The 57,671-nt window shown below is 28.9% G+C and carries 60 protein-coding genes (2 of these 60 running past the window's edge); 5 read left to right on the top strand and 55 right to left on the bottom strand.

Going from position 1 to position 57,671, the window contains the following annotated elements; translation table 11 throughout:
• On the bottom strand, positions 1–1,398 hold the 5' portion of the coding sequence (lon, locus tag HNP68_RS03015; RefSeq protein ID WP_183220303.1) for an endopeptidase La. 1,023 nt of this gene lie to the left of the window's left edge; 1,398 of the gene's 2,421 nt are visible here — the first part of the coding sequence; the start codon lies at positions 1,396–1,398; its stop codon lies off the left edge, out of view.
• A 282-nt stretch (positions 1,399–1,680) separates the two neighbouring features.
• Between lon and recJ the strand changes: the two genes are divergently transcribed.
• Genes recJ through rpsU form a run of 3 tightly spaced genes read left to right on the top strand, consistent with a single transcriptional unit; the run spans position 1,681 to position 4,968 of the window.
• Positions 1,681–3,807 carry a single-stranded-DNA-specific exonuclease RecJ gene (recJ, locus tag HNP68_RS03010; RefSeq protein WP_183220301.1) on the top strand — a complete coding sequence of 709 codons (2,127 nt, stop codon included), beginning with the start codon at positions 1,681–1,683 and terminating at the stop codon, positions 3,805–3,807.
• Complete coding sequence (locus HNP68_RS03005; RefSeq protein WP_183220298.1) at positions 3,800–4,744, top strand: M23 family metallopeptidase; 945 nt, start codon at positions 3,800–3,802, stop codon at positions 4,742–4,744. The genes recJ and HNP68_RS03005 overlap by 8 nt, the downstream gene beginning before the upstream one ends.
• A 14-nt stretch (positions 4,745–4,758) precedes the next feature.
• Positions 4,759–4,968 carry a 30S ribosomal protein S21 gene (rpsU, locus tag HNP68_RS03000; protein WP_002656880.1) on the top strand — a complete coding sequence of 70 codons (210 nt, stop codon included), beginning with the start codon at positions 4,759–4,761 and terminating at the stop codon, positions 4,966–4,968.
• Positions 4,969–5,011: 43 nt separating this feature from the next.
• Here the strand turns inward: rpsU and HNP68_RS02995 are convergent, their stop codons facing one another.
• The 4 genes from HNP68_RS02995 to HNP68_RS02980 are packed head-to-tail and all read right to left on the bottom strand — an operon-like array spanning position 5,012 to position 11,331.
• Positions 5,012–7,363 carry a DNA translocase FtsK gene (locus tag HNP68_RS02995; RefSeq protein ID WP_183220296.1) on the bottom strand — a complete coding sequence of 784 codons (2,352 nt, stop codon included), beginning with the start codon at positions 7,361–7,363 and terminating at the stop codon, positions 5,012–5,014.
• On the bottom strand, positions 7,360–8,160 hold the full coding sequence (locus tag HNP68_RS02990) for an undecaprenyl-diphosphate phosphatase (RefSeq protein ID WP_183220294.1): 801 nt from the start codon (positions 8,158–8,160) through the stop codon (positions 7,360–7,362). Before HNP68_RS02990 ends, HNP68_RS02995 begins: the two co-directional genes overlap by 4 nt.
• Before the next feature lie 14 nt (positions 8,161–8,174).
• Positions 8,175–10,328, bottom strand: coding sequence for a flagellar assembly lytic transglycosylase (locus HNP68_RS02985; RefSeq protein ID WP_183220810.1), 2,154 nt, complete (start codon positions 10,326–10,328; stop codon positions 8,175–8,177).
• 1 nt (position 10,329) lies between these two features.
• A complete protein-coding gene (locus tag HNP68_RS02980) occupies positions 10,330–11,331 on the bottom strand; it encodes a hypothetical protein (protein ID WP_183220292.1) in 1,002 nt (333 codons plus the stop codon).
• A gap of 202 nt (positions 11,332–11,533) precedes the next feature.
• On the opposite strand from HNP68_RS02980, the gene HNP68_RS02975 reads away from it, so the two are divergent.
• Positions 11,534–12,916, top strand: a complete 1,383-nt coding sequence (locus HNP68_RS02975; RefSeq protein ID WP_183220290.1) for a tetratricopeptide repeat protein — start codon at positions 11,534–11,536, stop codon at positions 12,914–12,916.
• A gap of 6 nt (positions 12,917–12,922) precedes the next feature.
• On the opposite strand, the gene HNP68_RS02970 is transcribed toward HNP68_RS02975, so the two are convergent.
• Complete coding sequence (locus HNP68_RS02970; protein WP_183220288.1) at positions 12,923–14,155, bottom strand: peptidoglycan DD-metalloendopeptidase family protein; 1,233 nt, start codon at positions 14,153–14,155, stop codon at positions 12,923–12,925.
• A 61-nt stretch (positions 14,156–14,216) separates the two neighbouring features.
• On the opposite strand from HNP68_RS02970, the gene lepB reads away from it, so the two are divergent.
• Positions 14,217–14,723, top strand: coding sequence for a signal peptidase I (lepB, locus tag HNP68_RS02965; protein ID WP_183220286.1), 507 nt, complete (start codon positions 14,217–14,219; stop codon positions 14,721–14,723).
• Between the two features lie 10 nt (positions 14,724–14,733).
• On the opposite strand, the gene HNP68_RS02960 is transcribed toward lepB, so the two are convergent.
• The 49 genes from HNP68_RS02960 to HNP68_RS02720 all read right to left on the bottom strand — a co-directional run.
• Complete coding sequence (locus HNP68_RS02960; protein ID WP_183220284.1) at positions 14,734–16,203, bottom strand: Hsp70 family protein; 1,470 nt, start codon at positions 16,201–16,203, stop codon at positions 14,734–14,736.
• Positions 16,181–16,702, bottom strand: coding sequence for a DUF6115 domain-containing protein (locus HNP68_RS02955; RefSeq protein WP_183220282.1), 522 nt, complete (start codon positions 16,700–16,702; stop codon positions 16,181–16,183). The genes HNP68_RS02960 and HNP68_RS02955 overlap by 23 nt, the downstream gene beginning before the upstream one ends.
• Before the next feature lie 19 nt (positions 16,703–16,721).
• Complete coding sequence (locus tag HNP68_RS02950) at positions 16,722–17,024, bottom strand: hypothetical protein (RefSeq protein WP_183220280.1); 303 nt, start codon at positions 17,022–17,024, stop codon at positions 16,722–16,724.
• A 23-nt stretch (positions 17,025–17,047) separates the two neighbouring features.
• Positions 17,048–18,952, bottom strand: a complete 1,905-nt coding sequence (locus tag HNP68_RS02945; RefSeq protein WP_183220278.1) for a FapA family protein — start codon at positions 18,950–18,952, stop codon at positions 17,048–17,050.
• A gap of 2 nt (positions 18,953–18,954) precedes the next feature.
• Positions 18,955–19,434 (bottom strand): hypothetical protein, encoded by a 480-nt coding sequence (locus tag HNP68_RS02940; protein ID WP_183220276.1) that lies wholly within the window; start codon positions 19,432–19,434, stop codon positions 18,955–18,957.
• A 4-nt stretch (positions 19,435–19,438) separates the two neighbouring features.
• The gene (locus tag HNP68_RS02935; RefSeq protein ID WP_183220274.1) at positions 19,439–20,326 is read right to left on the bottom strand and encodes a MinD/ParA family protein; all 888 of its coding nucleotides are present in this window, start codon (positions 20,324–20,326) and stop codon (positions 19,439–19,441) included.
• 11 nt (positions 20,327–20,337) lie between these two features.
• A complete protein-coding gene (flhF, locus tag HNP68_RS02930) occupies positions 20,338–21,504 on the bottom strand; it encodes a flagellar biosynthesis GTPase FlhF (RefSeq protein WP_183220272.1) in 1,167 nt (388 codons plus the stop codon).
• A 3-nt stretch (positions 21,505–21,507) separates the two neighbouring features.
• Entirely contained in the window at positions 21,508–23,601 is a 2,094-nt protein-coding gene (gene flhA, locus HNP68_RS02925; RefSeq protein ID WP_183220270.1) for a flagellar biosynthesis protein FlhA, read from the bottom strand.
• 8 nt (positions 23,602–23,609) lie between these two features.
• Positions 23,610–24,728 carry a flagellar biosynthesis protein FlhB gene (gene flhB, locus HNP68_RS02920; RefSeq protein WP_183220268.1) on the bottom strand — a complete coding sequence of 373 codons (1,119 nt, stop codon included), beginning with the start codon at positions 24,726–24,728 and terminating at the stop codon, positions 23,610–23,612.
• The gene (gene fliR / locus HNP68_RS02915) at positions 24,728–25,516 is read right to left on the bottom strand and encodes a flagellar biosynthetic protein FliR (RefSeq protein ID WP_183220265.1); all 789 of its coding nucleotides are present in this window, start codon (positions 25,514–25,516) and stop codon (positions 24,728–24,730) included. The genes flhB and fliR overlap by 1 nt, the downstream gene beginning before the upstream one ends.
• 41 nt (positions 25,517–25,557) lie before the next feature.
• Entirely contained in the window at positions 25,558–25,821 is a 264-nt protein-coding gene (gene fliQ, locus HNP68_RS02910; RefSeq protein WP_183220264.1) for a flagellar biosynthesis protein FliQ, read from the bottom strand.
• A gap of 9 nt (positions 25,822–25,830) precedes the next feature.
• On the bottom strand, positions 25,831–26,595 hold the full coding sequence (gene fliP, locus HNP68_RS02905; protein WP_183220262.1) for a flagellar type III secretion system pore protein FliP: 765 nt from the start codon (positions 26,593–26,595) through the stop codon (positions 25,831–25,833).
• Between the two features lie 10 nt (positions 26,596–26,605).
• Positions 26,606–27,232: a flagella biosynthesis regulatory protein FliZ gene (locus tag HNP68_RS02900; RefSeq protein WP_183220260.1), complete on the bottom strand. Its 627-nt coding sequence runs from the start codon at positions 27,230–27,232 to the stop codon at positions 26,606–26,608.
• Positions 27,225–27,566, bottom strand: coding sequence for a flagellar motor switch protein FliN (gene fliN, locus HNP68_RS02895; protein ID WP_183220258.1), 342 nt, complete (start codon positions 27,564–27,566; stop codon positions 27,225–27,227). Before fliN ends, HNP68_RS02900 begins: the two co-directional genes overlap by 8 nt.
• A gap of 43 nt (positions 27,567–27,609) precedes the next feature.
• Positions 27,610–28,668, bottom strand: coding sequence for a flagellar motor switch protein FliM (gene fliM / locus HNP68_RS02890; RefSeq protein ID WP_006068597.1), 1,059 nt, complete (start codon positions 28,666–28,668; stop codon positions 27,610–27,612).
• 28 nt (positions 28,669–28,696) lie between these two features.
• Complete coding sequence (gene fliL / locus HNP68_RS02885; protein WP_183220255.1) at positions 28,697–29,233, bottom strand: flagellar basal body-associated protein FliL; 537 nt, start codon at positions 29,231–29,233, stop codon at positions 28,697–28,699.
• Between the two features lie 47 nt (positions 29,234–29,280).
• A complete protein-coding gene (gene motB, locus HNP68_RS02880) occupies positions 29,281–30,063 on the bottom strand; it encodes a flagellar motor protein MotB (RefSeq protein ID WP_183220253.1) in 783 nt (260 codons plus the stop codon).
• Complete coding sequence (locus tag HNP68_RS02875) at positions 30,063–30,845, bottom strand: motility protein A (protein WP_183220251.1); 783 nt, start codon at positions 30,843–30,845, stop codon at positions 30,063–30,065. Before HNP68_RS02875 ends, motB begins: the two co-directional genes overlap by 1 nt.
• Positions 30,842–31,066: a flagellar FlbD family protein gene (locus tag HNP68_RS02870; protein ID WP_183220248.1), complete on the bottom strand. Its 225-nt coding sequence runs from the start codon at positions 31,064–31,066 to the stop codon at positions 30,842–30,844. The genes HNP68_RS02875 and HNP68_RS02870 overlap by 4 nt, the downstream gene beginning before the upstream one ends.
• A 21-nt stretch (positions 31,067–31,087) precedes the next feature.
• A complete protein-coding gene (flgE, locus tag HNP68_RS02865; protein ID WP_183220246.1) occupies positions 31,088–32,416 on the bottom strand; it encodes a flagellar hook protein FlgE in 1,329 nt (442 codons plus the stop codon).
• A 4-nt stretch (positions 32,417–32,420) separates the two neighbouring features.
• A complete protein-coding gene (gene flgD / locus HNP68_RS02860) occupies positions 32,421–32,864 on the bottom strand; it encodes a flagellar hook assembly protein FlgD (protein WP_183220244.1) in 444 nt (147 codons plus the stop codon).
• A gap of 13 nt (positions 32,865–32,877) precedes the next feature.
• A complete protein-coding gene (locus HNP68_RS02855; RefSeq protein WP_183220242.1) occupies positions 32,878–34,062 on the bottom strand; it encodes a flagellar hook-length control protein FliK in 1,185 nt (394 codons plus the stop codon).
• Positions 34,063–34,069: 7 nt separating this feature from the next.
• Complete coding sequence (locus tag HNP68_RS02850; protein WP_183220240.1) at positions 34,070–34,687, bottom strand: periplasmic-type flagellar collar protein FlbB; 618 nt, start codon at positions 34,685–34,687, stop codon at positions 34,070–34,072.
• Positions 34,680–35,111, bottom strand: coding sequence for a flagellar FliJ family protein (locus tag HNP68_RS02845; protein ID WP_183220238.1), 432 nt, complete (start codon positions 35,109–35,111; stop codon positions 34,680–34,682). Before HNP68_RS02845 ends, HNP68_RS02850 begins: the two co-directional genes overlap by 8 nt.
• The gene (gene fliI / locus HNP68_RS02840; RefSeq protein ID WP_183220236.1) at positions 35,108–36,418 is read right to left on the bottom strand and encodes a flagellar protein export ATPase FliI; all 1,311 of its coding nucleotides are present in this window, start codon (positions 36,416–36,418) and stop codon (positions 35,108–35,110) included. The genes HNP68_RS02845 and fliI overlap by 4 nt, the downstream gene beginning before the upstream one ends.
• An 18-nt stretch (positions 36,419–36,436) precedes the next feature.
• The gene (fliH, locus tag HNP68_RS02835; protein ID WP_183220233.1) at positions 36,437–37,357 is read right to left on the bottom strand and encodes a flagellar assembly protein FliH; all 921 of its coding nucleotides are present in this window, start codon (positions 37,355–37,357) and stop codon (positions 36,437–36,439) included.
• Positions 37,358–37,371: 14 nt separating this feature from the next.
• Entirely contained in the window at positions 37,372–38,406 is a 1,035-nt protein-coding gene (fliG, locus tag HNP68_RS02830) for a flagellar motor switch protein FliG (protein WP_002556889.1), read from the bottom strand.
• A 15-nt stretch (positions 38,407–38,421) separates the two neighbouring features.
• Complete coding sequence (gene fliF, locus HNP68_RS02825) at positions 38,422–40,131, bottom strand: flagellar basal-body MS-ring/collar protein FliF (RefSeq protein WP_183220231.1); 1,710 nt, start codon at positions 40,129–40,131, stop codon at positions 38,422–38,424.
• A 14-nt stretch (positions 40,132–40,145) separates the two neighbouring features.
• On the bottom strand, positions 40,146–40,481 hold the full coding sequence (gene fliE, locus HNP68_RS02820; protein ID WP_183220808.1) for a flagellar hook-basal body complex protein FliE: 336 nt from the start codon (positions 40,479–40,481) through the stop codon (positions 40,146–40,148).
• A 14-nt stretch (positions 40,482–40,495) separates the two neighbouring features.
• Entirely contained in the window at positions 40,496–40,954 is a 459-nt protein-coding gene (gene flgC / locus HNP68_RS02815) for a flagellar basal body rod protein FlgC (protein ID WP_183220229.1), read from the bottom strand.
• 23 nt (positions 40,955–40,977) lie between these two features.
• On the bottom strand, positions 40,978–41,385 hold the full coding sequence (gene flgB, locus HNP68_RS02810) for a flagellar basal body rod protein FlgB (protein ID WP_183220227.1): 408 nt from the start codon (positions 41,383–41,385) through the stop codon (positions 40,978–40,980).
• A gap of 33 nt (positions 41,386–41,418) precedes the next feature.
• A complete protein-coding gene (hslU, locus tag HNP68_RS02805; RefSeq protein ID WP_183220225.1) occupies positions 41,419–42,765 on the bottom strand; it encodes an HslU--HslV peptidase ATPase subunit in 1,347 nt (448 codons plus the stop codon).
• Complete coding sequence (gene hslV, locus HNP68_RS02800; RefSeq protein WP_183220223.1) at positions 42,758–43,306, bottom strand: ATP-dependent protease subunit HslV; 549 nt, start codon at positions 43,304–43,306, stop codon at positions 42,758–42,760. Before hslV ends, hslU begins: the two co-directional genes overlap by 8 nt.
• Before the next feature lie 8 nt (positions 43,307–43,314).
• Complete coding sequence (gene dprA / locus HNP68_RS02795; protein ID WP_183220221.1) at positions 43,315–44,259, bottom strand: DNA-processing protein DprA; 945 nt, start codon at positions 44,257–44,259, stop codon at positions 43,315–43,317.
• Between the two features lie 9 nt (positions 44,260–44,268).
• Positions 44,269–44,961 carry a tetratricopeptide repeat protein gene (locus tag HNP68_RS02790; RefSeq protein ID WP_183220219.1) on the bottom strand — a complete coding sequence of 231 codons (693 nt, stop codon included), beginning with the start codon at positions 44,959–44,961 and terminating at the stop codon, positions 44,269–44,271.
• The gene (gene ftsZ / locus HNP68_RS02785) at positions 44,962–46,161 is read right to left on the bottom strand and encodes a cell division protein FtsZ (protein ID WP_006068239.1); all 1,200 of its coding nucleotides are present in this window, start codon (positions 46,159–46,161) and stop codon (positions 44,962–44,964) included.
• 21 nt (positions 46,162–46,182) lie between these two features.
• Positions 46,183–47,424, bottom strand: coding sequence for a cell division protein FtsA (ftsA, locus tag HNP68_RS02780; protein ID WP_183220217.1), 1,242 nt, complete (start codon positions 47,422–47,424; stop codon positions 46,183–46,185).
• Positions 47,424–48,167: a cell division protein FtsQ/DivIB gene (locus HNP68_RS02775; protein WP_183220215.1), complete on the bottom strand. Its 744-nt coding sequence runs from the start codon at positions 48,165–48,167 to the stop codon at positions 47,424–47,426. The genes ftsA and HNP68_RS02775 overlap by 1 nt, the downstream gene beginning before the upstream one ends.
• Before the next feature lie 34 nt (positions 48,168–48,201).
• On the bottom strand, positions 48,202–49,260 hold the full coding sequence (gene ftsW / locus HNP68_RS02770; protein ID WP_183220213.1) for a putative lipid II flippase FtsW: 1,059 nt from the start codon (positions 49,258–49,260) through the stop codon (positions 48,202–48,204).
• 42 nt (positions 49,261–49,302) lie between these two features.
• On the bottom strand, positions 49,303–50,358 hold the full coding sequence (gene mraY, locus HNP68_RS02765; protein WP_183220211.1) for a phospho-N-acetylmuramoyl-pentapeptide-transferase: 1,056 nt from the start codon (positions 50,356–50,358) through the stop codon (positions 49,303–49,305).
• A gap of 17 nt (positions 50,359–50,375) precedes the next feature.
• A complete protein-coding gene (locus HNP68_RS02760; RefSeq protein ID WP_183220209.1) occupies positions 50,376–51,767 on the bottom strand; it encodes a UDP-N-acetylmuramoyl-tripeptide--D-alanyl-D-alanine ligase in 1,392 nt (463 codons plus the stop codon).
• A 22-nt stretch (positions 51,768–51,789) separates the two neighbouring features.
• On the bottom strand, positions 51,790–52,071 hold the full coding sequence (locus HNP68_RS02755; protein ID WP_183220207.1) for a hypothetical protein: 282 nt from the start codon (positions 52,069–52,071) through the stop codon (positions 51,790–51,792).
• Entirely contained in the window at positions 52,068–52,958 is an 891-nt protein-coding gene (gene rsmH / locus HNP68_RS02750) for a 16S rRNA (cytosine(1402)-N(4))-methyltransferase RsmH (protein ID WP_183220205.1), read from the bottom strand. Before rsmH ends, HNP68_RS02755 begins: the two co-directional genes overlap by 4 nt.
• A complete protein-coding gene (locus HNP68_RS02745; protein ID WP_183220203.1) occupies positions 52,951–53,787 on the bottom strand; it encodes a hypothetical protein in 837 nt (278 codons plus the stop codon). The genes rsmH and HNP68_RS02745 overlap by 8 nt, the downstream gene beginning before the upstream one ends.
• Entirely contained in the window at positions 53,784–54,860 is a 1,077-nt protein-coding gene (locus tag HNP68_RS02740) for a hypothetical protein (RefSeq protein ID WP_183220201.1), read from the bottom strand. Before HNP68_RS02740 ends, HNP68_RS02745 begins: the two co-directional genes overlap by 4 nt.
• 28 nt (positions 54,861–54,888) lie before the next feature.
• Positions 54,889–55,647 carry a hypothetical protein gene (locus HNP68_RS02735; RefSeq protein WP_183220199.1) on the bottom strand — a complete coding sequence of 253 codons (759 nt, stop codon included), beginning with the start codon at positions 55,645–55,647 and terminating at the stop codon, positions 54,889–54,891.
• 312 nt (positions 55,648–55,959) lie between these two features.
• Positions 55,960–56,799, bottom strand: coding sequence for an NAD(+)/NADH kinase (locus HNP68_RS02730; protein ID WP_183220197.1), 840 nt, complete (start codon positions 56,797–56,799; stop codon positions 55,960–55,962).
• Positions 56,789–57,319: a chemotaxis protein CheW gene (locus HNP68_RS02725; RefSeq protein WP_183220195.1), complete on the bottom strand. Its 531-nt coding sequence runs from the start codon at positions 57,317–57,319 to the stop codon at positions 56,789–56,791. The genes HNP68_RS02730 and HNP68_RS02725 overlap by 11 nt, the downstream gene beginning before the upstream one ends.
• A 45-nt stretch (positions 57,320–57,364) precedes the next feature.
• On the bottom strand, positions 57,365–57,671 hold the 3' portion of the coding sequence (locus tag HNP68_RS02720) for an SAM-dependent methyltransferase (protein WP_183220193.1). Its footprint extends 272 nt past the window's final position; the window shows 307 of its 579 coding nt (coding positions 273–579); the start codon falls outside the window, past its right edge — the gene reads right to left on this strand; it ends in the stop codon at positions 57,365–57,367.

The raw sequence follows: 57,671 nt of genomic DNA, 5'->3' as shown, positions 1-57,671 counted from the left end.
ATAATTTGAAGCAGAAATTTTATCCACCTCATCAATTAAAAAAACAGGAGAATTTGTCTTAGTAATTCTTAAGCCTTGAATAATTTTACCGGGCAAAGCGCCAACATAAGTTCTTCTGTGCCCCTTAATCTCCGATTCATCACGCATTCCACCAACAGAAAATCTAAAAAGCTTGGTGCGTAAAACTTTTGCAATAGCTGCCCCAATAGAAGTTTTCCCCACACCAGGAGGTCCAACCAAAAGAACAATAGCTCCCTTTTGGGTCTTTCTTAACTTAAGAACAGAAATATACTCAATAATTCTATCCTTAACTTCCGTCATCCCATAATGAGTTTTATCTAAAATTTTTTTAGATTTTTGCAAATCTAATTTATCAAAATTAATTTTCAAATCTCTCCAAGGAAGCTCAGTAATAAGTTCAAGATAATTTCTAATAACAATATACTCAGCCGAGCTTGTCTCAAGAAGTGAAAATTTTTCCAACTCTTTTTCAACGACCTCTAAAGATTCTCCTTTCAAATCTAAAGCTCTTAGTTTAGTTCTAAGCTTTTCTAAATCGCTGCTTTTTTTATCACCTATTCCAAGTTCAGCTTTAATAGCTTTAAGCTGTTCTTTTAAAAAAAACTCTTTTTGTTGTTTCTCTAATCTCTCTTGAATACCCTTAGTAATTTTGTTTTGAATTTCAATTAAATTAAGCTCTTCATAAATTAGCTCTAAAACTTTTTTAAGCCTATCTTTTACATTTAAAGTTTCAAGAACTATTTGATGATCATTTTTTGAAGATGAAATAGTACTGGCCACAATATCACACAATTTACCCTTATCCTCAATATTAACCATATTTAATTGAACTTCTGGCATTTTTCTATGTGAAAATATCTCTTTGGTTCTAAGCAAAATACTACTGTAAACTGCTTTTGATTGAATATCGTCTTTTCTAACTGGAATTTGCTTTAAATAATCAATTTCAATTATAGGAAACTTATCATTAAGAACAAGTTTAATGAATTTAATCCTATCAAAAGTTGAAACGAATATATTGTAACCACCATCTGGAAGATTAATTTTCTTTATTATCTTTCCAGTAACTCCAACAGAATAAATATCTTTACTATAATCAATAATTAATTTCTGTTGAGAATTATTATTGCTTTTCCCTAAAAATTTATCATTTAAAACGAACAAAGCAATGATTCCATTTCCTTTCATAGCGTAATCGATTGCTTTCATGTCAGCATCAGAGATTATAACAATTGGAATAAACATCCCGGGGAAAACTGGATGAGAAGGAACCGCTATTAAAGGCACTCTTGCGGGTTTATTAGAATGAGGCAAAATCCCAGCTATAGTCTTTTCTTTCTTTTTATCTCCTACCCTAACTTTTTTAATTTCATCCATAAAACTTGAAATCTCCTAAGCTAATTATAACAAAACAAATATTTTATAGAAATTCATTTAATAATATTTTTTTTTATTATAGAATAATAAAATGAGAATTTATCTAGTTAAAATTATAACTCTAAATTTGCATTATGGTAAAAATTATAATCAACTAAAGCTTTACCATTCAGTAATAAAAACACAATGACTACTAACTAAAATTAATAATCAATCTATGGTGGAATTAGTAAATAAGACTCCTTAAAAAATCGATTAAAAATTTAAATTCTAGAGAAGTAAATGAAAATTTGGAAACAAAAAGTAATCAATATACAACCTGAAGAATTATCTCGCATTGCTAAACAATATAATATCAATTGTTTTGAAGCAACTTTACTTATAAATAGAGGAATCAAAGAAGAAGATTTCATGTTTTTCTTTGAAGACAGCATAAATTTACTACATAACCCATTCTTATTAACAAATATAGATAAATTTATAAACAGAATTAATAAAGCAATTAAAGAGAATGAAAACATATTAATATTTGGAGATAAAGATGCCGATGGAATTACAGCAACAATAATAATGTATGAAACCCTTAAAGATTTTGGACTTAATGTTAGCTATAAAATACCTTCAAATGGGGAATTTTATGGACTTTCAAACGAATTAATTAACATAGCTTTAGAAAAAAAAATCTCTTTAATAATAACTGTTGATAATGGTATCTCTAGTATTGAAGAAATAAACTATGCCAATTCAAAAGGAATAGAAATAATAATCACAGACCACCATCTCCCAAGCGAAGATTTTAAAACTAAAAACATAGTTATAAACCCTCATCTAAAAGATGATAAATATCCATTCAAAGAAATAGCGGGATGTTGCGTAAGTTTTAAAGCTTGCCTTGCTCTTAGCATGTCCTTTACAGATCTTTATTCTAAAAACATTGTATTTTTATTTTTAGAAAAAATAAACAGTGAAATTATTCTTCATGCAATAGAGATAAACAACTATACCTTAAAGCAATATCTAAGATTAGATGATAAGAATGACCCTTTAATCAACTTAAACAAACTGGAAAAATTTGTACAAGACAAATATATAGTAATCTTCAACAAAGAAGATCAATGTCAATTATTAAATAAACACTTCAAAAGAAGCATAAATATGAGCACAATTGATATTAGTGAAAATTTCATAAAAAATTACCCAAATTTTAGAAAAAAAACATTAAAAGACTTAATTCAAGCAACTAAGTATTTTAAATATAAAAAAGTTGAGATCAAAGACAAGCTTTACTACATATTTTACAATTTAATTTTTGAAACTAATAAAAATTTTCTCCAAAAATGTTTAAAAAGGATTAGCTTTGTTGCAATAGGAACAATAGCAGACAATATGCCTATTATTAATGAAAACAGAATAATCCTAAAGGCAGGACTTAAAGAAATTGCACTAAGAGAAAGAATGCCTATTAATTATCTATTAAAAGATGCAAACATATTAACAAAACCCAATATAACCGCAACAGACATTGCATATAAAATTGCACCAATACTAAACTCAACAGGAAGGCTTGAAAAAGCAGACAGTGCAATAAATTTTTTACTAACTAGCGACATTAATCAAATAGAAAATAAATTTAAAGAAATAAAAAAGATCAACGAACTGAGAAAATATAAAGAAGAAAAAGCCTGGAATTCTCATAATAAAAATACTATTTTAAAAAACGATAAATTTATAGTCTGCTATGATAAAAATACCCCAAAAGGAATAAGTTCTAGGCTTGCAACTAGACTTTCTGCCTACTACCAAAAAGTTGCTATTTTTCTAACAAAGCAAGATAATATTATTAAAGGATCAATTAGATCAAACAATAAAATTAATTCAAAAGCACTGATATCAATAGTGCCTTCTCATTTAATAATAAATTCGGGGGGGCATAAAGCTGCAGCTGGATTTACATTGCATGAAAATTTACTCGAAGAGTTTATTAAAGAATTAGAATATGCAACTACAAAAGTTGAATATGAAACTACCACTGAAAACGAACCGATATCAATAGATGCTATTCTTCCAAAAGATTTAGCAAAAGATTCTCTTTTTAAAACAATAGAAATATTTGAACCTTATGGATATGAATTTAGAGAGCCAATATTAATGATGGAAAATGTTTACCTTCAAGAACTCAAAATAATTGACAAAAACCATAGCTCAAAACATATAAATATGCTCATTAAATCACAAAACGATTACTATAAAGCTATTTTTTTTAACGGAACAAAAAAAATAGAAGAATTAAACATAAAAGAAGATCAATATTTAGACATCATTTTTACAGTTAACGAAGATTTTTACTACCCAAGAGAAAAAATTTTGAAAATTATAGACATAAGAAAGGGTACTCAAACTAATGTATAAAATACAAAAAACTTTACTTATATTTTATATCTTAGCAATAGAAAATATAAATCCAGAAATAACAAACACTATTCCTAAAGTCCAATATAAAAAAGAGGCATTTCAAGGAGATTACATATACTTTGCAAGCAATGAAAACTTTAAAAAGTTATCACTTTTAAGCACAAATAAAAATCCAATCATAAGCTCTTCCCCATTTAAATTTACAGTAGGAAATAAAATTTACTACATAGCATTTATGGGAATTACACCAATGATAAAAGAAGGCAAAAGGAAAATTCAAATAGAATTCAAGAATAAAAGCTATATCAAAGAAATAGAAATAAAAAAATTTAATTTCAAAAGAACAAAAATTAGTTTTAATAAAGAAAAAGCCAAGCTTATTACCCAAAAAAAATCAACAAAACAAAAAGAACAGGCTTTGACCTTATGGAATATTATTGGTAATATTGGGGATACAACAATATACCACTATGATGCTTTAGTAAAACCAATAAAAGATCAATATGTTATAACAAGCAACTACGGAGATTTAAGGCTTTACATGCATGGTAGCAAAAAAATTTCAAATTATACAATGCACAACGGGATTGATTATGCCCCATTTAAAAGAGAAAATACTCCAATTTTTGCTGCTGGCAAAGGAAAAATTGTATTTGCACGAAATAGAGAATTAACAGGCAATACCCTTATAATACAACATTTGCCGGGTGTATTTACAATTTACCTTCACCTCTCAAAATTAGAAATAAGTGAAAATAAAATAGTTAGCGCTGGCGAATACATTGGAAATACCGGAAATACTGGCCTCTCAACAGGTCCTCATCTACACTTTGAAGTAAGAATTAATGGTATAGCAATAAACCCAGATTTCCTTTTAAATGGCATGCTTATTGACAAAAATAAAATAATAAATAATATTAAAAGAATAGAGTAAAAGGAGGTGATTTTTTGGTAACAGTCACTGTGGACAAAAATGAAAATCTTGAAAAAGCATTGAAACGTTTTAAAAGAATGATTGAGAAAGAAGCAATTATTCGCGAATGGAAAAGAAGAGAATACTATGAAAAACCATCCACAATCCGTGTTAAAAAGGAAAAAGCTTTTAAAAGAAAACAAGCAAAAAAAGTTAGAAAATTAAAACAAAAAACTAATAGGTAGAATGATCGATAACAAGAGATGTTCAAATGGATATCTCTTTATTTTAAATTAATACCTCTCTTGGTTTTGATCCATTAACAGGTCCTACATATCCCATATCTTCCATAATTTCAATAATTCTAGCTGCCCTATTGTAGCCTATCTTTAATCTTCTTTGCAGATAAGATGCTGATGCTTTTCTTGTAGTTTTAACAATCTCAAGAGCTTCATCAAACATTGGCTCATCAGAAGGGCCAAGAGCAACTAAATCTGTCTCTTTAACACTATCAATAAATATTTCATCATCAATATAATTTGGAGAACCAAATTTTTTGACCTCCTCAACAAGTCTATAAACCTCTCTTTCCTTTAAAAATCCACCTTGAATTCTTTGAGGGAAAGGATTTAAAGAGCTAATATAAAGCATATCTCCCTTTCCTAAAAGCTTTTCAGCGCCAGAAGATCCAAGAATTATTCTAGAATCCATAGAGCTGGCCACCATAAAAGAAATCCTTGAAGGAAAATTGGCTTTTATTACTCCAGTAATAACATCAACTGAAGGTCTTTGAGTTGCAAGAACCAAATGAATTCCTACAGCTCTAGCCATTGCAGCAAGCCTAGAAATTAAATTTTCCAAATCTTTTCTTGCAGAAAGAATAAGATCTGCAAATTCATCAATAATTATTACAAGATATGGCAAAACCATTAAATTTAAATTCTCATCTTTTACCTTTTTATTATAAGAAGAAATATCTCTTACCAATAAATTATCAAGAAGCACATACCTTCTCTCCATTTCATCAAGACACCATCTAAGAGCTTCTAAAGCTCTCTTTACATCTGTAATAACTGGAGTTAATAAATGGGGAATATCATTAAAAAGTTTAAGCTCCACTATTTTGGGATCTATCATAATTAATTTTACTTCATCTGGAGATTTTGAAAAAATAATTGAAGCAATTAAAGAATTTACACAAACCGATTTACCTGCTCCAGTTGCACCAGCTATTAATAGATGTGGAGAATTAACAAGGTCAAAAACAATATTTTCGCCACTAATCTCTTTTCCAAGAGCAAAAGGAATTCTAAAATCACCCCTAAATTCCTTGCTGTTTATTATCTCTGAAATTAAAATAAACTCTCGTCTTTTATTAGGAATTTCAATGCCTACAGCTTCTCTGCCAGGAATTGGGGCAATAATCCTAACCCTAATGGCTGCAAGTCTTAAAGCAATATTATCAGAAATAGAAGTAATCTTAGAAAGCTTAATTCCCTTATCCGGACGAACAGCATACATTGTCACAACAGGCCCTTTAATAATATCAATTAATTTAGCATTAATATTAAACTCTTTTAATGTCTCCTGGAGAATCATTGATTGCTTTTGAATTTCTTTCTCATATTCAATATCCTCTACATCATTTTTAACCTCTTTCTGGTCAAAAACCGAAATATCAATAACGTAAGAATCGTTTTTTTTATTCAAAACGACATTTTCGTTATAACTATAAGGAATAGCAACTTGACTAATTATACCCTTAGTCCTTATCTCACAAGCCTTAACCTTCCCACTAATAATTAATTTATTATCTTCAAGATTGTCCAAATATTTATATTCACAAGACTCATCAATTTTATCTGTATCTAAAGCATTATCATTTGAAGTCTCCTTATCGAAAGAGCTTGCTTCTTTAGAATCTGAGCCTTCAAAAACAGTTTTGGCTAAATTAACATTGGAAGGCTTTTTATTACTTCTTAAAAACGCACTAAATGACCATAAAGCTTGATATTCTTCATCATTAATAATATTTTTTTTCTCATCAAAAACTTGAGAATTTTTTAGATCCTCTGAAAAATCCCCATAAACTTTAATATCTTTTTTTACATCCAATGAATTTGAAAAGGGGAAATAACTTAATATATTTTCAAACAAAATTTTAATCTTAAACTCTAAAAATTTAAAAGCATCTAAAATAAAATTAACATCTTTGAAAAAGACATAATTCAAATAAATCCAAACAACAAATTCTAAAATTAAAAGTATAAAAATAAAAAAATTCCCCAATGTTATACCAAAATTACTAAGGAATATCTTAATAAAATAAGATTTTTCAACATTAGAATTAATTTTTATTAAAAATATTAAAGTAAAAAACAATATTACGGTATAATTCCAATTAAATATAAATCGTTTAGTAAAAATATGCTTTTTGTAAGCATACCAATTAACAAGTGGATAAATTATTAAATAAAATGACAAAAATGAAAAAACATTAAGCAGTATTTGTCCTATTAGGTTGAAAACAAAAAATATAAACATATTGCTTAAAGGGGTCAATGCTACAAAAAGAGAAAAAGAAATGACCGAAAGCATAAAAAAAAACAAAAATTGAAAATACTGATAAAAATCTTTCATATCTTAACAAAATAACAAACTGTAATTGAAAGTGCAAATAAATATATTGAGAAATAATATAGTTTTTTGTTACTAAGCATTTTAAAATAGAAATTTATGGAAAAAATGCCAACAACAAAAGCAACCAATGCTCCTAAGTTTATTTCAAAAAAATTTAAAACCATAAAAATATCATAAAATTCTTTATGTTTTAATAAAATTGCTCCAAAAACTATTGGAATTAAAGACAAAAATGAAATTTCAAATGCACTCTTTCTATTAAATCCAAGAACCGTCGCAGAAAAAATTGTAATCCCTGAACGAGATATTCCTGGAAGCGCGCCTAAGCCTTGCATCAGCCCCATAAAAATTCCTACTAACAGAATATTATCTTTAAAATTAATTTTAAAAAAATTAAATTCTAGCATCAAGATTAAAATACCTGTTATAATAAAATTAATTAAAACAAAAGGCAATGTGAACATTCTCTCATATTTTGAAATAAAAATTCCAACAACTCCGGTAACAATAGTTATTATTAATATTAGAAACATTAATTTTAAATTTGTTAAATCAGATTTACTAGTTTTTCTTAAAAAGAATCTAATAAAAGTTAAAAAAAGTTCTAAAATTCTTTTACGATAATAAATAATAACAACTAAAACTGTTGCAAGGTGTAAATAAATATCAAATATTATTGGGAGCTTTAACTGCATAAAATGACCAAAAAGTAACAAATGTCCCGAACTAGATATTGGTAAAAACTCTGTAATACCTTGAACAATCCCCAAAATAATTGCACTTAAAATATTTGTCATTAAATGCTCCGATACTAATTTTTGGGAAATTCGCCCATAATTTTAACTATTACTGAATCTATTCCCTTCTTTTCATACAAAGCATCATAAAATACCGAATAAACTAATATTTTTTTAATATAATTTCTAGTTTGACTAAAAGGAATTGCTTCAATAAAAAGCTCTTTCGATAAATGTCCATAACTCTTTTCCCACTTTCTAACATTACCAATACCCCCATTGTAAGATGCAAGAGCCTTATAAAGACTGCCAGTTGTAGATATTCTTTTTTTTAAATAATATGTCCCAATTATTATATTATCTTTTGGAGTCTTTAAATCGTAATCAAAATATTTAAGTTCTTTAGAAATATCATTTGCTGTTGCCGGCATAATTTGCATAAGTCCAACAGCACCTGGCTTTGAAACAGCATTTTTCTCAAAGCTGCTTTCCGCTTTTATTAAAGAAAATACAATACTAGTTTCAAGCCCACGCCTTTTAGCCCAATATTCTACCAAAGATCCATACAAATAAGGATAAAGCCTTTTATAGTCACTTTCCATTAAAGCAGATTCATCTTGACTTACAAGATAATTAATAACAAGAGTTGCGTCGTAATAATTTTCACTCTTTAAAAGTTCATCGTACACTCTTCGATAAAAATCGAGCGAAAATTTATATCCATTCTTAAAATCCTCAGAAATAAAACCTCTGACATAATGACAAAGATTAAATTTTAAAAAACCCTCCAAAAAAATCTCATAATCAGATTGCTCATATTTAACATCAAGCCCACTTGTAAAAAATTCATCAATATTTTGATCTAATAAATATCTACTCATAAATGAAGAATATGACCATTTATCATAATTAACCGCAGAATGCAAAAGGCTCTTATATTCTCCACTTACACTGGGTTTAATTAATTTATGGTAAATAAGCCTTGCATTAATAAAGGCAAGCTTAGATAAAATAGAATCAGAAATAACTTTTTTAGCATTAGAATAAAGTTTATAAATGTTGTCATAGTCTTCAAGCTGAATTGATTCCAAAATATACTCTTCTAAAATCTTAATAAAAGTAGAATTTTTTTTATCACTCTCAGTATAAAACTTAGCTACGCTTTCGGCAAAATAATCTCTGGCACTTTTAGTAAAAAGTAAATTACTAAAAGCCGTATTAAGCAAAGCAATCCTATTAATTTCATTATTAAGATTCACGCCTTCAAGATATTCTTTTAAAATAAGAAGACCTAAATTATTTTTTCCCTTAAGATTTAAAATGCCCAAATAATAATTTTTATATTTACTTTTTATTTTATTAAAAAATGTTAAAGCATTTGAAATTTTACCAGAACTAATAAAAGCCTTATAAACATCGCTTAATACAATATTATTGTCATAATAGTCGCTCAAACCATTTTTATTCAATATATTTATTGCACTATTAAAATTACCATTTGCCACTTCATATTTAAATTTAACAAGATTTAAAAAATTTGTACCAAAATACTTAGACTTATTTTCAATAATAAAGTAATCATAGGCTCTTACATGTAAATAATTTGCTGGCAAATTCTCAAAAAGTTTATTAAAGTAAATTTTTGACTCACTTACATTAGAAAGATTAAGATAAAGAGCTGCTTTTAATAAAATATTTTCATTTTCTTGATAATCAGAAAATTTCATCTTATCAAGCCTGTTTAAAAGACTAAGCGCTTTATCGTTTTTCTTTTGCCAATAAAGACTCTTAAAGTATCCTAGTATAATAAATTTATTATTTTCGTATTTTTTATAAAGTCTCTCTCCGATCAATTCAGACGCAAAATAATCTTTTATTGAATTAAAATGCTCAATAAGTTTAATTCCAGCAAATTGCGATGAAATATTATCCCCATAATCTATAGCCTTTTTCATATACTCTACAAATTTTTCTTCAAATCCTATTTTTTTAAATAAATAAGCAACATATATATAAGAACTTTGATCTATGTTAAAATACTTATCAAAATTCTTTTTTGAATAATCAAAATTCCATAACCAATTCAAATTATTTAAATCAAACTCTTTTGAATGTGCCTTAATAAAATCACTACTTGAAATTTCTTTTTTCACAAAGCAAGAAAATAAACTTAAAAATAAAAAAATAAAAAGGAAATTGTGCAATAGGAAACAACTTCTGTTAGACATATCAATCTTTTCCATATCTCTCAATTTTCTTTTTATCACATTCAAAGCAGTATGAGACAAAATCTCTAGGTTTTAAAATTTTTGAAAAAACTAAAAACAAAGAAAAAAATATCAAAAGAAAAAGAGAAATAAGACTTAAATATAGCATAGGAGAATGAACTGCTCTTTCACCTGAATTTAATTTAAAATTATTTTTCACCACATCACTATCAAAATCTTCTCTAAGATCTAGCTCAACATCCTCATCTGAAGTATCTATTAAATCTTTGTCAATATCTGCAATAATGTCCTCAACGCTTAAATCATGCAAATTTTCTTCTTCTGAAGAAAATTCTTCTAATTTTTGAAACTCAAAATTATTAATATTAAAAGGTTCCTCATCAATATACTCTAATTTTTTATTTTCTAAATTAAAATCTTTAGAATCAACATCACTACCATAACTAGTATCAAAATTTTTAAAATCTGAATCCTTTGACTCAATTTTTTGATTTTCTTTGGATTTCAGATCTAAAGAATTAGTAGTAGGAATACTTGAATCAGAAGTATCTTTTTTAACAAAATCATCTTTCTCTTCAAAATTTAAATCAAATTCAGAACCCAAATTTTCAACAGATAAATCATTGCTAACGTCGCTTTTAAAATCATCTAAAAAGTTCCCTTTATTAGATCCTTCAAAAGTTTGACTAAAATTTATAAGACCTAAATCAAACTTCGATTTATTTTCAATCCCATCAGATTCACTATAAACATAAAGTATTTCATTCATAACCTTAAAATAAACATTGATACTCGGGCTTTCCTTTTTTAAATTATCCAAGAAAAAAGAACCAACTAAAAAAGGATCTGAAAAATCTTCATATTCACTAACATAAAAATTCAACTTAATGCTAGTATCACCTGCAATCTTACCTAATATTACTTTCTTAACAGAACTATCATCTAAATTTAAAACTGAATAATACTCATTATCAGATAATTTTATCGCTAAAAACCCTTTCAAAAATTACAACCTCTTTGCTTTATTTTATTGAAACCAAACTTATATAGTAATTATAGTTATCATTATTATTATAACTATAATATAATATAAATAATGTGATGTTCAACTTACAAATTACTTTTATTTTAAGTAAATAGCTTTTATTAAAAGTAGCTATGATGATGCAAATTAATGAGATATTTTAAATTTAGGAGCAATACAAGTGTTATCGCTATTTATAGTAATCTCTTCATTAACAGTATTTATTTTAGTATTTTTATTTTTTAAAATAGCATTAAAACTTACAATAGGAAAAACTAGAGGAAAAATAAAAAAAGATGACGAGAGAACACAAAAATTAATCGAAAGAGCAATTTCTCTATTAAAAACAAATCCAAACGAAATAGGTGCTCTTGAAATTTTAAATAATTATTACTACAAAAATAAAGACTATGAAAATGGTATAAAATATGCAAAAAAATTATGCCAATTAATAGAGGACAATCCAATAAGCCAAGAAATAAATACATTTAAAGCTTTTTTAAGCTATGGATTTTATAACCTTAAAAGAAATTTTAACAGAGAAGCCTTAGAATTTTTAAAAAAAGCTTATCTGATAAAAAAATCAGATGAGGATGCAAATTATTATCTTGGTATAGCATTCTTAAAAAACGAAATGTATAAAGAAGCTCTATACTATCTTAAAAAAGTCTACAAGTTTAATAAAAATAATAACGATATCCTAAAACACATAGGAATAGCTTTATTTAATTTGGAAAGCTACCGAAAAGCTGCTGGAATATTTAATAATATAAAAAAACACATACAAAGCGACATTGACGCTCTTTTAGCATATGCTAAGTCCTTATCAAAAATGAATCAAGATCATCTGGCACTAGAAATTGCTAACAAAATAAAACAAAAAGATGGAATGATTTATGAGGCTTTATTAATTACATCTGAGATTCATTCAAAAAATAAAGAATTAGAAAAATTAGAACAAAATATTAAAGAAATAATAAAAGTAAAACCTGATTTGCCTAAAAAAGTTTTCCTTGAATTATTTTATAATCTTGGAGAACTCCAAATCTCTGTTGAAAATTATCAAAAAGCTACAGAAGCTTTTAGCAAAGTTGAAGATATTGATCCAAATTACAAAAAAATTAAAGAAAAATTAGAATTTAGCAAAAAATTAAATGAAAACATAGCGCTAAGAATATATTTGCGCAGTTCAAAAGAAAATTTTGAGAAAATAGCAAATGAAATTATTTTAAAACTATATTTAAATAAGTTCCAAGTAAGAGATTCTAAAATAAACGAAATAACATCGCAATTTATTGATATGAACTTTCACTTAGCTAACAATCAGTGGGAAGAAAATTTAATAGTACGCTTTGTAAGAACTGAACAAGATACTTTTGGTGAATTATTCTTAAAAGATTTCATTTCAAAAATAAAAGAAAATAAAATAAAAGGACTCTGCATTGCTCCATCAAAATTCTCTTTAAAAGCTAAACAAATGATTGAAGGAAGGCTTATTGATCTAGTAGAAGGCAAAAAATTAACTCAAATACTTAAAAAAATTAACATATCCAAATACACATGAATAATACTACCTTAAATATTTCATAGGATTTTCGGTTTTGCCATTCTTAAAAATAGTAAAATGTAAGTGATTGCCTGTGCTATAGCCAGTACTTCCCATATAGCCTATTACTGCCCCCCTTGAAACTTTTTTCCCAACTTTAACAGCAAAAGAATTTAAATGCGCATATAAAGTTTGAAATCCGTTACTGTGAGAAATAACAATATATTTACCATATCCCCCCGCATTAAATCCCACGGTTACAACAATGCCCTCTCTTGAGGCCTTAATGGGAGTATTGGCTAAATTTGCAATATCTATTCCATTGTGAAAGCTAATAACCCCTGTAAACGGATCTGGTCGATAACCATATCCTGAAGTAATAACGCCTTGTACAGGATAAATAAAAGTCTCCCCTAGTACCTCTTTTAAAAAATCTTTGGGCAATCTTCCTCCAGGAATAAACAATTTTTGCCCCAAAAATAAAACTTCATTATCAAGATTATTAGAATCTAAAATATCCACCTTGGGAACATTATAAGCACTAGCTATAGATGAAATAGAATCATTTTTTTTAACAACATAAATAATACCTTTCATATTAGGAACTTTAATAACTGAATTTGGCTTAATATTTCTTACATCTTTAATTTCATTAAAAGAAATCAAAGTTTCACTGGTTATCTGATATCTAGCTGCAATATGAGAGAGCGTCTCTCCAGGCTTAATTTTATGGTCAAATACCTTTAATACAAAATTTTTTTTAAATTCAGGAACATTTGAAGAAACATTAGATTCAAGCAAATAACTACTAATTTGCGCTACATCTTGATCGCTATAATATAAAAATGTATCAATAAAATAATCTTTGGGAAAAGTGAGTCTATTTAAAAAAATATATGAACCATAGTAAGAAAAAATATTAACATAAAATATTAATATAAAAATAAAGATTATCGCATTAAACTTGAAAACAAACTTATAATCAAATTTTAAGTTAAAAATGTCAAAAACTTTCTCTTTAAAGCCCCTATAATAATATTTATATTCATAATGATTAATATTTTGTATTTTAAATTTATAAAAAAATAAAGAAGCTTTTTTAAAAAAGCTTTTACACTTGAAAGCTTTTTTTCTTTTTTTGCTAATATCCCTAATATTGACAAAATCCTTTAATTCAAAATTAATATTCCTCTTATTATTGAATAAAAAATTTTTTTTACGTTTTTCTACCCTTTGCTTCTTTTTTGGTATAATCATAACATGCTATTTCATTATACAATGGAAAATTGAATTTCAATGAAAGCATTGTTTAAAAGTTATGAGAATATTTAAAGCTCACAAATATGAACTGGCGTCATTTTTAGCTGCTTCTTTATTTTTAATAGCCTTAATAAAGTTGTTATTATCATTCTACATAGTAAAAGGTGAATCAATGACCCCAACAATATTTGAAAAAAATTGGATTGTAAGTCATAAATTTGAATATGGACTTAGACTTAAAAATCACAAAAAATACCTTCTATTATGGAAAAACCCAAAAAAAAATGAAATGGTAATTATTAAAGATCCTATAACAAACAAAATTGCCATTAAAAAAATATTTGCAATTCCAGGAGAGAAATTTAAACAGATAGAAAAAAATAAAATATGCATACATGACTTAAACTTTAAAATAGATGAAAATGTTTTAAAAAAAAATAATAAAAAAATTCCTGATGATCACTATTTAGTCATAGGAGAAAATAAACAGACTTCGTTAGACTCAAGAGACTACGGATTTGTAAAAATCGATAACATATTGGGAAAAATAATTTATTACTTTTAAATATGAGTTTTTAATCAATAATGCTTGTAAAAGTACTTGAAAGACTTTCTTTTACTACACTGTCAGATGAACTTGTAATTTTTATTTCAATAAAATTAGAAGAATTTGTCGCTAAATCTTTTGCATTAACACTCAAAATACCACTTTCATTTAAAGTAAAAAGTACCTCTATTTTGGGAATTCCTTTTAAAGCTTTTTGAATATTGCCAAAAGAAAACCTACCTATAGAATAATTCAAAGAAGCTTTTTTATATTCGCCCTGAAGTATATGAATTTCAATTTCATCTTGATAATCATTGGTAGTAGTAAATAACTTGCTTCTAGAAATCGGCAAAGCAGTATTTCTTTCTATTAAAGTAAAAAATTCATTACCCTTTATCTCAAGACCAAGAGAATAAGGAGTTACATCTTTAAACTTAATAACAGAGTCGTTTCTAGAAAGACTAAAAGCATGAATACCTGCACCAATAGCTACAACTTCATCTTGATTTAAAGAATCTAAAATAGAAACAGAAGGGAAAGATTCTTTTAAAACTTTTTCAATCAAGGGGATCCTTGTTGAACCACCAGAAAGTATGATTTTCGAAATACTACTAATATCAACTCCAGAATCAGCAATACATTCCATAGATAAGTGAATAGTTTTGTCAATATATTCACTTATCATTGAATTAAATTCACTTCTTTTAAGCTTATAATTTAAATGCTTGCCATCGAGGAAAAGCAAAGTAATGTCAACCTCTTCCATAACAGATAAATTTTTTTTACCCTCTTCAATTCGTTCTCTTAACTGTTCAAGAAGCAAAACATCTTCTAAATTAAAATCAGGATATTCGTTTTTAAAACTATCTAAAACATGCTTTTCGATAATTTTATTAAAATCATTACCCCCAAGTCGACTTTGCCCCTTAACCGAAAGAACAGTATAAGTATCACTTTGTTTTTCCATAAGAGTCACATCAAAAGTTCCACCCCCAAGATCATAAATAAGAAAAATTCCATCAATCTGTCTTTCAAAAGCATAAGCAATAGCAGCTGCAGTTGGCTCATTAAGTATAGCTTTGCAATTTAAACCAGCAAAATTTGCAGCCTCAACAACACCTCTCCTTTGAATCTCAGAAAAATATGCAGGAACTGTTATTACAGCATTTTCAATCTCTTCATCTAAAAACTTTTCAGCATTCTTTTTGACACTAGAAAGCAAATGTGATGAAAGATATTCTGCCCTATAAAATTCACTATCTACTTTATAAAAAGTATTAGAACCTATATTGGTTTTAAAATCATAGAATGTTTTTTGCGGATTAACTAATATTTGATTTTTAGCGGCACTTCCAACAAGAACATCCTTATCTGAGAAAGAAACAATAGAAGGGGTCATTCGCTCACCCCTTTCATTTAATATTATCTTAGAACTAGTATCAAAATACGATGCTACAGTATTTGTAGTTCCAAGATCAATGCCTATCCATTTTTTCATGAATACCTCCCCTATGTATTGAAACAATTAGCTCAACCTCACCTAGATCTAGCTTGAACTTTTTAGCAATAGCCTCAAAAGACATGCCTTGTTCATGGAGCAAAATAATCTGATTGCGGACATTATAACTTTCTTTTATTATGTTTTTTTCAATAGTAGGCATAGAATAGTCCAAATTGCTTTTATAAATTCCATCATTCTTAGATCCAAAACTAGAAGAACTATTCCCAGAAATAGAACTATTGTTAAACCCTAACAATCTCTGATCAAGAATTTCAATTCTTTCATCAACCTCTTTAATGATTCTATTTAAACTTTCAATTTTTATTTCAATAATATTTATATTTCTATCCGTAGCTTGATTGATTTCAATAATTGTTTTATCTACCTCACTTTTAAATTTTCTAAGTATACTATTAGATTTTATTTTCAAATTAACATACACATGAAAATATATAAAAATAAATATAATTAAAATAAGATAAAAAACAACAAACATACAAAAGCCCTAAAACATTTTATCTCTTAAGGTTAACATTTTTGCCAATTTTAGGATCCTCAAATTTACCAGAATATAAACTAAGCATCGCCCTATCTTCGTTTTTATTTTTTTTTACTGAAAATGAAAGCAAAAAATTATTCTCAACCCTACTGATTGCACATACACTACTAACCTCAGAATCAGTATGATAATTCCTTAAAAATCTAAACCTAGTATTTTGATTAATTCTTAATCTTTTGAGCTTTTCATATTCACTTAAAAGCTGTTTAGCCTTAAAAGAACTAACAACAGACATTTTAAAAACTCCATATGCATCCATATCTAAATCCTTATATTAAAATTTCATCCAGACTTATAAGGAATATAAGTCATAACTTTAATATAATTATCATCTTCTACAAAAGTAACATTGCTATAATCTTTTGAAAGCTCATAAAAAGCACTTTTAATATAAAGTTTAACACCTGAGCAAGCTATATTTTCAACAGAAACTTTACCATCTATCTTAGTATTTTCAAGTTCATTTTGTAAATCAATTCGCTTACTCTCTATCATTTTTATTTCCATTTTAAGAATCTTACTCTCATTAACAAATTCATTGTAACTGTCAATCTTTAAAGATTTTTCTGCCTTATCTGTAATGAGCACAATATTCTTTTTTAAAGCAATAATATCTTTAGTTAAAATTTCTAGTCGCTTTTCAATCTTTTCAAGATGATTATTAAATCTAGTTAGTAAATCTTTAATTTCAGGATCATAACCAACATCTATGCAGGTTTCACAACTTCTATCAGAACCTATAGAATACGCTCTAACCTCTTCCTTAGCATAAACATTCGAACCGACTATTTTTGATTTTTTGCCGATACAAAGAACTCTCTTTTTAGAAGAAATTGAAGAATTCACAATGCCCCTTAAAACTTCAACTTCTCCGCCACAATTTAAAGTAACATTCTCTAAAAACTTAGCTCTAATATTACCCCGTGCATAAATCTTAGAATCACCTTTACCATTTACACCACTATGGAAAATAATAGACCCATCCGTTTTTAAATTGCAACGACCCACCAATCCTTTCACCTCTATTCCACTTTTGGCCATAATGTTGTATCCATCTAAAACATTACCTTGAACAAGGACCATTCCATTATTTACTATATCTCCAGTAGCAGGCCCAACATCGCCTTTGACCAAATAAACATTATGGACAGATATTACACCATCTGAAACTGACATATACCCATTACATTTTGCACGAATTTTATAACCATCTCTAAAAGTATTTTCACCTAAAACAAAATTAATATCTTGCCCACTCTCTGATTTTAACACTTTGCCAAAAACGGTATAACCATCTATACCTTTCTCAAAAGGAATAATTCTGGCCAATTCCTCGCCTTCAATAACATTCCTAAATCCTATACTTGAAACCTCATATTCACCAAGTCTATTATTCTCATCAACAATAAAATCGATATAAGAATCCTTGCCCTTTACTGGTTCTAACCCTCTTGCAAGTTCAATAGGCTCACCATAAACAGGATAATCTACAAATTTTGCTACCTTATCCTTAAGTATTGCAATATCTATTACTCCATATTTTCTAAGGATATTAAAAATATCTTGCGCAAAAATTTCAGCTCCATTTATTCCGGGAGTAGTAAATTCAATAGTAACTGACATTGAATTTTCTGATATTTGAACCATCATTGTAACATTTTCAGAAGGATCAGCTTCAAAATCAGCAATTTTTTCATAGTATCCACTAGCATTCTCAACTATACTTTTCACAATGTCTTTATCGAAGTTTTCAATATTACTATGTAATTCTAATTTGGAAAGAACATCTTGATGCTTAACAGAAATTCCCTGTCCCTTAGATGGTATAACCTTGAGAAATACACCCTTAGAAGATTTTCTGATAAAAAATTCGCCATCCAATGAAATTATTTTTTCCTCTCCTGAATCATCTCTTGAATCAAAAGACACTTTAGGTTTGCTAGAAGAATTTCTATAGGCAACTATTTTCCATTTTTTCTTTCCATATCCTAATACGCCATTACTACCTTTTAACAAAATTTCATAGTCTAATTCTTTATAAGGCACTGAAAGCTCTAAAGAAGCATCATTTAAGGCTTCTTCAAGAGTATCTGCTTCTATTTCTATAAAATCAACATTATTTTCTCTTTCTAAGTAACCTCGCATTTTATCACAAAGTTCAAAAAAATTTATAACCCTACTATCCATATTTATTCCTTTTTGCTCATTAAAGTTTTAATAGCATCTGCAACAACTTTTGGATCATTATCTTCAATAAATGACATTTTTTTAATCTTGCCAATTCCCTTACTCATGTCTTCAGTATCAAATTTATACTTTTTAACCTCTTCTATATAATCAACGTTACTATTGTTATTTTGAAAATTTTCATAAAGAGAATTTTTATTTTGAGAATCAAGATTCTCACCCAAATCCTTATGAACCTTATTATCATCTTGAAGCTTATTTTTAGTATTATCAGACAATTCTGTTAAAAAAAGATTCGATAAATATTTCTTATAGATATACTCAATTAAAAGTCCAATAACAAAAAAAAATACAAACTGAAAAAAAGACCTTAATAAGATTATAAAAAATGGCAAACCACAAAACAAACCTAAAATTGTCGAAATAAAGAATGCCGACAAACTAGCTAATAAAATGTACTTTAATTCCCTACTTACAAACATAACCCTATTCCACACCAAAAAATCTTAATATAAAGCCTATAACACCCCTTCTTTTTCTGCTATCTAGAGAAACTTCCTCAAGAGTTGCGACAATAGAATCAAGACAATAACTAGCTTTGCTATTTGGATTTACCAAAACAAAAGGTTTTTGCTTAAAAACAGAACTCCTAACATTTTGATCCTCATAAATATATCCCAAATAATCAATATTTAAATTTAAAAATTGCCCTGAAATATCTATAACCTTTTTTGCAACCCCCTTAGCCTCACTAACGTTAGCTACTCTATTAACAATAAGTCTTAAATTTTTTAAATTTTCCATCTTATAAGACAATACCTTTATTATTCCATAAGCATCCGTAATCGAAGTAGGCTCTGGGGTAGTAACAATAACAACATCGTCACTGGAAAGCAAAAACGAAATAACTTGTCTTGAAATCCCCGCACTAGTATCTATTACAACTATATCATATTCATATATTTTTAATAATTCTTTTATAAATTTATTAACATCAACATCGGAAAGATCTAAAAGCTCCATTGTACCAGAAGCACCGGCTAAAAGATCAATATTGTATTCTGTCTTTGTTATTACTTCCCTAATATCACGACTTTGAGCAATCATATGATATATGCTGTACTTAGGAATAACCCCAAGCAAAATATTAACATTAGCCATTCCAATGTCAGCATCAAGTATTAATACCTTTTTACCGAGCTCAGAATATTTAAGAGCAAGTCCAATTGCAATATTGCTTTTGCCAACACCACCTTTACCACTACTAACAGCAATAAATCTTGTTTTACTGTTTTGAACTTTCTCATCAACTGAAAAATTAAATTTACCATTTAATTTCATCATATCTCTTAAACTTTGAGCTTGATCTTCCATTATAACTTTCCTTAATAATAAGATTTACTTTTTATTTTCTTAATAAACTCTGCATCATCGCTTATTCTGTAGCCATTTATTCTTCTAATAAAAGTAAGTGGTTCTGCAACACTGATATTATGAGGAACAATTTGCCCATCCGTAACATAAGAAACTACTTTTTTCATTTCATAAATCAAACTTATCAAATTCCCAACACAAGTGGTTTCATCCACTTTGGTAAAAATTACGGTTTTATAATTAAAAGGAGAGAATTGGTGAAATATTTCCTTAACATCTGATGTTTTCGTAGTAGAGCTCACAGCTAAATGAAATTCAGCATCTCTTCCACAAGCATTAAGAAGCTCCTTCATCTCAGCAAGCTTCATAAAATCCTTAGGACTTTTGCCAATTGTATCAACAAGTATAAGATCAAAATCCTTTGAATCAGTAATTTCATCTTTTAAATCTTTAAAAGACTCAATTGCTCTAACTGGAATACCCATAATATCACCATAAGTTTGAATTTGTTTTTTAGCTCCAATACGGTAATTATCAATAGTAATAATTTTAATATTTAAGCTCTTAGATTCTCCATTAATACCATAAATTGCTGCAAGTTTCGCAATTGTGGTGGTCTTTCCAACACCTGTTGGACCAACTAAAATAAAAACCCTTTTCTTAAGATTATCAATAATAGATCCCGAACATTTAATTGTTTTTGCAATATACAAAACAACATCCTCTCTAACTCTCTCATAATCATCAAGTTCTGACAAACTAAATTCTCTCTTAATAAATTCATTAATGTCTTTAATATAATTTTCAGAAAAATCATTTTCTCTTAAAATATCTTCAATTTTTGTAATTGTTGGGTGATTAATATTTTCTTTTTTTTGGGCAAGTTCTGTTTTAAGGGACTTAACTTCTTTGAGCACATCTTCAATTGAAGAATTTTCTTCTCTTTTAATGCTTTGAAGAATTTTTCGTTTTTCATCTTCAACATTAATCTGCTGATTACCAATGTCGTATCTAACATAACCTGAGACCTCAACCCAATCTTTACTAAACAAGCCTAAAATCCCTCCATGAGGAATGGTTTTATAAGTCATAACCCTAGCATTCTTACCATATTTTTTCTTAATTATTTCTATAACTTCATTATAAGTTGGACCTTTTTCTGTAAAATATTGAACCATATATTATTCTTCAACCTCTACTGTTTTAAGAACATTAACTTTAATATTTTGGGGAACCTCTAAAACAGACATAACAACAAGCTCTGGGATCTCTCTACTTGTTATCACCTTTATTATAGGTCTTGACGATTCGCTTGAGAGAATAACTGGATAAAACCCTTCTGCTTGAACCTCGTTTACAATTTTGAAAAGTTCATAAATAAATTTAGTTTTCAAATTAGGATCAATTGAACTTATAAGATCGTGATTAGATTCTATACGAGAATCGATTATTATTTGCTCAAAACTGGGATTTAAAGTTATTACATTAAGCTCAGAATTTAAGTCTAAATACCCACTAGCTATTTGTCTTCCAACTGCTTGTCTACATTTTTCAATCAAGAAAAATGTATCCTTAGTAATGCTTGTAAAATCTGCAATTGTTTCAAAAATTGTAACCAAATTGCGAATTGAAACCTGCTCTTTTAAAAGGCCCTGCAAAACCCTTTGAATCTCTCCAACTGAAAAATTCTTAAGGACCTCTTCAACAATAGCTCCATAATCTTTCTTAAAAACATCAAGGGTATTTTGAACATCTTGACGAGTCAAAATTTCGTAAGAATGTCTTTTAATAAGTTCTGTCATATGAGTAGCAATAATAGAAGGAGGATCTACAACAGTATATCCCAATTTTTCAGCAGTTTCTCGTCCATCATCATTTACCCAAAGAGAAGGAAGTCCAAATGAGGGATCTTTAACAAGATCTCCATCTATTCCAGAATCAAGACCAATGTTTATCACTAAAAATTTACCAAGCTTAATCTCACCTCGCCCAACCTCAACTCCCCTTAGTTTAAAAGAATAAGCATTGGGCTCAAGCCGCATATTGTCAACTATTCTAATCTTAGGCACAACTATTCCAAATTCAAATGCAATCTCACGCCTTATCTTAACAATACGATCAAGTAGTTCAGAGGTTTTTGTATCATCAACTATTGGAACAAGATTATATCCAATCTCAAGAGCTAATGGATCAAGAGGAACAACAGGCGCAACATCTTTATCTAAATAAATTGACGCTTGCTCTTCTTCCAGTTTCATTTTTTCATTAATTTCTTCTCTACGTCTTATGCCTGAAAGAGAATAAGCTAAAAATGCAATTAATAAACTTAAAAAAATAAGAATTAAAGTTGGAAATCCAGGAAGAAAAGCTAAAAAAAACAAAAATCCAGAAACAATCCAATAAATTCCTAAATGATTTGTGAATTGCTCAAAAATCTCCCCACCAAAACTATTTTTTGAAATTGACCTAGTAACAATCAAACCTGTAGCCGTTGAAATTAAAAGAGCCGGTAATTGAGACACAAGTCCATCACCAACCGTCAATGACACATAATTATTAAGAGCTTCATTAAAGTTAAGACCTTGCAAAGTTGTTCCTACCAACAAACCACCAAGAATATTTATAAGGGTTATCAAAAATCCAACCTTAACGTTTCCCGACACAAACTTAGAAGCCCCATCCATTGCGCCATAAAAATTGACTTCAGATTGTAAATCATTTTTTTGCCTTGTAGCCTCTTCTTCTGTTAAATTTCCAGAACTATAAGCAGAATCAATTGCCATTTGCTTACCGGGAAGCGCATCAAGAGCAAATCGAGCTGCAACTTCAGCTACCCTTGTTGCTCCTTTAGTAATTACAATAAATTGAACAGCAATGATTATTATAAATATTATAAATCCAATAACAAGTCCTTGAATTCCAGAACTACCTACAACAAATGTGCCAAACGTTCTTATCATTTGCCCATCAAAATTTATACCTTTAGTTAAAATTAATCTAGTAGAAGAAATATTAAGCACAAGTCCAAAAATAGTCATCACAAGCAATAAAGTGGGGAAAACAGAAAAATCTAGAGATCTCTTAGAATAAAGAACAATTAAAATAATTAAAAGACTTATTACTAAATTAATCGTAATTAAAACATCTAAAATAACCGCAGGAAGAGGTAAAATAAACCCGGCAACAATAAATATCAAACCAACTGAAATTATCAAATCAGACTTATTATTAAGTCCTAAATATCCTAATATAGAATTTTTTCTAGCATCCAACAATAGAACCTCTAATTAAACCTTTTAGTAATAGAATATACTCTCACAAGAATTTTTGAAACAACCTCCCAATATTCTCTTGGAATCTCTTCGTTAACCTTAACATTAGCATAAAGCGCTCTTGCAAGCAGTTTATTTTCCATTAAAGGGACATTATTTTCTCTTGCAATTTTTTTAATTGCGAGGGCCATTTCATCCTGACCTTTTGCAAGTACCCTTGGAGCTAGCATTGTTTCGCTATCCCATTTAATAGCAACCGCAAAATGTTCTGGGTTTGTAATTACTACATCTGCTTGAGGAACAGCTACTCTTAAATTAGTACTTAAAACAACCCTCATTCTCTCTTTTATTCTAGATCGAAGTAAAGGATCACCTTCCATTTCCTTCCTCTCCTGCTTTACCTCTTCTTTTGTCATTTTCAAACTCTCAATGTATTGAGATCTTTGAAACAAATAATCAAACACTCCGACAATTGCCAACAATATTACTGAGAAAAAACATATCTTATAGGCAAGCACCAACACAATAGAAATTCCAGTCTGAAGCGTATACTCCGAAAGCTTAGAAATTTTGCCTATATTGTTTTCTATAATAAAATAGAATATCAAGCATATTATAACAACTTTTAACAAACTTTTAAACAAATTGAAAAAAGCACCAGCCGAAAAAAAAGAATTTTTTGCCCACCTGGAAAAATTAAAACTAATTTTATCCCACCTTGGCTCTAAAGATTTAAAAGTAATAAAAAAACCTACTTGAACAATATTCACAAAAAAATTAACAGCTAAGGATGCAAAAAAAAACAAAACAACATAGCCCATGATGGATCTAATATATGCAAAACCCATAGCATAAACACTCATCTTCATAACCTCAGGAAGCTTACTAACCTGCTCTTTAAAAACAGCTGCTAAATCTAAAGCAAAATAAGAAAGCATGAAAAAAAACAATGCAAATAACAATAAAAGACCAACAGCAGTATTAATTTCAGCGGACTTTAATACCCGTCCTTCTTCTCTTGCTTTTTGCTTTTTTTGGTCAGTGGGTAACTCGGTTCTTCCTTCATCATCTGCAGAAAAAAAATCAAGGGGAATATACCAACTTTTAATCAAAAATTCATCTTTTATCATTATTTTAAAACTCTAGAAAACAATTTTAAAAAACTAGCAAGAGAATCTAAGGAAAGCTCAATCACTTTTTTTGAAGATATTGCTAAGCTTGGAAATCCAATATATAAAATTAACAGCCCTAAAAATAGCGAAGTTGAAAAACTAATTATTAATAAATTAATCTGGGGTGATGCTTTTGAAAGTATTCCTAATACCAGATAAAAAAGTAAAAGCAAAGCCAATATCGGAAACGAAATTAATAAAGCTTTTTCAAAAAGAAATCCAAAAGACATAAGCAAAAGCTTGATAAACTCTGAATTTTTCATATTTACCAAATGTTCAACCCTAATGTTCAAAACAGAATCATGTATGCCAATCACAAAAAACCGAAGTAAAAAATCGCTTGACAAGAACAAAAGCAAAAATAAATAAGCAAAAATTTGTGAAATAATCATACTATCTTCTTCTGAAAAAACATCAAAAATATTTGCATAAGCAAGTCCAATTTGATTAGAAAAGAAAAATCCAACTAAATGAAAAACATTAAAAATTATACTAACAAAAAATGCCTGAATAAGGCCTAAAATAGCTTCTCCTAATAAAATTAACACAAAAGAAAACATATTATCTAAAGGATAAGTAACTTTAATCTTTTCAACAACAATTATAGAGAGAATCAAAGAAAAGAAAAAATTAAAATATCCAATTTTTATTGTTGAAAAAAATGGAGAAAATTTTAAAAACACAAAAATTCTAACCAACACAGGTAAAATTGTAAAAGATTTTAAAACCAAAAAATTCAAATTCAAAATTTCATCCAAACAATATAATAATAATTTAAAGTTATAAACTAAACATTTTGCAATTGATTAAAAATAATATAAGTAAATTGCATAAGCTTATTTAAAATCCAAGGACCAAAAATCACAATAGTTAAAAGTATAACAATAATCTTTGGAATAAAACTTAAAGTTTGATCTTGAATTGAAGTAATAGCTTGAAAAATTGAAATTAAAAGACCAACTATAAGAGCTATAATCAACATTGGAGCTGATAAAATAATAATGTTTTCAATAGAAATTCTAATTAAATAAAGAATGTGTCCTGCAGTCATATATATACCCTACATAAAACTTTTAATAAGACCACTAGTAATTAAAGTCCATCCATCTACCATTACAAAAAGAATCAACTTAAAAGGCAAAGATATCATTACAGGGGGTAACATTATCATACCCATAGCCATTAAAACAGACGCAACAATAATGTCTAAAACTATAAAAGGCAAAAATATTAAAATTCCCATTTTGAAAGCCACTTTAAGCTCATGTAAAATAAAAGCTGCAATTAAAACATGTGTTGGTACTTCGCTAAAATTTTTTGGTCGATCATAATTACTAATGCTCATAAATAACCTAATCTCTTCATGACTTCCATCAGACATTTGCTTATACATAAAAATTCTAAGAGGCGCAATTCCTTTGTTATAAAATTCATCAAAATTTATTTTTGACTCTTTAAGAGGCAAATAAGCTTGTTTATATATAGCATTAAAAGTTGGCCACATAGTAAAAATAGTTAAAAATAACGCCAATCCCATTATTATTTGAGTAGGAGGAGATTGTTGAAGAGATAAAGCGCGTCTAATAAAATCTAAAACTATAGATATTCTCAAAAACGAAGTCATTAAAACTAAAAATGCTGGAGAAAGAGTAATAATGGTTAATAGAATCAAAAGCTGCAAAGAAAAAGCTATTTCTGAACCACTAATATTTTCAAAATTTAAAAACGGAAAATTAAGACCTTTGGTGGCTTGCAAAGATTTTGTTTGCGCAAAAGATAAACTTGTTACACTAAAAAATAAAAAAAAATTAAAACACTTTCTCAAAATAAACCCTCTAAAATTTTTTTAATCTATCCTGTTTATCCTTAAGCGAAGTCTCAATTTTCTTCTCAAGTTTAACATAATCATTACTGGAAAAAGGAACTTCTTCTTTTTTGAGCAGCATTTTCTTAAAGATTGATTTAAAAGAATCTTTCTTAGAAAAATTATTAATCTTGCTAAGCTTAAGTTTTAAATCTTCTAATTCTTCTTCAGATTTAATCTCTTTGAGTAAAGTAGAAGAATTGCTGGAAACTAAAAATATATAAACATTGTCTAATATGTTTATAATTCTTATTGAGTTTTTAATATCTATTTCGTAAAAAACAAGCTCCTTAATCAAATCAGAATTTTGTTCATATTTGCTTTTTTTTGAATAAAAAATCAATTTTTTAAATAAAAAAAAGATAAAAAAAGCAATAAGCAAAAATAAAACTATCTTAACCAAATCAGAAATATTAAAAAGAGAGACTGCCTGAGTACTATCATTGTTAGTAAGATTTGCCTTATCCCCCTCAAAGATTGGCAAGCTAGATTCATTTTCTAAATTATCAGATACTAAATCTACTTGCTCTTGCGAATTAGCATATGTAAAAAAATTAGAAAACGCTAAAAAAACTAAAAATAAAAACTTATTATTCATTTTTAGTTTTAATTATCTCAGTAATTCTAACTCCAAAATTTTCATCAATTACAACTACTTCTCCCCTGGCAACTATTTTACCGTTTACTAAAATATCTACAGGCTCACCAGCAAGTTTATCAAGAGTAATAATCGTGCCTTCAGACATACCAAGTATATCCTTTATTTTACGTTCTGTTCTTCCAAGTTCTACAGTAAGCTGCATAGAAACATCCATTAAAAGTCCAAAATTACTAGGATCAACTCCTTCTGGTAAAGTATCAATTAAATCAGGTAGCTTAACCCCTTTTATTTCCGGCTTTTCTACATTATCACTTTTTTCATTTACACTCATAATTCAACCTCTTAATAATTTAAGTTATAATAAAAAATTACTATCACTCAACCTCTTCTGTAAGCTCTTTTAATAAATCAAAACCTTTTATATCTCCAATTTTTTCTGTAATTTGTACTGAAATTTTATTGCCCATTAAACCCATTCTACATTTAAACTTTTCCTTAGTACCAACTTTTAAAGTTAAATCTTTATTTATTAGAGAAGATTCAAGATTTAAAACATCACCTTTGTCAAGCGATAAAATTTCTCTTACCTTCAGTTTAACTTCCCCTATTTCTGCTACCAAAGGCATCGCTGTATTTTCTAACTTTTCACGCAAAGCATCAAGATTCTCACTAGTAGTTCCAACTCCAATCAAAGAATGCCAATATCTTGTTGATAATTTTGAAACAATAGGTTCTATAGTAATATAAGGCAAACAAAAATTCATAAGTCCTTCCACCTTTCCTATTTTAACCTCAAGAGTTACTAAAATAATCATTTCTGTAGGAGGAACTATTTGAGCAAACTGTGGATTGACCTCAATATGCCCAAATCTTGGCCTTAAATCAACTACCTGAGACCAAGCCTCTCTCATATTAGCAAGTATACGAATAATAACACTTTCCATGACAGACTGCTCAATTTCTGTTAAATCTCTACTTTTATCTTTAATCGTATCCCCATCTCCCCCAAAAAGCCTATCTACTATAGCAAATGCTATGGTTGGATCAACTTCAAAAATAGCAGATCCTTTAAGTGGATCCATATTTATTATTGCTAAAGTTGTGGGATTAGGTATTGACCTAATAAACTCTTCATAAGTTAATTGGTCAACTGAAGCCACATGAACATGAACCATTTTTCTTAAAAGAGCAGAAAGTGAAGTTGTGGTATACCTAGCAAACGCCTCATGAAAACTTGAAACTGTTCTAACCTGTTCTTTTGAAAATTTATCTGGTCTTTTAAAGTCATATACCTTAACTTTTTGCTTTTTTCCTGTAGGACTAGATATAACATTAGAAAGGGATTCGTCTAGCGATAAACTTTCAGATGAGTTGATAGACTCTAAAAGGCTATCTATATCGTCTTGGGATAAAGCTCCTGGATTGTTTGCCATTTAAAATTCCTTTAAATTTATTACATTATTACATATCAAAAATATCAATTTGGGTTAATGCTATTTCTTTTATTTCTCCGTTTCTAAGAATACTATTAATTCTTGCCTTAATTTCTGCTTTTATTTGACTTTCATTCTTTATTTCTTGACCAGTTCTTTGACTAAAATATTCTCTAATAATATCTTTTAAGCGTACTTTTTGCCTTCCAAGTTCATTAAGAATATTAACATTATTCTCTGCATACCCTAAAGCAAGCTTTACAACAAAAGTTTTTGGAGGAACATCTAAAGTATTACCCCTAATCTCATCTATACTTTCATACCATATAAGCATAGGAGGCTTTCCTAAGTATTCATTAGAAAAAACTGGGAAATCACTAGGAGCTCCACTTTGGCTTACCACCATTTTAGATACAAAATAAGAAACAATTATCATTATTGCAACAGTAAATATTCCTATTGCAAGTATCTGCAAAATTTTTATTATAATATCAGGTAATAAACCACCTTTTCTACCAACATTAGAATCTCCTACATCTAAATTTTCATCGTCCTTATTTGGCATAATAAAATTCCTCCTATTAATTTCTTCTCTATAGTTTAAAAAAACTATTACTGCGTAATTTCCTTAGGAAAACTTAAAGACGCATCCGTAGTAATTAATATATCAATTCTTCTATTATAAGCTCTGCCCTCAGGAGTATCGTCTGTTGCAATAGGCCTACTTCCGCCAAAACCAGCTACTTCAAACTTATTTTCAACGCTCTTAACATTAGATTGATCTAAATAATTCAAAATATGTTCTAGCATATTCACAGATCTTGCAGTAGAAAGCTCCCAATTGTTTTTCCAAGGCCCATTTACATCAGTGTCAATATTATCTGTATGCCCTTCTATTTTAAAATTATAGCCTCTAGAACTTAAAACTCCAATAAAAGATGCTATCTTTTGAATAGAATCTCTATTGTCTTCAAGCTTAACATCTGCACTAGCAGAATCAAAGAAGGCATCTGCTGCAAGAGATATCACAATACCCCGTTCTTCCTGTCTAACTATAATATTTTTAGACTGAATTTTCTCAATAAATTCAATCATAGATTTATTTTTAGCAGTCTGAGATGCTTGTTTATTGCGCACAGTAGAAGGTAAAGACATAAAACTATTACTCAAATAAGATAATTTATTAAAATCTAAAGTTTTACCACCTTTAAAAAATCCTGCACCCGTGAAAGAAGCAGACATTATCCTTATCACATTCTCTTGAAAAATAATATCATTTAATGAAAACATTGTAACAAAAAATACAAGCAGCAAAGTAACCATGTCCCCATAAGTCACCATGTAATCTGGTGCTCCTTCATCACATTTCAAAGACTTTTTAAATCTAAAAGCCATTATTCACCCCCAATACTATTACCAAGATGACTTCGATCTTTGGGAGTTAAAAAAGTCATCAATTTTTGTTCTAAAATTCTAGGATTATCTCCAGACTGAATTGATAAAACACCCTCAATTATCATTGTTTTTACTGCAGATTCCTCAGAATCAATTTTTTCCAACTTAAGTTGTACAGGAATAAACATTAAATTTGCCATTATGGTTCCATAAAGAGTTGTAATAAGAGCAACGGCCATAGAAGACCCAAGCGCAGACTTGTCCTCTAGATTACCAAGAAGAGCTACAAGTCCAATAAGAGTACCCGTCATACCAAAAGCAGGAGCAAGTTTTGACCAAGTCTTAAAAAGATCTGCACCAACTTTATGTCTTTCTTGCATTTGATCAAGCTCTAAATAAAGCATAGTTCTAATTACTTCAGGATCTGCACCATCAACAACAAGCCTCATTCCTGACTTAAAAAATGGATCATTAATTTGTTCAAGCTCATCATCAAGAGACAAAAGACCTTCTTTTCTAGCCTTTTCCGAAAGCTCTACTAATATTTTTATAATAGAAATTTTGGCATAAGAATTTCTTCTAAAGAAAAAACCCAAATACGTTGGAATTTTTTTTACAGCAATAACTTCTGAAGAAGCCATAAGAGCAGAAAAAGATCCAACAACGGTAATAAAAACAGAACTTAAATCCCAAAACACACCAAGTCCTGTGGGAGTAAATGCCATGGAAATTAAAATAGCTCCAAATCCGACTCCCCACCCAATTATACTAGCCAAATTCATAATTTAACGCCCCCATTTCCTTCTCTTACAATTTTTTCAAAAGAAGTAACTTCTTTCCTATACAACTTAATCCTATTGATCACCTCTTCAACTTTTTCCTTTACAATCAACTTCTTACCGTTCATAAGAAGAATTGTAGTATCAGGATTAGCTTCAATACTTTCAATATGACAAGGATTTAAATAATATCCAAAACCATTAAGCTTAGTTACAAAAATCATATTTTAAAAAACAATCTTGACTTAATTTTTCAATCTTACAAGTTCTTGCAATAATTGATCAGAAGTAGTAATAGTTTTAGCATTTGCCTGAAATCCTCTTTGAGTTACTATCATATCTGTAAACTGCTCTGCAAGATCAACATTGGCCATTTCTAAAACACCAGATCTAATATCACCAAGTCCCGCAAGCCCAGTCTCGCCTATTCTAGCCTGACCTGAATTGCTTGTTTCTACAAAATTAGTATCGCCTGATTTTGCAAGTCCTCCGGGATTCATAAAAGAAGCAAGAGCAATCTTGCCAAGATCTCGCCTTATTCCATTTGAATAAATACCAACTATGACACCATTTTGATCAATTTCATAATTTTCCATATACCCCATGCCATATCCATCTTGAATAATAGCTTTTGTGCTACTAGAATCAGCAAATTGGGTGATTGAATCAGTGTAGCTCCCAACTGTTCCTAATTTTAAATTTACAGTTTGCTGCTCACCAACTTCACCTGCATTTGCTCCTAAAACATTAAATGTTATAGGAATTTGAAGAATATCTCCTTTTTGACTTGGTTGTCCATTTAAAGTTGCCAATGCTCCCTCATTGTCAAACCCAAGTGTAAAATTTGAATTTTGCTCACCATTTATTAATACTGTTGCATTCCATAAATTAGGAGTATTTAAATCTTTTACAACCCTAAGTTCAAGAACACTAACATTTCCAAAACTGTCATACAATGATTTATTAACAACCCAAGTTCCACGTGCAATATCTGCCGAACTTGCATTTTCTTGAATCACAGGCAACCTCTTATCAAGGTTACAAGCAAAAGTAATGTTTTTGGTAGATTTTGCTCCCTCTTTATCTCCAATTGGAATAATTAAATCTTCAACATCAGAAGCTGTATTGATAACCTTTTCACCTTCTAAATCTCTTGCCATCCAACCTTGAATTCGCATCCCATTTGCAGGATTTACAAGATGCCGATCAGAGTCCACATCAAAAGCACCAGCTCTTGTATAAAACAAATTTTTACCTTCTTTTAAAATAAAAAATCCATTACCACTAACTCCAAGATCAGATGCTTTTTGAGTACTTTGAAAAGCCCCTTGAGTGTGAACAGTGTCAATTGCAGCAACATTCATACCTAATCCAACTTGCTTAGGATTCGTCCCCCCACGAGTATCAGTAGGACGAGAAGCCCCAGAAATAGACTGTGATATCATATCCTGAAAATTTACTCTTCCCTTTTTAAACCCAATTGTATTTACATTAGCAATATTATTACCAACAACATCCATTCTTGTTTGATGATTCTGAAGCCCAGAAACACCAGAATATAAAGACCTCATCATATAATTACTCCTCCAAACCTACCGATAATATGTTTTTATATACATAATAATTACCATTAACCATAACTTGGGGTATTGCGCCTGTCTTAATATTTGTGACACGACCTTTAACAATCTCCCCATCACCATGCTGAAATTTGATTACTTTGCCCAACAAATCCAAATCTTTCCTTATTCCTAAAGAAGATGCAAGTTTTTCAAATGACTTGCTCATATTCGCCATTTGCTCAAGAGTCGAAAATTGCGCCATTTGAGCAATAAATTCTTTATCCTTCATTGGATTTGTAGGATCTTGATATCTAAGTTGAGTAATAAGTAACTTTAAAAAATCGTCCTTACCAAGGTTAACCTTATTAGCTACATTGTCAACCTTAAAATCTGATCCTTTTTTAATTTTATTACCAATAGTCAAATTAGAAACATTTTCAACACCATTCATTTTACTCATTTAACTCCACCATCTAAACAATCAAATTAACATTCTTATCTACATCACAAGCAAATTCAATTTCTTCTTCAATTTGAAAAAATTTATTATAACCAAAATAAAAATTTTGATCTTTAGAATCATCTTTAAAATTTTTAGAAAAAGAATTCAAATCTTCGCCTGCAAGAAAAAGATTTAAGCTGGCATTAAAACCACTCTCACCAAGCATTTTATTTAGTGAATGCATATTTTGGTCAAAAAGCATTTTAACATTTTGATTATCCACTATGATCTTTCCCAATAAATTGTTATTAGAATCAAGGTTTAAATTAATTCGTATACTACCAAGCTCTTTGGGCTTTAAAACCAACTTAATCTCTCCTGTATTATTCGATTTTAACACAATTTTAGCTTTATCCACAATATTTTTATTAATCTTAAGATTCCACTCTGGCTTTAAGCTGTTGACAAGCTCAAAATTATCAACCTCTTTAGAGCTTTTTATGTTATAATTGCTAAATTCTTCAACAAAACCTTTAAAAGAATCGTCTGATATTTCTTTAACCTTATACCTACTACCAACAAAATTTTGACCATCAATCGTATTCAAACCAAACTTTGAAAAAACAAAATTATCATGATCACCATCGTTCTTCTTGAAATTTTTTACATCAATATTAATAACATTTTTTTCTTTCTTTTCATCATTCAAGCTGGCATGACTATAATAATCAATCAAGGAAGTTGAAAAATCAAAACCTAAAAAAGAACTTAAATCATTAAAAGCAAAACAAAGTCTTTCAATTTTTTCAAAAAATTTTTCTTTACTTACAAAATCAAAATTATCAAAATTAAATGTTAAATTCTCTTTAATATTTAAGTCCTCAAAATTTAAAAAAACATTCATTTTAGCAATCAAAGATTTTAAATCAGAAACAAAATCCTCATTATCAAGCTTTTTTAAAAAAAAGGATTTATTTAAAGGCGATTTTTTTAAATTTTTAGCAATAAGTCCATTATTTTTAATAAAATTTAAAAAATCAAATATCATAAATTTTGCTTTAGATAATCTTTTAGATTCAAAAGACATAATATTAAAAAAAGAACCCTTATTTTCTTTAGACTCCGTTTTAGAAACATTTAAATTTAATCCTTTAATTGTATTCAAGAGGTTACATTTATTGCCACAAGCTTTACTTAAATTTAATAAATTACTCATATAGGCACTACTCCAATGAACTAACAGACATTTTTCTAATCAATATAGCAGCTTTCTTGGCATCCATAAGAGACAACCAATAAGGAACAATTGAAATACGATCTTCTTTTTTAGAAAGCTCTTCAATTTTTCGCATATAAGATATTGCAAGCTCGGGATTTAAATCCTCAAGCCGCTTAACAGCATCTTCTGGCGGCATATTCATTAAATATACAGCTGTCTGTAAAATATTTGCTTCCTCGTCATTATATTTATTTATAATATCATCTATTACCTTTTGTTTTAAATCCAAATCTTTCTGCTTTTGCTTAAGCTCAAATTCGAGCTTATTTAAACTATCTTCTTTTAATTTTAGATCTTCTTTAAGCTTTTCAATCTGCTGATTTTTAATATCAATAGCTTCCCTTTCCTTAACAAGTCTAGTTTCATCAAGGATTATATTAGAATTATGATCAAAAACTAAAGAAGTTTCTCCTAAAAACTTAGTTCTTACAAATTCAGGGAAATATCTCTTAGTATTATACATCCCAAGAAAATCAATAGAAAATAACACAAATAAAAATAAAATAACAATTAAAAATAACAAAAAAAATGCCCTAAAAAAGAACGATAAAAAATTATTCACTTTCAATCCTCAGATTTTGACAAACTTTATAATTTACATATTCATCTAACAATAAGCTTTCCTTCTTTTCTATATTCCTAATTATAGAATCATTTAAAGTTTTTATTAATATCTTAATCTTTTTTTGTTCCCTATATTTATTTAGATAAATATCATAACACTCATTATAATTCTTTTTAAGTTTTTCAAGAATTTTAAAATTTTGTTTTTTTTTATAATTTAAACAATCTATATAATCTCTTATAAAAAGATCCTCGGGGCTATTCAAGTTTTTTAAAATATTGGGAATTTCATCTGAAAACTGATTTATTTTTGAAATTTTTTTATTTACATCCATTAAGTCTCTCTCGCTTAACTTTCGATAGTAGGTTCTAATGGTTAATATTCTATTAAGCTTTTGTTTTCTAAAGTTTAAATCATTCAAGATAATATTTCCCTCATCTCATCTTCTAAATTTTCAAAATCAAATGTCTCATTTATACCTTGAGAAATAAAATCAATAATCTTAGGATACTTGGAAATTGCAAAATCAACATCCTTATTGGATCCTTTAAGATAAATCCCCGTTCTAATAAGATCTTCATAATCTTTATAAACAGATAACAAATTTCTAGCTTTCATTATTAATTTTTGTTTTTCTAAACTCATTATTCTATGAATAGATCTTGACGTTGAACTAAGAACATTTATTGAAGGATAAATCCCCCTATCAAACAAATCTCTGTCTAAAATAATATGACCATCCAAAACAGCCTTAATATTATCGGCCACAGGCTCTGTAAAATCATCCCCCTCAACAAGAACAGTATAAAACCCCGTAACACTTCCTCCATTACCATTAAAACCTGATCTCTCAAGTAAAATTGGAATTTCAACAAAAACAGAAGGGGGATAGCCTTTAGCTACTGGAGGTTCTCCCAATGAAAGAGACATCTCCCTTTTAGCATTTGCAAACCTAGTAATAGAGTCAAAAAGTAAAGCAACATCTTTGCCTTGCTCTCTAAAGTATTCTGCTATCATAGTAGCAACATAAGCTCCCTTATACCTTGATATGGGTGACTCATCAGAAGTTGAAACAACTAAAACACTTTTTTTTAAACGCTCCTCACCAAGTTCATGCTCAATAAACTCATTAAGCTCTCGACCTCTTTCCCCAATAAAAGCAATAACGTTCACATCTGCATTTGAATTTTTTGCAATCATGCCAAGCAAAGTAGACTTACCAACACCAGCACCAGAAAAAATACCAACTCTTTGTCCTTTAGCAACTGGTAAAAATCCATCAAGAACCTTAACCCCTGTTAATATTTGCTCTTCAAAAATACTTCTACTAATTGGATTAATTTTTTCAAAAATTAACTCTTTATATCTATTATTCAAAAATGCCCCTTTATTATCAATAGGCCTACCAAGAGAATCAATAACTCTTCCTAAAAGCTCATCACTAAGATTTATCTCTAGCCCTTTGTTTAAAGAATAGACTTTATTTCCAACTTCAATCCCACTAAATCCTTCATATGCCATAAGACTAACATAAGGACCATTAAATCCTAAAACCTCAGCACATACTTTTTTATTATTTCTTTGATCAATTAAACATAAATCTCCAACAGCACACTGGGGGCCCAAACTTTCAACTAAAAGACCTTTTATCTTTTGCACTCTGCCAACAAAAGATACAGTTTCAATATCATCTACTTGCTTTAAATAATTTCCAAAAAAACTGCTCACTAAAATTCCTTTGAATATTTAACTTAATAATGAAAAATTTTTAAACTTTTCCTCTATTTTATCAAGCTGAGAAGAAATACGTGCATCAATCTCTCCAAAATTAGTTTCAATTATACAACCACCTTTGCCTATATTGGGATCTTCTATGATTTCTAAATTTTCTATAACATCAAATTTAGAAATAAAATCACTCTTTTTATGTCTAACAATATCTAAATCATCAAGATTTACACGGATAGTAATCTGTGTTTTATCTTTTACCCTTTTCAACACCTCATTAACATTTTCCAAGACAATATCTTTTTGAGAATCTGTAATTCTCTTAATAACCTTAATTGCAATTTGCATGACAAGGCTTATTATCTGGCCACTCGATGATTCGAGAATGCCTTTTCTTTCGGCGATTAAAGTTGCTATTATACTATGCAATTTCCTCATAACTTTGTCAAAATCTTCAAAACCGCTTTCATAACCTTTACTATATCCCTCTTGCCTACCCTTAGCTATTGCTGTCTCAAGTTCTGTTTTTAATTTTTCTTCATACTCTCTTGCCAATCTTTCAATCTCAGCATTAGATTCAGCCTCAATAGATTCCTTCTTATCAATAGCTTCTCTTTGTAAAAGATCTGCTTCTTGCTTGGCTACTTCTAGCACTTCATTGGCTTTTATTTTAGCTTCTTCAATAAGCCTATTAGATTCAATTTGAACTTCTTCTTTGGCAAGTTCTTGTCTTTTAACAAGCTCTTCTTCAAGCCGTAATTTTTCATCTCTTAGAAATTGCAACTCTTCTTTAAGATTGGTAATTTGACTTTCTATGTCGTAAACCTTGCCTTCTTTCTCCTTAATTTCTAAAGACTCAAAAACAGGCTTTGCTATCTCAACAAATTCAAACTTTACCGAATTATCAACTTCTGACGATTTATATAAAACCTTAGGCAAACAAAACTCCTTTATCAGACAAGAACATCTTCTTCACCACCTCTTGAAATAACTATTTCTCCCTGTTCTTCTAATTTTCTAATAAGAGAAACAATTTTTTGCTGGGATTCTTCAACGTCTTTTCGCCTAGTAGGCCCCAAAAATTCCATATCTTCTTTAAGCATTGAAGCTGCTCTTTTGGACATGTTTTTGAAAATTTTTTCTTGAACAGGAATATCTACAGATTTTAAAGCTTTAGCTAATTCTTGACCATCTATTTCTCTTAAAACCCTTTGTATAGATCTGTCATCAAGCAAAACGATATCTTCAAATACAAACATTTTCTTCTTAATCTCTTCTGCAAGCTCTGGATCTTCTTCTTCAAGAGACTCAATAATAAACTTTTCCGTCTTTCTATCAGCCATATTAATTATCTCAACAACATTGTCAACCCCTCCTGCTGATGTGTAGTCTTCTGAAGAAAGAGAAGCTAATTTTTTCTCAAGAACTCTCTCAACCTCTCTTACAACCTCAGGTGAAGTTCTATCCATTAATGCAATTCTTCTTGCAACATTTGTTTGTACCTCTGTAGGCAAGCTAGAGAGAATAAAAGAAGCCTTTTGGGGATCAAGATATGAAAGTATCAAAGCAATTGTTTGAGGATGTTCTTGTTGAATAAAGTTTAAAATATTTGCAGGATCCGCTCTTCTAACAAATTCAAAAGGCCTAGACTGTAAAGCAGACCCCAAATTATTAATAATGTCAACTGCTTTTTGAGTCCCAAGAGATTTTTCAAGAAGCTCTCTTGCATAATCAATTCCACCCTTTTGAATAAATTCTTGAGCCATCATTAATTCCTTAAACTCTAAAAGAACATTATCTTTAAGCTCAGAAGTAATTGTCTCAAGCTTTGCTATCTCAAATGTCAAAGACTCTATCTCTTCTTGAGAAAGATACTTAAACACTTTAGAAGAGATTTCAGAACCTATTGAAACTAACAAAATAGCAGCTTTTTGCTTACCTGTTAAAGCAGAAACATCCAGAATCTCCTTTTCTTTTTTTTCTTCCATATTAATTACTACCTTCTAAGCGTTTTTCAAAAGCCATGTTCTTATGAGCTTAGCAACATCTTCTGGCTTTTCTCTGGCTAAAAGCTCAGCATTATTTTGAAGCTCATCGCCTTCTCTAATTCCACCAACAACATCATCAACGCCAACATCATCACCACTATCCATTAAAGCTTGTTGACGTCTCAAGTGTGCTTGCTTTGCCAATTCCTCTTCTCTAAGACGTCTTCGCCTTTCAAGTTCTCTAGAAATAGCAAAAAATATTGTAAATACTAAAATTAATAATGAAAATATTATACTTGCAATAAATAAAAAATATTTAAACCTTTCACTTGCAAAATAGTTCTCATCTATTTTTCTAAATTCATTCATACGATCAAAAGATATATTTCTAACTGTTATTGAATCACCTCTTTCTGGCTTATATTCAAAAGAACTTTGCAAAACATCTTCAATATTTTTTATTTCTTCTAGTGCCATAGGCTTATATTCTCTTTTTCTCATTCCATTTTCTATTACGAAATTTCCCTTTTCATCATACACAAAATTCCAAATACCATCCACAAAAATACCAAGAGAAACACCTACAATCCTAGCCGGCTCTTTTTCGCTTGTAGATTTTTTTTCATTTAAAGCAACATTTTTAATCTCCTGAGATTCATTATATTTACCAGTAATATCGCTTAAATCCTGATACTCGGGAGGGGTATTGCCTTCTTGACCAGGAGGCCCCCATGGACTATATCCTTGCCCCTGATATTCTTTTTTTTGAGTTTGAGAAGATATAATAGTTGAATCGCTTACTTTTCTAGTGTTATAAGAAGCTTTTGGATCTTGGGATTGAAGTTCAATAGGAGCATACTCTTTAGACTCTGTAGTTTCTTTTGAAGTATCAAGTTTTACATTTACTCTTGCTATCATAAATCTATCAACAGATAAAACTTTACTTAATGCAGAGTCAATTTCTCCCCTAAGCATAGCTTCATACTTAAGCTTCAATTTGCGCTCCTTTTCTGCTAAGTCTATTCTGTCTATCCCATCTAAATTAGAAAAATCATTTAAAATAGTTCCACTATTATCAACAATAGCAATATTATCAGACTCAAGACCTTCAATAGCATACTGAATAAGCTTAACAAGTCCTTCAACTTTTTTTCTATTGGTAATAATATCAGAACCAGGTCTTGGGGTAATTCTAACAGACGCCTTAACAGACTCTTGCGCCTCCTTAAAAAGAGCTTTCTCGGGCATAACAAGATTCACACTAACAGCATCAACATCATCTAAAGCTACAATATGCTGCTCAACCGCCCTTGTAATAGATCTTCTAAGATTAATGCTTCTTTCAAAATCAGTAATAGTCCATCTGTCAATATCAAACAAAGCCCATGGATCCATATGAATAGGCACAAGCTCTTCTCTTACAAGAATTGCTCTCATTTTCTTCGCAAGCTTTTCATCATCTAAATAAATTCTTCCATCGGAACTTAAAAAATATTTAACATTTTCTCTATCAAGTCTTTGCGATATCCTGTCTAATAGATATTGATCTTTAATCTCAACTCCAAAAAGAGCAATACTTTGACTTTTAGTAGAAAGTCCTATCAAAAAAACAAACGCAAGAATAACAAAAAAAATAATCAACCCTAAGGCTATTTTCTGAACCGTACTAGCTTTTTTGAAGATTCCTTTTGCTGAAACAAAAAAATTAGTAAAAAAATTGCTCAAAATCTTATGGCTCCTTAACGAATATTGATTATATCTTGATAAGCCTTCATACCTCTCTCAACAACAGCCTTTAAAATGCTTAAATTCATATTAGCTTTAGAAATCGCTATTACAAAATCATGAACATCAACACTACTAGGCTTAAGAACAGCTTGTTCCATAACTTTAGAAACATTTAATTGACTTTTGTTGACACCAGTAATCGTATTTATTAAAACATCCTTAAATGTTTTAATATCATTGCTTTTGGCAATGCTTTTAGAAGAACCAAAAAGATTCACATCAAAATGCAAAGGATTTTTTTTAACCAAATTAATATTATTTTCTGTAAAAAAAGTATCTATTCCCATCAATGATCTCTCCTTTAGCTTTGAAGTATAGCTAACGCACTTCTAAACATAGACTTACTACTATTAATAACAGTAGAATTTGCCTCATAAGCACGAGAAGCTGAAATCATATCTACCATTTCTTCAACCAAATTGACATTAGGAAGCTCCACATAACCTTTTTTATCCCCAAAATTTATTGAATCAGGATGGGTTGGGTCATATTTTAATTTTAATGGAGATTTATCTTTTTCAATGCTAGCAACCCTAACTCCTTGCCCAATACCATTATCAAGATAATCTGGAATAAAAGGACCTTTCCAATAAGGATTACTAACCCTTGGTGCAAAAATAATCCTCTGTCTTCTATAAGGCCCACCATCAGGAGTTCTAGAAGTAGAAACATTTGCAATATTATTCGAAATAACATCAATCCTCAACCTTTGTGCTGTCAATCCCGTTGAAGCTACATTAATGCTTGAAAATAATCCCATTTTACATTCCTTAAAATATTAATTTATTTTAATACAATATTTATACTTTTAAAATAATGCGACTGAACATTGGTCATAAGATGATACATCATTTGATTTTGTACAAGTGACTTAATCTCAGAATCAATATCAATATTATTGCCATTATTATTCATAATTGAAAAATGATCAAGGAGTCTATGAGGCTTAATATCTAAATACTCTAAATCTTTAAACCCAGATAAATGCTTATCACTAGACTTGATTAACTTTAGATCATTTTTATTTTTATTTAAAAAAGCCTTTTCCAGCTCTGACTCAAAAGAAATTTTACTTCTCTTAAAATTTGGAGTATTTACATTTGCTATATTGTCAGAAATAACGCTTTGTCTTAAACTTAGAACATCTAAATACCTATGTGAAAAATCTATAGATCTTTCAAAATCATTCAAATTAAAGCCCCCCTCGTTTAAAATTACTTTTAACTAAATTATATAATAATTTAAATCTTTTTGTTCGTTAATTTGTATTTTTTTATTAACATAGTCCAAGTTTATTTCAAATTTTTTCAACTTACTACCTGGCACCTCAAAAAAAAGATCTGCAAGCACCCTTTCCATAACGCCGTGAAGTCTTCTGGCACCAAGATTTTCATTCTCAAGATTCATATTAAAAGTAAGCTCTGCAATTCTATCTACAGCCTCCTCGCTAAACTTTAAATCTAAATTATAAACCTTAAACATCGCAACATATTGTTTTATTAAAGAATTTTTTGTTTGTTTTAAAATTTTTTTTAAATCGTCTATACTCAGACTTTTAAGCTCAACCTTAATTGGAAATCTCCCTTGAAGTTCGGGTATTAAATCAGAAGGTTTAGCTAAATTAAATGCCCCTGCTGCAATAAATAAAATATGAGAAGTATCAACTATTCCATATTTTGTATTAACTTTAGAGCCTTCAATAATTGGTAAAATATCTCTTTGGACGCCCTCTCGAGACACATCATTCCCACTCCTATTCTTAGCAGCTATTTTATCGATCTCATCAATAAAAATAATTCCCATATTCTCAACTTTAGATTTTGCAATATCTGAAATATTCTCATGATCAACCAATTTTTCAAGCTCTTCTGCTAAAATTATTTCCTTTGCCTTTTTAATCTTCAATTCTCTTTTCTTTTTTCTATCAAATATATTGCCTAATAACCCTCCAATTCCCATATCAATTTCTTCAAAATTACCGCCTGTAAATATTTCTATTGTGGAAAATGGCATTTTACTAGAAATTTGTATTTCAATAGTAGTATCATCAAGCTCACCTGCTCTAAGCTTTTTTCTAAGTTTCTCTTTTACCTTTTCTTCTGCTTTTATTTCATTTGGATCTATATTATCAGAATTACCAGATCCTTTAAAAAGACTATCGACTATCCTCTCCTCTGTTTTTACTAGAGCATCCTCTCTTACTGTACTATACATCTCTTCTTTTACCATATTAACGGCAATACTCATCAAATCTCTAACCATAGATTCAACATCACGACCAACATAACCAACCTCGGTATATTTTGTAGCTTCAACTTTAAGAAAAGGGGCTTTAATTAACTTAGAAAGTCTTCTTGCAATCTCAGTCTTTCCAATACCTGTCGACCCAATCATAATAATGTTCTTAGGCATTACCTCATCTTTTATTTCTTTTGGAAGTCTGGACCTTATATATCTATTAACAAGAGCAATCGATACTAATTTTTTAGCTTCGTCTTGACCTATGATGTACTTATCAAGTTCTGCAACCACATCTTTGGGAACTATATAATGCTCTTCTAATTTATTCATTTTCAATCTCCTCAAGCACAATATTAGAATTAGTATATATACATACTCTTGCGGCTATTTTTAAAGATTTGCGCGCAACCTCAAAAGCACTTAATTTTTTGTTCTCCATGTAAGCAAGCGCCGCTGAATATGCATAATTACCACCACTCCCAATTGAAATAACATCCTCTTCGGGTTCAACAACATCGCCAGTACCAGAAATCAAAAGAATATTGTTGGAATCCGCAACAAGCATCATAGCCTCAAGCTTATGAAGTATTTTGTCCGAACGCCAATCTTTTGCAAGATCAACAGCAGCTCTTTTAATGTCAATCAATCCATCACCTTTTGCCTTAATTTTTTCTTCAAATTTTTCAAAAAGAGTAATTGCATCAGACGTTGAGCCTGCAAATCCTGCCAAAATTCTCCCATTAAGCAATTTTCGTATTTTAATAGCATTACTCTTTAAAACAGTATGTCCAAAAGTTACTTGTCCATCTGCTGCTACCACAGTCTTACCATTTTTTTTTATTGCAATAACTGTGGTCCCTTTAAAGTTCATATTACCCCCTATTCATATACCTCTTTTAAAAGCTCTCCAATAAGAACATCAGATACATTTTTACAATTACAACACTCTTTAAAATCATCTTCAATATTATTGGAATCTACATATTTAATATTCAATAAAGCATAAAGATCCTTAACAGTTTTTATCTCTTGCGCTCCAAAACTGTACAATTTTACAGCTCCATCACCACAAAAATTTAAATCATAAACATAAATGTCAAGTCCCAAGTCAAGTCCAAGTTCAGCCGTAATCAAAGCTCCCGATTTTAAGGGCGCATAAGTTATAAAAATAGCATCCGATAAGCCCGAAATCAACCTATTTCTTTTAGCAAAAAAATAATTTTGAATTTTGTCAAACGGTAAAGTTTCAGTAATTATTCCTCCACCTTGTTCTAAAAGCTTGAAAACATATTTTCGATTTTGCTTAGGATAAATATTATCAATATCTGTTGGAATAACAGCAAATGTCCTGCTATTTTCATTTATTGCTGCTATATGAGCCTCAATATCAGCTCCAACTGCAAATCCAGAAATAATCTCTACACCATTTTTTGCAAGATGTGAAGAAAATTCTCTTGTTTTCTCAGCAAGAGTTTTGCTAATTCTTCTAGAACCAACAACAGCCCAAGACAATGAAGAAAAATTTGGTAAATTGCCTTTATAGTAGATAGCAAAAGGCGGATCATAAATTCTTCTAAGCCTATTAGGATAAAATTTAGATCCTAAAGTAACAATTTTAGCCTTTGTCTTTCGAATAACTTTTTCTTGTAATTCTACTAATTTTAAATTGGGTAGCCTACATGATCTTCTAAAAGATCTTAAAAGATAAGATTCAATGTCCTTTTGCGTCAATTTAATAATATCATTAAAATCAAAATTATTAAAAAGTTTTAATTTTTCTTTGCTTTTTAAAAATTTCAAATTATCAATATAAAGCAATTTCATCATAAATAATTACTTCAAATTACTCATGATCCTAGAAACACCTTCTTTTTGCTCTTCAGTTGAAGCATTTTTACTAGCTTTCTCATAAAACAATATAGCATTACCAAGATCTCCTAGCGAATAATAATTTGCACCTCTTAACATGAAAAATTCAAAATAATCCTCACCCATATCTTCAAGTTTGTTTAAATAATTTTTAGCTTCAAGTTGCTTATCAAGGTCATATACATACATATTAGAAATAGCAAAAAGAGATTCTTTAAAATCATCTCTGATTGAAAGTGATTTTAAAAAAGAATTTTCAGCAAGAACTATGTATTTTTCAACTTCATCTTTTACTCTTAAATTTTTAGCTAAATTATAAGAAGCAACACCTACGTAAAAATGAGACAAATAATTATTAGAATTGATTTCTAAATTTTTAGCAAAATATTCAATAGCAGGTCCATACTGACCAAGCTTAAACAATTCAAGACCAATCAAATTGAAAAATCTAGCTTTCTTATCAATAGAATTAACTATCTTTAAAATATTTTTATCTTCTTTTTCAATAAATTCTTTATAAACTTCAATCTTAGATTCAGATCCACCGCCTAAAATTTCCAATTCTCTTAATCTAAGTCCAAGATTCAATTTTTCTTTAGATTCACTACCACAAGATAAAAATAAATTAATAAATATTATTAACGACAAAATTTTCATCTAATCATCGCTACTTTTTTTATTTAAATTTCTAAGAAATGTTGGAACATCAATATCATCATCAAAATAATTAACATTTTTAGACTTTGTTGCAAAAGAAGAATCTTGATGTTCATAAGATCCAGAAGGAATATTTTGATTGCCCGACATTAACGTATCAAACTCTTTAGAACTTAAAGTATTATTTTCTGGCACATTTGATATTTCTTTTTGTCTCTTAGATGCAAAACCTGTAGCAACAACCGTAACATAAATTTCATCTTCAAGATTTGAATTAATGGCATGGCCATATATTACAGTAGCCTCATCATCAACACTAACAGTAATTATTCCCATAATCTCTTCAAGTTCAAGCAATGAAAAATCATCCCCACCAGTAACATTAACAAGAAGTCCCTTAGACCCTTCAATACGAACTTCTTCAAGTAGCGGATTGCTAATTGCAGAAGTTGCAGCATCAACAGCTCTGTTCTCACCCTTACCATATCCGATTCCCATTAAAGCATCGCCTTGGCCTTGCATAATACTTTTAACATCAGCAAAATCAATATTAACCTCTCCATGCTCAATAATAAGGCCAGCAATACCTTGAACACCCATTCTCAAAACATCATCTGCACGCTTAAAAGCATCTTTAATAGTAGTCCTTTTATCAACAACAGTTAAAAGCTTTTGATTTGGAATAATAATCAATGTATCTACAGATTTCCTTAGGTTATTTATTCCTTGCTCGGCAAGTCTTAGCTTCTTAGGACCTTCAAACTTAAAAGGCTTTGTCACAACCCCAACTGTTAAAATACCAAGCTCTTTTGCGACTTGAGCAATAACAGGAGCAGCTCCAGTTCCTGTTCCACCCCCCATGCCAGCAGTAATAAACACCATATCGGCACCGGAAAGATGATTGCGTATAACATCTATGTCTTCCTCCGCTGCAGCTTGCCCAATCTCGGGCTTTCCTCCAGCACCAAGTCCTGCCGTAACTTTTGCCCCAAGAGCAATTTTTATGGGAGCAATAGAGGTTTGGAGAGCTTGGAGATCAGTATTGGCTACAATAAATTCGACATCTCTTACTCCATATTCAATCATACGATTAACAGCATTACTACCCCCTCCTCCTGCACCAATCACTTTAAGAATTGTAGGGTTTGTGGTAGAATCAAACCTTCTTGTGTTGCTATCAATCATATTATAATCTTTCATCAACGCTTCCTCCACGATTGGTCAAAACCATTCTTTCAAAAACCAACCTTTCAACTTTGAAGATATTTTATTTTTTCTTTTAACTTTACTGCTTACCTTCTTTAATTTATTGAATTTTTGCTGCTCGTGCTTATAAAGAACAAGACCAAGAGCTGAAGAAAACTTGGGATCTATATGCTCTTCCCCAATTCCATTAATACTCATTGGCAAACCTATTCTTGCGGGATAATTAAATACTTCTTCTATTAAATTAGAAATACCTGGGAATAAAGCTCCCCCACCTGTTAAAACTATCCCACCATTAATTTTATTATAAAGTCCCCGTTTAAGTATTTCCGCTCGCATCATTTCAAAAATTTCTCTCAACCTCGAATTAATTATTACAGACAACTCTTTTCTACTTTTCTCTTGAGGAGGTCGAGTTCCAAGATTTGGAATAATTACAGTTTCCATTTGACTTTCAAGAATAGATGGGTGAGCAATTCCAGCTGTTATTTTAATATTTTCAGCAACATCCTCAGGAACCTTCCAAACTTGTGCAATGTCAAGAGTTACCCTATTAACACCAATAGGAATCACTCCAGTATAATAAGGAGAACCGTCGATATAAAGAATAATATCGGTTGTCCCTTTACCCATATCAATAAACAAAACGCCCATCTCACGCTCTTCTTTGGAAAGAGTTGCGTAAGATGAAGCTAAGCTTCCAAGAACAACCTCATCAACGGCAAAGCCAGCCCGATTTACGCATCTGACTAAATTCTGACTAGAAGAGCTAGACCCCGTAATAATGTGCACCTCCCCTTCAAGACGAATACCCATCATGTCTATTGGATTTTTTATATGAGGTATTCCATCCACAATAAACTCTTGAGGAACAACATGAAGAATTTCTCTATCCATTGGAATTACAATTGCTTTTGCTGCTTCAATCACTCTTTCAACATCTTCTTCGTTAATCTCTCTTGTTTTTGAATTTATTGCAACAACACCACGAGAATTAGTTCCTTCAACACTACTTCCAGACATAGAAACTGAAAGAGATGTAATATCACATCCTGAGATGAGCTCTGCAGCCTCAATAGAATTAGATATTGAATCAAGAGCCGCCTCAATATTTATTAAAACTCCCTTCCTAACTCCCCTTGATATACTAGTGCCTATTCCAACTATTTCTAATTGATCATTTAAATTTACCTCAGCAACAACAGTACAAATTTTTGAAGTTCCAACATCCAAACCTACTATCAAATTCCTAGACACTAACCTTCTCCTAACAAAATGATATCACCACTTCTTAAATCTATAACGTTGGTTTTTCCTTTGAGCAAATCAATTGCAAGAAACACTTTATGCATTACATCCATTAAATCCATATCAACTGTTATCAATATTTTATTATATATACTTTTAATATACAAAATTACATTGTAATCATAGAAATTCAATTTTAAAAAATTGATCTCTGATATTAAATTATACAAATATTTTTGATTTATTTTAAGATAATCAAGGCCTCTTACAACATTAAGCATTCTATCCTCTAGAAAATCTCCTACATTATTGTCATTCAAAACTAATCCGCTAATTATAGGTAAATCGTAGGTTAAATACTTGCTTTTTTCCAAAATTACACCATCTGATGCAATACAATAATAAGTAATATTACCATTTGCGTTTTCTAAAGCAACAGCAACAGGTATTCTTTTCTCTATTTTAATGTTAATTTTGTTAGGAAACTTAAGATCAACTTTAGCATTCTTTATCCTTAAATCTCTTTTAAGATTTTCCTCATATACTCTAACATTAGCATTGTGATAGTATGTATTAGGTTTAATTCCTGAAATTCTGATTATATCCTCTTTGGAAAAAGATATATCATTATTAATACTAATATATCTAATCAAAAAATAAGGAGACGCAAAAACAATAATTATTATTTCAAAAAAAATTAAAGACGTCAAAAAATATATGTACTTAATTAAAAATTTTCTCTCAAAAATCATAAACTAACCCGATTTACACTACTAAAAACATTTATCAATTATTACTTAAGTTTTTTGCAACATTCGAAATAAGACCAGAAAGCGCCATGGTAACAATAATAGAAGATCCTCCAGATGAAAAAAACGGCAAATTAATCCCAGTGGGAGGCAAAAGACCAATTGCAATTAAAATATTCATTATACTTTGAAGAAAAATTGCAAGACTTGAAATAAATGCAAGAAAAAATTTAAATCTATTATCAGAATGAATAGCTATAAAGTAACCAAAGTAAAAAAACAAAAAAAATAAGCTTATAGCAAACAAAACACCTAAAAATCCCAATTCCTCTCCAAGAACTGAAAAAATAAAATCAGAATTAGCCTCTGGCAGCTTTCCAAGTTTTACCTCTCCCATTCCCAAACCCTTGCCCAAAATTCCCCCGCTTTTTAAAGCATTAAGAGATGATATTATTTGGTAACCTTTGCCAGAAGGATCGTCGTAAGGATTGAGAAAGGCAAAAATTCTAGAAACCCTATAAGGCTCAAGCATTAAAAATATAGCAGAAACTGGTAAAAAAGTAATTACAATAGCAAAAACATAACTAAATGCCATGTTAGAAACAAACAAAACAATAAAAAAAAGAATAGCAAAATAAATAGCTGTTGAATAATCATTTTGCAAAATTATTAACACCCAAAAAATTGAAAAAATAAACATTGGTTTTAACCAATATGAAATACCATTGTTTTTTATTAGATCAAACTTACTCAAATAGGAAGAAAGATAAACAGTAAAAGATATTTTAAAAATCTCAGAAGGTTGAATACTAATACCTTGAAAGAATATCCATCTTTTAGCTCCAGAAATACTTGGAGCTAAAAAAGTTGCCAAAATTAAAAAAAGAGTTATAATCATTACAGGAAATATTGATTTTTTTAAAAAATTTAAGGGGATTCTCTCAAAAACAAGGAAAACTATAAAGCTCAAGAAAAGATAACTAAGTCTTGTAAAAAATAAAAAATTTGGATTACCTGTCAGCTCTAAGCTTAGGAAAAAGGAAGAAGTATAAAAAACTACAAGGCCATAGGCTACTAACAATAGCAAAACAAGCAAATAACATATCCTAAGTGAATTTATCTCTATAAACATAATAAATTATCTGATTTTTATCGTACTTAAAGCAAGTATAGCAAATATTAATCCTATTATCCAAAATCTAATAACAACTTGCATCTCAGACCACCCAAGCTCTTCAAAATGATGATGAAGGGGAGCCATTTTAAATACTCTTTTTTTAGTCTTTTTGTAAACCATGACTTGAATAATTACAGACATAGTTTCAATAATAAAAACACCTGCAAGAATTGAAAAAAGTATTTCGCTTTTTAAAATCAAAGATGCCATTCCAAGAATGGCACCCAGAGCCAGACTACCCGTATCTCCCATCATAATTTTAGCAGGATAGGCATTAAACCATAAAAATCCAAAACTACCCCCAAGCAAAGCTCCAAGAAATATTACAAGCTCTTCAGAGCCTTTAATATTTGGAATATGCAAATAAGCAGCAAAATCAGCCCTGCTTGTAAGATAGGCGATTATTATTAAAGCTCCTGTTATAACTATACTTAATCCAATTGCAAGCCCATCAAGCCCATCTGTTAAATTAAAAGAATTAGAAGCAGAAATTAAAATAAACATGCCAAAAGGAATGTAAAACACCCCCAAATCTATTTGAAAAGATTTAATAAAAGGAAAATAGATTATACTAACATGTTCACCTCCAAAATAATACAGAATGCCAACAGAAATAAAAGAAAATATCATTTGCCCATAAACCTTAAATCGAGCTTTAAGTCCATCTGAAGTTTTCTTTTTGATTTTCAAAAAATCGTCTATAAATCCCAAAAAAGCAAATCCAAGCATAACAAAAACCATAATCAAAAAATAAACATTTAAAATGTTACTCCAAAACACTAAAGATATAAAAACAGAAAAAAAAATAAGAATGCCCCCCATAGTAGGAATTCCTGTTTTTTCACTTAAATGCCTTTTAGGACCATCTTCTCTTAAAATCTGATCAGCTCTTAATTTTTTTAACCTTAAAATAATATAGGGACCTACAACCAAAGAAAGTAAAAATGCAAAAATTGTAGCATAAGCCATTCTAAAGGTAATATATTTGAGCAACCGCAAACCTAAAAGGTAAAACATAAAAGCCTCATTATCATCTAAATATAATTTAAAATTCTCTCCAACCTATTGAACCTTGAACCCTTAATTACAATAAAAACTGAAGGTTCTAAACTTTTTAAAAAAATATCAATAAATTTATCAAACTCACTAAAATAATATAAACACTTCTCAACTAAATTTTCAGAATCCCTGACATCCAAAAATTCTTCGCCAATTAGAAAAATTTTATCAAAATTCATTGAAATAGCCTCTTGAATTAAATCTTTATGAGTTTTGTATGCAAATTCTCCAAGTTCTTTAAAAGATCCAAGAACTATAAATTTTTTATTTTGGATATTGAGATCCAAAATTATATCTTTTAAGGCCATAAAAGAACCCATATTCCCATTATAAGAATCATTTAAAATTAAATATCCATTTTGTGTAAAAATTTCTGCCCTACCCTTTTGAAAAGCAGTTTCAATTAAACCTTCTCTTATTTCTTTTTCTTTCATTCCTAAAAATAAAGCCAAATTAATACACCCTATTGCATTAAAAATATTATGCCTACCTAGCAATAAAATAGAGTACTTAAACCCTTTGTAAATAAAATCATAAAAAAATTTCCCTTTCAAAAAAGAAAATGATTTAATATTAAGATTTTCAAAATCAAAATAAACAATTTTAACATTTGGATTTTCGATTTTTGCTTTTTTTTCAAGATAAACACAATAATCATTCATTTCATTTAAAACAAAGATTTCAATATTTTTACCAATTATTTTGCTCTTTTCAAAAGCAATAACTTGTAACTCTTTGAAAGCTTGCATATGTGCATAACTTATATTCGTAATAATAACAATTTCCGGTTTTAAAATTTGGGATAAAAGATCCATTTCTCCAACATAACTAACTCCAACTTCAAAAACAGCATATTCCTCATTACCTTCTACCCTTAAAATGCTAAGTGGAAGACCAATATCAGAATTTAAATTACCCCAAGTTTTGTAAGTTTTATATTTTTTTGAAAGTATACTATAAAGCATCTCTTTGGTTGTAGTTTTGCCATTACTGCCTGTAATGGCAATTCTTTTAAAGCTTGTTCTTTCAATTAAGCACGATGCTAAAGTTTGAAGAAGTTTTATTACATTGCTTGTAAGCAAAAATACTAATTCTTCATTATTATTTAAATATTCAATACACTCAGATTCATGATCTCTTGAACATACAAAACATTTAACACCCAAATCAATTAAATATTTAACAAAAGAAAATCCATCTACTTTATTTCCCTTATATGCAAAATAAAGACTAACATTGATATTATCATTCTTTATTTCTCTACTATCTAAAGAGTAAAACGATACTATCTTTTCAAGATTTTTTATATTCCCTACAAATTTTACATCTTTAGAAGAGATTAAAATATCTTTAATCTTTATACGCACACAAACCTCATTCTAAAATCTTTTATTCAGCAAAAATATTTATATCTTCATTAGCCTTTTTTTCCAAATTTAATTCCGCAAAAGAAAAGCTTTCTATTCTATTAATATTTTCAAGTTCATATATTACTGTGAGCAATCTTAAATTATCATCAATAATATTTTCCTGTTCATTGTCTAGGTGATAAAATTCTCTAAGCTTTACAACATATCTGAAATTTAAATAAATGTTAAAACACAGTATAACTGTTAGTATTAAAATTAAAATACAATAAACTTCAAACTCAATTTTACTTATGCTATTCATAATTTTTTTACAGCTCTCAGCTTTGCGCTTCTTGAAGGTTTGTTTTTTTTAATCTCATCGAAACTTGGAATAATGGGCTTTTTTGAAATTTTAGCGTACAAATCACAGCTTAAACTTCTAAAAAAATCTTTTACAATACGATCTTCTATTGAATGAAATGTAATAATAGCTAAAATTCCATCTTTGGCTAAATTTTCTATCCACAAAGGCAAACTCCTTTTAAGTCTAGCAAGCTCATCATTTACATAAATCCTTAACGCTTGAAAAGTTTTTGTAGCTGGATTTATTTTAGTATTTAAAAAAGGATAAACTTTATTTATTATGGACTGTAACTCTTTTGTAGTTTGTATTTTTTTAATTTTTCGATATTCTACAATAGCTTTAGAGATTCTTCTAGAATAATGTTCATTACTTAAATCATAAATTAATTTTTCAAGATCATATTTACTAAAAGTGTTTACAATCTCAGCTGCACTAATGCTGCAAGAAGAAGAACAAAGCCTCATATCTAAAGGTTCATCTTCAAGAAAAGAAAATCCTTTTTTACTGCCCTTGTAATGAAACATAGAAATACCAAGATCAACTAAAATAAAATTGGCTTTGGCATTTAAAGGGTAATTGGCAAAAAAATTATCAAACCAATCATTAAAATATTTAATTCTATCTTCAAAAATAAAAAGTAACTGCTTTGCTCTTTGTAAAATTTGGAAATCTCTCTCAATTCCAATCAAACTTAAAAAGTCATATTTTTCAAGAATAGCTTTTGCATGAACACCTTCTCCAAGAGTAGAATCAATGTATATTGAATCGCTTTTTACAGGTAAATCTTCTATAAGCTTACAAATTGCATCAAGAAGTACTGGAAAATGAAAAACATTGTTATTCATTTAATTTAAACCTATAAATTATTTTTTTTTCATTTCCATAAACATCACCATATTTTATTTTAATTTCATTTTTACCCTTAACAAAATTAAGATCATTTATTTTAAGGCATCCGCCATCTTTTTTAATATTCAAAATATCTAATCCATAATTTTTCTCTTGAGCTAAAGTGTATGTATTATTAATCAAAAAAATATTTTGAAAATCTGAACGAAAAATACTTTTATTATTCAAGATAATCTCAAAATAATAAATTCCTTTAAGAGAATTTTCAAAAGATTCTAATTTTTGAGTATGAAAATATAATAAAAGACTATAATGCCCAGAATCAACACTTAAATTTTTATTTTTTAATAATTCCAATCTCTCATCATCACCTTTTCCTTTTAAAAAAACTTTGTCTAAGGTATAAACTGTATCAGCAACTACATTGTTTTTATTCTTAATAACAAATAAAGGATTGATAATCCTTTTGGCACTAGGATCATTAACTACTAAATCAATAACACTCTTTTCATCCTTTAAAAAAATCTTTCCAAGTTCATAAAAAAACTCTCCTAAAATCTCTAAATTCAAATTTAAATCATTGTCAAAAATGACCAAAATACTACTATTTCTACCTATCCTATTTTTTGAATACAAGATTTTATAATTATTTGAAAAAACAGATACTGTTTTTTTCAAGGGCCTTAACCTTACTCCAATATTCAATTTATTATTATCCAATGCACCAAAATCTTTAACTAAAGCAAATTTTTCATCATTTTTAAATTCCAAAAATGGATATAAATTTAAAATATTAAAGAAAAATATAAAAACAATTAAAATCACTGTCCCAAACCCAAATATTTTAAATCATTATTAGCATTAAAATACAAAAGTCCATTTTCAAATTCAACAAATGAGCTTATTTCATCTTTGATAAAAATATTATCAAACAGTCTAAAAGAATTTGCAGAATAAGTTTTTATATTAATAATTTTTTCACTCTCAGAATAAAAATACACTCTGTAAATATTTTGAAAATAATCATATGATGCTCTTAAAATAGAATTTTTATTTTCAACTTTAAATATTCTAACACTTTTAATATCTATCACCACAAGTGAATTTTCATTTTCAATAAACAAATTATGATAATCATCTATTTTTATAAAAGTCTCAAAACTATTAATAGCTAAATTGCTTAATTCCAAAATTTTTTTATAATTATTCTCTAAGTCAATTATTTCTAAAAAATAATTGGAATTACCTTTTAATGAAACTAAATATTTATTATCAGAACTTAATTTAACAAACCATGTTGGAAATTTTTTCTCCAAAAAATTTTCCGTATAAATTATCTTGCCCTGTTTATATAGATTAATCTCGCCATTAGAAAGCCCTAAAACTAAAATTTCATTATTGTAATCCACACTTAAAATTGAGGACAAAAAATTGAGCACTAGTATATTATTTCCACCAGAATCATAAATCTCCAAAGTTTTATACAAGTCGTTTAAAGTAAAAATTAAATTATTTATTACAAAAACAAAATCCTTAAACTTGAGCTTAAATAAAAATTTATTATTTTTAACAGAAAAAACAGAATAATCTTGACTAGAATTTAAAAGCACATAATAATAATCTGAATAACTTATTAAGTTATCACTTAAAAGAGAATAATAAGATTCTCCGAAATTAAGATTTAAAACCTTATTTGATACAAAAACATTCTTGCTTAAATTTATATTTTTATACCCGAATTTATTTTCAAAACTCTTAAAATAATAAAAATTAGATACATTCATAGTAGATCTTATAAAAAAATCAATCAAAATTATAAATAATAAAAACAAGACCAAGATCAAAAAAATTTTTAATTTTTTAAATTTAATTACACCCTCTTCTGCATTGAAACTCAATATAATTCCCCCTCCCACTTTAATCTATCTATTTTGCCTTAATTAAATCCGAACTAAACTTTGAAGACCAAACTCCATGAAACCTTGAAAATTTTTCAGCAACTTCTTTTTGAGAAGCTATCGCAGCTAAAGATCTTCCAGCTTCAAGATAACCAAGAGAATGCAATCCAAATTCATGAGATCCACTAAGCTCATATTTGCTTCTCAAAATAAATGCTCCTTCTTCTAAAAGCTCAAACACTTTAATAAGATGTTCAAATTGGAATTTATAATAAGGACTCTCAAGTTTTAAATTTCTAGAAAAATCTCTAAAATCAATAATATTTTTAGAAAAAATAATAAATTTAAGATATACATCTTCAAGAAAAACAAGTGTTTTAGAATCTTTTTTACTAAAATTTTTAGCCAAATCAATTAAATAACCCAATTTCTTAATAATTAAAAACCTCTCTTCAGGATTTAAGTTAAGAGCCTGAGGCATTTCAATCAACTCTCTTGGGGTGATACTAAGAATGGGACTAATAACTAAACTAAAATCAGAAATCAATCCAGACAAAATTTTTTTTATAGAATAATTTACTTTCAACCTAGGCCTAGTATAAAAATAATTTAAAGACGAAACATAACTTAAAACATTTAAATTAAAATCAATAAGATCCGATGAAAGCTTAGCATTTAATGTAAATTCACTAGTCTCTTTTATAGCTGTTATATCATTTAAGGTCCTTAAAATAAGATTATTAATGTACAATATTTTTTTATAATTTTCATTATCAATTAAATCCATAAACACCTGCCTAAAACTCATACAAAGGTGATTTATCAGCTATCCAATACATTAACTTAATAACAAACATATTAAATATTTTAACAAGTTATAAATTTATAAAAAACACCCTTGGAACATTAACTTTACTAACAAAAAGCACTAATATCCTTATAATAAATTATGTAAAATTTTAAATAATTTTTAAAAGTATCAAATCTTAAAACATACAAAATTCTCTAGTCTTATTAAAGATTAGATTAAATCAAGCATTCAATTAACAACCAATAACAATATTTATTTAAAAGAACACTGCTTGAAAAAGCATTAAACTTACAATAATTTATTTTTCAATCTCTTAACAAAAGTATCCGTGCAAAATGAAATAAAATTTAAACTTTGAGAAGAAATTTTAAATTCAAAAACAACATCAACCCCAAAAGAACCAAAATTAATTCCATCTAAAAAAATTGATGCTGATGCTATGAAATATTCCTTTGAAAAAGAAAGAGAAAGTTTACTTAATTTAGAAAACACAAAAGAACGATTATAAACAGAATGGGGAGAAATAGGTGTAAGTAAAAAACCCTCAAGATCTGCTTCTAAAATAGGACCTCCTGCCGAGAAAGAATACCCTGTTGAACCTGTTGGAGTAGATACAATTATCCCATCACTCTTATACGATAAAAAACTTTCAGAATTAACCTTAAGATCTACATAAATCATTTTATTAAGAACGCTTGAACGAATAATAATATCATTTAAAGCATATTTAGAAATTAAATCTTTACCGTGCTGATAAACTGTTGCATGAAGCAAAAATTTTTTATTAATAACTAAAGAATTGTTAAAAAATTTATCTATGACTTTTTTAAAATCTTCGATCTTAATATCTGCTAAAAACCCTACCTTGCCCATATTAATTGAAATAATTGGAATATCAAAATTTTTACTTTCAAGAAGCAAATTAACAGCCAAAAGAACTGTTCCATCTCCTCCTAAAGTTATCATAAAAAGAAAATTTTCTTTTGGAAAAGAAAACAAAGGCTTACCAACATCTATTAACACCACCTCAATAAAATATTTGGTTTCCAAATAAACTTTAATATCATTACCTAAAAGATTAGCCCCTGACTTTAAAGTATTAATGCAAAGAATAACCCTATTCTTCATGTTGATCTTTATAAGGAATATCGTCAAATTCGTATTTATCAAAAATTTTTGTAATATCAATTAATACTAAATATTCACTCTCAAGATTATCAGCCTCGTCAAGCTTTACAACACCGGATATATATTTTCTATCTAAAGTTTGCAAAGTAGCAGGGGGTTCTTGAATCCTAGAATCATCAAAGCTAATAACTTTAAGAACCCTGTCAACAAAAATACCCAAAAGTTTATTTTTAATCTTAACTATTAAATATCCTGTCAAAAGCATATCTTCTTCTGTTGTTGAAATAGAAGGAACTCCAAATTTAATATTTAAATTGACCAAGGGAATAATACTACCCCTAAGGTTATAAATACCTATAATATATTCAGGAACATTTGGTATAGCATAAACTCCTTCTGATGGAACTTTAATAATTTCTCTAATGTGCTCTATTGACACCCCATAACTTTCTTTGCCTATTTTAAAACCCGCAACTTGAAGCTGCAACTTTCCCTCTTTAGATATTTCTTTTTTCAACATATTTTATACCTTTAAATTGATACTTATAACAATTTAATTAAATTGCTACTTGCCAAAACTTTTACCTAAAAAATAAATTTCAAAAGAATTTTTCCTTACAGCTTTGGGCCTGATTTTTTTTACAAATTTAAAATATTTTTCAAACCTTTTAAAAATTTGCATCTCATCTCCTCCCTGAAAAACTTTAATAAGTAAATTTCCTTTTTTAAGCAAAACTTCAAGTGATAAATCTATTATTCTCATGCTTAAATTAAAAGAATTACTGGTATCCACAAGTCTGTTTCCAGTAGTCTTAGGAGCTACATCGCTAATTACAAGGCTATAAGGCCCAAACATATTAATTTTAGAAACC

This window comes from Borreliella yangtzensis, from assembly GCF_014201775.1.
GTDB lineage: Bacteria > Spirochaetota > Spirochaetia > Borreliales > Borreliaceae > Borreliella > Borreliella yangtzensis.
The sequence above is the reverse complement of the archived record's forward strand: the minus strand, read 5'-3'. Positions and strand labels throughout refer to the sequence as shown.

Excerpts from the sequence above, each read along its gene's own strand:
- recJ (WP_183220301.1), top strand. The coding sequence starts at position 1,681 with ATGAAAATTTGGAAACAAAAAGTAATCAATATACAACCTGAAGAATTA.
- HNP68_RS03005 (WP_183220298.1), top strand. The coding sequence starts at position 3,800 with ATGTATAAAATACAAAAAACTTTACTTATATTTTATATCTTAGCAATA.
- HNP68_RS02995 (WP_183220296.1), bottom strand. The coding sequence starts at position 7,363 with ATGAAAGATTTTTATCAGTATTTTCAATTTTTGTTTTTTTTTATGCTT.
- HNP68_RS02990 (WP_183220294.1), bottom strand. The coding sequence starts at position 8,160 with ATGACAAATATTTTAAGTGCAATTATTTTGGGGATTGTTCAAGGTATT.
- HNP68_RS02985 (WP_183220810.1), bottom strand. The coding sequence starts at position 10,328 with ATGTCTAACAGAAGTTGTTTCCTATTGCACAATTTCCTTTTTATTTTT.
- HNP68_RS02970 (WP_183220288.1), bottom strand. The coding sequence starts at position 14,155 with ATGATTATACCAAAAAAGAAGCAAAGGGTAGAAAAACGTAAAAAAAAT.
- lepB (WP_183220286.1), top strand. The coding sequence starts at position 14,217 with ATGAGAATATTTAAAGCTCACAAATATGAACTGGCGTCATTTTTAGCT.
- HNP68_RS02960 (WP_183220284.1), bottom strand. The coding sequence starts at position 16,203 with ATGAAAAAATGGATAGGCATTGATCTTGGAACTACAAATACTGTAGCA.
- HNP68_RS02955 (WP_183220282.1), bottom strand. The coding sequence starts at position 16,702 with ATGTTTGTTGTTTTTTATCTTATTTTAATTATATTTATTTTTATATAT.
- HNP68_RS02950 (WP_183220280.1), bottom strand. The coding sequence starts at position 17,024 with ATGGATGCATATGGAGTTTTTAAAATGTCTGTTGTTAGTTCTTTTAAG.
- HNP68_RS02945 (WP_183220278.1), bottom strand. The coding sequence starts at position 18,952 with ATGGATAGTAGGGTTATAAATTTTTTTGAACTTTGTGATAAAATGCGA.
- HNP68_RS02940 (WP_183220276.1), bottom strand. The coding sequence starts at position 19,434 with ATGTTTGTAAGTAGGGAATTAAAGTACATTTTATTAGCTAGTTTGTCG.
- HNP68_RS02935 (WP_183220274.1), bottom strand. The coding sequence starts at position 20,326 with ATGGAAGATCAAGCTCAAAGTTTAAGAGATATGATGAAATTAAATGGT.
- flhF (WP_183220272.1), bottom strand. The coding sequence starts at position 21,504 with ATGGTTCAATATTTTACAGAAAAAGGTCCAACTTATAATGAAGTTATA.
- flhB (WP_183220268.1), bottom strand. The coding sequence starts at position 24,728 with ATGATAAAAGATGAATTTTTGATTAAAAGTTGGTATATTCCCCTTGAT.
- fliQ (WP_183220264.1), bottom strand. The coding sequence starts at position 25,821 with ATGACTGCAGGACACATTCTTTATTTAATTAGAATTTCTATTGAAAAC.
- HNP68_RS02900 (WP_183220260.1), bottom strand. The coding sequence starts at position 27,232 with ATGAATAATAAGTTTTTATTTTTAGTTTTTTTAGCGTTTTCTAATTTT.
- fliN (WP_183220258.1), bottom strand. The coding sequence starts at position 27,566 with ATGAGTGTAAATGAAAAAAGTGATAATGTAGAAAAGCCGGAAATAAAA.
- fliM (WP_006068597.1), bottom strand. The coding sequence starts at position 28,668 with ATGGCAAACAATCCAGGAGCTTTATCCCAAGACGATATAGATAGCCTT.
- fliL (WP_183220255.1), bottom strand. The coding sequence starts at position 29,233 with ATGCCAAATAAGGACGATGAAAATTTAGATGTAGGAGATTCTAATGTT.
- motB (WP_183220253.1), bottom strand. The coding sequence starts at position 30,063 with ATGGCTTTTAGATTTAAAAAGTCTTTGAAATGTGATGAAGGAGCACCA.
- HNP68_RS02875 (WP_183220251.1), bottom strand. The coding sequence starts at position 30,845 with ATGAATTTGGCTAGTATAATTGGGTGGGGAGTCGGATTTGGAGCTATT.
- HNP68_RS02870 (WP_183220248.1), bottom strand. The coding sequence starts at position 31,066 with ATGATTTTTGTAACTAAGCTTAATGGTTTTGGATATTATTTAAATCCT.
- flgE (WP_183220246.1), bottom strand. The coding sequence starts at position 32,416 with ATGATGAGGTCTTTATATTCTGGTGTTTCTGGGCTTCAGAATCATCAA.
- flgD (WP_183220244.1), bottom strand. The coding sequence starts at position 32,864 with ATGAGTAAAATGAATGGTGTTGAAAATGTTTCTAATTTGACTATTGGT.
- HNP68_RS02855 (WP_183220242.1), bottom strand. The coding sequence starts at position 34,062 with ATGAGTAATTTATTAAATTTAAGTAAAGCTTGTGGCAATAAATGTAAC.
- fliG (WP_002556889.1), bottom strand. The coding sequence starts at position 38,406 with ATGGAAGAAAAAAAAGAAAAGGAGATTCTGGATGTTTCTGCTTTAACA.
- fliE (WP_183220808.1), bottom strand. The coding sequence starts at position 40,481 with ATGGGAATAGATACTTTTTTTACAGAAAATAATATTAATTTGGTTAAA.
- flgC (WP_183220229.1), bottom strand. The coding sequence starts at position 40,954 with ATGGGATTATTTTCAAGCATTAATGTAGCTTCAACGGGATTGACAGCA.
- hslU (WP_183220225.1), bottom strand. The coding sequence starts at position 42,765 with ATGAATAAATTAGAAGAGCATTATATAGTTCCCAAAGATGTGGTTGCA.
- hslV (WP_183220223.1), bottom strand. The coding sequence starts at position 43,306 with ATGAACTTTAAAGGGACCACAGTTATTGCAATAAAAAAAAATGGTAAG.
- dprA (WP_183220221.1), bottom strand. The coding sequence starts at position 44,259 with ATGAAATTGCTTTATATTGATAATTTGAAATTTTTAAAAAGCAAAGAA.
- HNP68_RS02790 (WP_183220219.1), bottom strand. The coding sequence starts at position 44,961 with ATGAAAATTTTGTCGTTAATAATATTTATTAATTTATTTTTATCTTGT.
- ftsZ (WP_006068239.1), bottom strand. The coding sequence starts at position 46,161 with ATGAAAGATTATAATATGATTGATAGCAACACAAGAAGGTTTGATTCT.
- HNP68_RS02775 (WP_183220215.1), bottom strand. The coding sequence starts at position 48,167 with ATGATTTTTGAGAGAAAATTTTTAATTAAGTACATATATTTTTTGACG.
- mraY (WP_183220211.1), bottom strand. The coding sequence starts at position 50,358 with ATGTTTTACCTTTTAGGTTTGCGGTTGCTCAAATATATTACCTTTAGA.
- HNP68_RS02755 (WP_183220207.1), bottom strand. The coding sequence starts at position 52,071 with ATGAATAGCATAAGTAAAATTGAGTTTGAAGTTTATTGTATTTTAATT.
- rsmH (WP_183220205.1), bottom strand. The coding sequence starts at position 52,958 with ATGAATAACAATGTTTTTCATTTTCCAGTACTTCTTGATGCAATTTGT.
- HNP68_RS02735 (WP_183220199.1), bottom strand. The coding sequence starts at position 55,647 with ATGGATTTAATTGATAATGAAAATTATAAAAAAATATTGTACATTAAT.
- HNP68_RS02730 (WP_183220197.1), bottom strand. The coding sequence starts at position 56,799 with ATGAAGAATAGGGTTATTCTTTGCATTAATACTTTAAAGTCAGGGGCT.
- HNP68_RS02725 (WP_183220195.1), bottom strand. The coding sequence starts at position 57,319 with ATGTTGAAAAAAGAAATATCTAAAGAGGGAAAGTTGCAGCTTCAAGTT.